Raw genomic sequence first — 57,671 nt, forward strand, 5'->3', positions numbered from 1 at the left:
ATCATTTTTATTGACGGTCTGGATCAACTGAAGACGGATAGTAACGGCGAGCGCGATCTGAGTTTTTTGCCTACGAATCCTCCACCTGGCATTGTATTTGTGCTGGGTACCCGCCCGAATGAGACGCTCAAGCAGCTTGACCTCCTCAAACCCCACCACGAGTACAGGTTGCCAGACATGAGCAGGCAGGATTTTCGTCTCCTTTTGGAAAATAGGGACGTTTATCTGGAGACCGAACTTATCGATCAACTGTACCAGGCCATGCAGGCAAATGCCCTCTATCTCGATCTGGCGGCGAAGGGGTTAAGGGAAAGTGGAACTCTGCAGCCTCAGGAGATCATCAATCATATCGCGGATAATCCGGAGAATCTCTTTTCGCTGGCAATGGCGCACTTGAAGAATCCGGCTAGCGAGTGGCGCGAAGTCATTAAACCAATACTGGGTCTGCTGCTTACTGCACGTGAACCATTAGGGATGCGTTCCATTCGCCAAATACTTGGGGTAGAGGATGAGCGGTTACGAGAGGGAATGACTCGCTTAGGTGGATTGCTGACCGACGATGGCAAGCGTCACTATTCGCTTTTTCACCTCAAATTATATGACTACTTGCGCCAGGATCAACATAATCCGGGCAAAGAATATATTTTCGCCAGCGATGAGGAGGAAGGCTGGCATCAGAAAATCGCTCTATGGTGTGAAAAGATCGATTTTACGCAGGACTGGCATGTTCTGAAGGAGAGTAGCGAGCCAGGATATCGTGAGCAGTGTGTCTATACCTATCAGCATTATGGTGAGCACCTCTACTTTACAAAAGACTGGCATAAACTCTTTGCTGTACTTGATGCGGGACACTATGGGCGTGCGAAGCTGACCTTTGACCCTAGCGCACGTTTGTATGTACAGGACCTTGACCGTGGGCGAGAGGCTACTTGTGGCGCCCACTATCAGCAGGGACTTGCCCTCCTCCCTTATCTCTGGCGCTATACATTGCTGCGTTGCAGCTTGACCAGTCGCGCGGACCAGTACCCTGATGAAGCTTTTCAACTCCTTGTACAGTTACAACATGAGGAAAAGGCTCTCGGTCTGGCCGAATTGCTCACCAATCCTGTGAGAAAAGCTGACGTGTTCTTTCAAATCGCCGAACAGATGAGCAAGCAATCTGTTCATCAGACAAAATACCGTGGTGTCCTGATAAGGATCAGTAACATAGGCAAAGCAATTCTCGAGAGCGACGAGCAGGCAAGAATTCTGTGTCGGGTAAGTGAACTATTCGGCCAGTTAGGTGAATGGGAACAGGCTGCCAGAACCTTGCTCTGGATTAAGGACGAGGACCGACAAAAAGAAGAATTGCAACGGTTGGGAACAACGCTAACCAAACAAGAACACTGGGAACTGGCCAGGATGGTGGTTCGTTTCATTCAGGATGGGATTGCAAGAGCGCAAGCTCTCATGATTGTAGGAAGTGCGTTAGTCGAGAAAGCGCATCTGGAACTGGCTTCTATTGTGTATACGGAAGCCGAAGAAATTATTCGGCAAGTATCGCTCAACGAGCTTAAGGATGTACATGCGCGAGCAGAAGCACTGATAGATCTTGGATTGGCTTATGCAACATTACATCAATGGGATCAGGCTGAGCGCATCATCAGCTCAGTTGAGGGGGATCTTCAGCGTGCCTGGATGCTCACTGCATATGGAGCAATACTCGCTTCAACTGGAGAACTGGAACGGGCCTGCCAGATATGGACGCAATCTGAGGCCCTCATCCTGGCATTGGAGGGGGATACGCAACGAAATTGGGTTCTCGCCTACCTGGGGCAAATGCTCATTGAGGGAGAGCAATGGGAGAGGGTGACGCAGGTTCTTCTCCTCCTCAACGAGGCGCCGCAAACCGGCGGAGAGGAGAGTGCACTGATCAACGAGAGCGTGGCTGAGGGGGCTGAGGAACAAGAGGAGCAGTTGGGTGAGGAACCGTATACTTCCGATGATGCTCGCATTGATCTCACTAAGTACCTGGCTGAGGCGCAGCAATGGAAACTCGCAGAAGACGCGAGCCTCTCGATTGTTAGCAACGAAAAACGAATGGATACATTAGGGGAGCTGGGGAATACACTGATTGAAGCCGAGCAGTGGCAGCTGGCCGAGCGTGTTATCCACTTTATTGAGGATAACGAGAAGAGAGGAGAGTCACTGGAAGAATTTGGAAAAGCTCTTGTCAATGCCGAACAATGGGAACTGGCAAAGATCGTGTACGCAGAAATAGAAGAAGTGGGAAAGCATGAGCTACTAAAAAGCTCAGAGAGTAATGATGAAAGAGAGGATGCTTTAGCCGAATTTGCTGAGGAATTAGCGGAGGTGCGCCAATGGGATCAGGCTGAGCGCTTGCTTCGTTCTCTTGGTAGTAGTGAGAGGCGGGAAAAGGCATTGGGAAAGCTTGCTGAAGAACTGGCGAAGGCTCAGCAGTGGGAAGAGGCCCGGCGTGTAATCAGCTCTATTGAGAGTAGCTCTGAACGGATAGAAGCATTGGGGAGGCTCGCGGAGGAACTGGCGAAGGCCCGACAGTGGGAAGAGGCCGAGCAAATTGTCAGCTCGATCCGGGATACTGGAAAGAGGGTGGAGGTGTTGACTGAACTGGGGAAAGCGCTTTGCCAGGCCAAGGAGTGGGAAAAGGCTGAGCAGGTTATCCGCGCTATTGAGAGCAATGAGGAGCGCTCAGAGGGTCTGGCAGAATTGGCGACGGCATTGGCTGAGGAAAAACAGTGGGAAGAGGCCACACGTGTGGCCTCTTGCATTGAAGAGCGGGAAAAACGAATTGAGATATTCAATGACCTTGTCCACATGTTAGCGCGTATCGAAGAGTGGGAAAAGGCTGAGCAGGTCATCCAACACCTGGAAAGCGGAATAGGGCGTATTGTGGCGCTGTGTCTACTTGGCACAAGCTTGGCGAATGCTGGAGATAAAAAGTATGCCCATACAGCGCAGTTAGAAGCTATCTGGGGGGAAGTTGAAGAGTCATTACAAACGGTCCTTAGGGAGCTGCAGGATGAAAGCGAAAGGATGGATTTGCTTGCCTGGCTAGGTGAGAATTGGACGCAGGCGAGAGAGTGGGAGAAAGCAGAGCAGATCATCTTTGCTATCGAAGACGAGAAGGTGCGGGCAGGCGTACAGACGACATTAGGGAAAGCCCTGGCTGAGCATGGGCAATTGGATCAGGCCCGGCGTGTGATCAGCTCTATAATCCCTGAAAGGGAGAGAGATGCTGGGCTAGCCATGTTGGGGAAGACGTTGGTTGAAGCAAAGCAATGGAGGCAGGCCGAACAGGTAATCAGGGAGATCGATGATAGGGAGATAAGGGCTGAAGCTGCCGGGGCCTTAGGAAGTGCATGGGTCGCTTTGGGAGAATTAGAGAAAGCGCATACGATCTGGATGCAAGTAGAAGATTTTATCAGAGGTGCCCAGGACGATAAAGCGCAACAACGAGTATTAAGTAGCTGGTATCAGGTGTCGAAATTTGAAGAGGATGATGACCCTGATTATTTCTACATGTCAGAGTATGCTGTCAGAAGGCCCAGGAGGGCTGTGGGGAAACGAGCGCCGTTTCTTCGTAGAGTGAAAGGGGTCACCCTTCGTCCTTATCAACGTGCGACCGAAATAGAAGAACTGTATCCATCCTCAAGATCAAGTGTGCCTGCCAGACGAGCGACCACGCAAGTAAAGGGAGTGAGAAGGGTACGCTCTTCTCGCCTTACACAGAGGACATATCCAGGTTCTGTGCGCTCAGTTCCACGTCGTATCTCGCGTAATGGGACGAGAAGGGTAGTCAGGCCACGTACATCCATCGCAATAGATGGAGATCGTCTTTCTGGGAGTCGGATGCGTGAAGATAACTGGTTACGAGCAAAGTCATTTTGTGAACTCGGTACTGCGTTAGTCAAGGGGAAGTTGTCTGAAAAGGCGTTTGTCATCTGGGAAAATGCGGTGAAAGTGTGCGAAACAATAGAGGATCCTGTGTTACAAACCCAGGCATTGAGCAAACTGGCCAACGTTTTCATCGAGACGCGTCACTGGGAAGATGCCCTCAGCAGCATAGATATGATAAAAAGGCCTTCTCAGAAGATCGTACTTTGGTGTGTGTTGGTCAGGGAACTGGTGCAGCTAGGTGCGTGGGAGCACGCGCAAGCAGTTATCAAGCGAATAGAAGAAAATGTATCTGCACCTGCTGATCTCTACTGGCTGATTATGTCTCTCTGTGTACTGGGAAAACACCTTGCACAGGCAGGCCAGGAGGAAACTGCCAAAAGCCTATGGGAGCAGGTAAAACGGCATATAGAGAATGGCCGAATGCTACAGAAGCCGCTGAAACGACGCGGCCCCCTGGTGCGCCGTTCCCCCTATGTATATGAAGATGATATTCTGGTGGACGACTTACCTAGCAGAAGGATGCCACAAGTAACACAACCGCTGCGGCGAAGCGTTCCTCGCGCTCAGCGGCATTATACGTACAGCAGTGGCGCTTATGAATATTCTGATGATATAGACGTTTCAGATTCTGTCGAAGAGAGTGGGAAGGATAACTGGAGCCATATAGGGAGATTCCTGGCGAACTCCGGAGAATGGGAACACGCTGCCGACGTCTGGGAGATCTTGCAAAACTCGGCATCTCCGTCACTGCGACCCACTGTAACAGGTCGTAGAATACCTGATTCACAGAGCGAATGGCAGCAAAAAGAGTCTCTAAGAGTATTTCTCCAGGTGCTGATCGATGTGGAGCAATGGGCAGAGGCGGAAGAATATATCAATTCAATCGTCAATGAGGATGAGCAGGCAGAGGCGTTAAGAAGACTGGCTGAATCATTGGGAAAGCGAGGTGAGTATGAACATCTCCTCTCCTTGGTGCAGCGCTGGTGGGGACGTGCAAAGACGAGAGAGCATGCTCTTCAATTGCTCCCGCTTGCGTATGAGCTCATTCCGCTAAAACCTGAGATCGGCTTTGCCTTCTATGAGGCCTTTGATTGGGTAGACTCGTTTGTGAAGGGGTTATGATGCTACTGCGAAGAGTGGGACTCGTCGGGCCATTTTAGAATGTATCTTAAGATGAACAATGAGTATCGGGAAGGAGCTAAGCGAGTCAACAAGAGACGAATGGAAGTCACTTGGATAAATGCCTCGCTGCTTGAAGGCAACCCCTCGTAATCGCGAGCGAGTCGCCGGATGCGGATAAGCCAGCCAAAGGTTCGTTCCACTATCCAGCGCTTGCATTGAATCTGGAAGCCGCCCTTTGGTTTCCGCATCTCAACCAATTGCCCATCTTCGAGAAACGCAATGCGCAGTTTCTCAGAACTCTCTCAGTGAAGTGGAAGATGAGAGAAGGTGAAAGGGATGAGTGCTGTTCTTCATGCCGCTATCGCTGCCGCTACTGCCGCTGCTAAGTTTGCTGTCGAGGAGGAGCGAAGGAGGCGAGAGCAGGAAAAGCAGCAGAGAAAGAAGAAGGAGAAGTGATGGAGAGGATTTATTTCGGGCATAGCCTGGAATGAGGCCCCATGACCGTATCTGCCAGGAGACGGGAAGCGTCCATGGCTTGATGAGTGGCTCCCTTTCTGTATTTTTGCATACGTTTGGCTGGCAATTGTTTCTATGGGGGCTATAATTAGTTTTACATTCTTTAGACAGGTAGTGACAAATAGGGACGTGTATCCCCCCTTGCCAAAGCTGTGGTTTTATGGTATATTTGTTCTACTTTCGACACAGAGGGGAAGAGCAACAGATGGTACGTGGGTATCGGGGAGAACTTGACCTCAATAATGCACAACAGACGCTGTGCCGCAAACATGCCGGGGCCTCTCGCTGGGCCTACAATTATGGCCTTCGCCGCAAACAGGAGGCCTACAAGGCAGGGCAGAAAACGCCCACCGCGATCGATCTGCATCGCGAAATCAATGCCCTCAAGCCCTCTGAGCCCTGGATGTATGGGGTCAGCAAGTGCGCCTTCCAAGAGGGATTACGTGAGCCTTCATGCCGCCTTCAAGCACTTCTTTCGCAAATGCCGGCTCAAAAAAGAGGGCAAGTGGAAAGGCAAATGCGGCTATCCCCGCTTCAAAAGCCGGAAGAAAGCCATCGGTGGCGCCCGCTTCACTGGGAGCATTCGGGTGTCTCCCGATGCCATCCAGTTGCCTCGTGTAGGGCTCTTACGACTCAAAGAGCACGGCTATTTCCCTCTGAACGTCAAGATCACCAGCGCCACCATCTCTGAGCAAGCAGGCAGGTGGTATGTCTCGATCTGTGTGCACGAGGAAGCCGGGGAAGCGAAAGAACCCCAGGCAGCCACGGGCGGCGTCATTGGCGTTGACCTGGGGATCAAGCGGCTGGCGACCCTTTCGGATGGACGTACCTTCGAGAATCCCAAGGCGCTGCGCAAGAAGATCACGGCGTTAAAGCGCACGTCGCGACGCCATTGCCGCAAGGCTAAAGGATCACGCAATCGCCAGAAAGCGAAGCAGCGTCTCTCGCGGATGCATGCCCGGATCACCAACGTGCGCAAAGATGCCTTGCACAAAGCGACCGCTGAGATCGTGGCGAGAACCAAGCCCGATGCTCAGAGGCCACGCGTGATTGTGCTGGAGGATCTCAACATTACGGGTATGCTTAAGAACCGTCGTTTGTCGCGAGCCATTGCGGATGTGGGCATGTACGAGTTCAAGCGGCAAATCCTGTACAAAGCAGAGCAAGCAGGGGTGCAGGTGTTGCTGGCCTCCCGCTGGGAACCCTCCTCAAAAACCTGTTCGTGTTGTGGTTGGGTCAATGAGGCGCTCACCCTTTCGGATCGGGTCTTTGTCTGCCTGGATTGTGGAAGTGTACAGGATCGAGATTACAACGCCGCCAGGAATTTAGCGGCATTGGCCTGATGAAAACGGAGTACCGCAAGTTCTGCGGGAATTGATGCCTGTGGAGCAGGTGTAAGACGAGCGAAAGGCTTGCTGTCTGCATTGAAGCAGGAACCGAACACTGTGTATGGCATGTCTATATATGGGGAAGTTTCGGAGAACGGAGACGTGAAAAATACGAATAGTTCTCGCTGGAAAAGAAGTTGATGCCCAAAAATACAAAAATTTTGTAAAATGACCATGTGTGCTAAAACGGTATGGGGGGCTGTATTGAGCTGAACTTTATAAATGCTCTCAACGTGCGGGTCGAGTTGGGAGCAGTCTCTGTCTGCCCCTTCCTAGAGGAAAGGACAGGCAGAACAAAACAGACGAGAGAGAAATGTTGAAGCAGTTTCTGGCGGTGCAAGTTACTCCTCGCTCGCCTCCCAGAGGGGTTGAGTGGTGCGATATTCCCGCACAGAACTGATTTTCCCTTCCTTGAAGCGAACAAGGGAGGCTCCTTCAAAGCTCTTATGTGCCTCGAAGATCCATTCAAGAAAACAGAGCTCATTGGCAACAACGAGCGTGGTAATGTCCCATTGGTTGATCTTCCAGGGGCCATACTCGCCTGCAATGCGCTTTTCCACCTCGCGGATGATCTTGTGAGCGCCCCGAATGGCCTGGCCTTGAGACTCGATGAGAACACAGTCTGGATGGAGTGTACTCAGGATTTTGGCAGGGTTATGTTCCTTCCATCCATCTACATAGGCGCGAATAAGCTGTTCTGCAAGCACTTGATCCAATTTTCAACCTCCATGTTGTGCTCAAGGGATGCTGTTGAGAGAAGAAACAGCCTCTCGTGGGAAGGCTGACTCTCTGAAATAGGCTTCGTCTCCATGTTTGATCTTGACTCATCTCTGCTTTGGGAAAGCCCGATATTGGGAGGGAAACCTTCTCATGTTCTGGGCCATGTGAAAACCAGTATGCTCTTGGGAGGTCCGATCCTGAGAGACAGGTCAAGCTGTCTTGCCTCTCGCCAACAAAGCCAGAAGAGAGTGTCCATCACCACTGAGGATATTGCCAAAGCGTCCATTTCCCAGAAGGAGTATACCAGATAAAGGCGCGGATGCAAGAGGGAAGGTAGTGCTGGGTGTGACTCAGATTTTTGCACGAGACGGTGAGAAGCTTTTCGATCTGGTACAACGTGAGCAGGTCGCGCTCACAGTCTTTGGACATGACAAACAACAATGGCCAACGCTTAAAAAAGCACCTGCCTACTACGATTAACGATCCTCTGAGGCAGGAACTGTTATGCGCTTGCTATCGCCCGTGCTGGGGATAACATCTTTTGTGAGCGCCAGATGTTTGTTTTTCGCAGTAGCCAGAAAGAGAAGCAACAGCAGCAAAGAGTAAATCGCAATGGTCCACCTGCTTCCTAGATATTGAAGCAGGTTGCCAGTGAGAAAGAAGCCAAATGAATAGGCTCCGAGTACCACCATGCGCATGAAACTCAGTATTCTCCCTCTTATTCTATCTGGAATAACCTTTGCTGAATAGGAGGATGTAGTCACATCATAGAGTGGATCTATTGCATAAAAGAGCATGGTAATTCCTGCCAGAAGAACATAATTTAGAGCGAATAGGTAGAAGCTGAAGGTCAAGAAACTCAGTAATAACACCATAAGAAGTGATTTTTTGAGTGATACATGACTATGTATTTTCGCTGCGGCTAACGATCCTACAATTCCTCCGCCAGCGCCAATAGCGAAGAGAAGGCCAGTCAATGAGGACGGCGTATGGTGTTCTTTGGCAAGGATAATGATGAGTAAATAGAGCCCAGCAGAAAGAAGAGTTCTTCCTGCTGTAAGAATAGTTAAGAAGCGAAGGAGTGGCTGATGCCAAAGCCAGACGAATGCCTCTTTGATTTCATGATGAATGGCTGTTCGGTCAGGCGGAGTTTCTGGGTCAAGAGATGTGGTGATAAAGAAAAGAGAAAAGACATTGATGCCATAGGAAAGCGCATCAACAAAGAAAGCCAGAGCGCCTCCTGTTGCTTGATATAACCATCCTCCGCAAGGAGGGCCTACAAGTAAAGCGATATTGCTTGCTGTGCCAGATTGTGCAACGGCCACTGGAAATTGTTCTTTGGATACAACCCTTGGGAAAGCGGCAATTCTGCCCAGATTAGCAAAAACAAAGAATGATCCCTCAATGGCACTTGCGACATAGAGCTGGGTGACAGAAAGAGTATGGCATGCGAGTGCAAGGGCAATACTGCCCATTGCTAAGCCGCTACCAAGATTTGCGAGAATCATAACGATTTTTCTGTTCCAGCGATCAATGAGTACTCCAGCAGGAATTGCCCAGAAAATATAGACAAAACCTCGTATAGCAGCAACCCCTCCAGCCTGCACGGAGGAGCCAGTTAAAGCTAGCACAACCAAAGGAAGTGCTATCCCTGAAACCTCTGTTCCCATCCAGGAGATGAGTTGCCCGCTCCACAGGAGCATGAAATTACGTTGTTTCCAAAGCGGTATATTCATCCTAACAGGGCTCACCTTCTTTCCGGGCATCAAGAGTACCTCTCTGTATATTCTAATGTGCCCTTCTTTCTGAATGCAAGGGCTTTGGAAAATATACAAACTGCATTGTTGCTCATTCCGGTAGATCTCCTTGCGAGAATGAGGCACATGCATTCAGGGCATGTTCGCCGATCTGGGGGGGACTCAGGTTTTTGCAAACCGGCTGGGAGCACAAGAGAGGCCACGCTTCCAGGGATGATGCGGAGACGGTCGTGAGGTTCCAGCAAGCATGGCAGGCGGCTCTGGAGGCAAAAGAGGCACAGATGGAGGTGGTGGAGAAGGAGGGGACAGGAGAGCTGATTTGAGAGCGTCTCGCCGGGCTTGTTGCCGTTGGGTTGCTCGCTCCTGTCGGTGTTGGACGCGAACCATTCGACGCTGTTGGCATGCGGTGTGCCAGGTTTCCTGCCATCGCTCATTACACACGCCATTGCGCAAAGCGAGCATGGGATTGACGTTGGTGCGTTCCCATCGCATGCCGCTGCCTTTCAGACGAGCCTCAACCACAAGCTTGTTGGCGCTCTCCACCATTCCAGATCCAATCGGCCAGCCGACTCGTCGAAACAAGGGGTAATTCATGAAGGAGAGTCGTTTGCGCAAATAACTGACATGCTCGTGAATATCTTCCAGAGCGGTCTCCTGCTCCGTCAAGCGATCGGCCATACGGGCAAGGGCAGCAGGACCACGATGTTTGAGCACATGTAAACATCGTTCAAGCATCTCAGCAGGAAATGCATGCCCCCTGCCACGCAATGCTTCCAACAGTTTGCTGAGATGTTCAGCTGCATGGGGAAAATCCAGAATCCGTACTGCATCCCGGCGATGGATTTCTACAAACGTTTGTAACCAATCCGCTCCATCCATCACGGCACACACCTCTTTGGCTTGGACCAGGTGGCGTCGGCGCGTCTCGATTTCTGCCAGATCGATAAAGCGGGCCGCATCCGTCAGGCGCGAGAAATACGAGAGATCCCTGACGTGGACCTTCTCAGAATCAACTGAACCCGTTGGCACCTCCCCAATGGCCAGCGTACGGACTTCTGCCCATTCGCCCCCCGTCAAAGGAACCATGGCCCCATCTGCACTCATGGCCAAACGATGGTCGTTCTCTCGTGCGTGCGCTTCTTCCTTCCACCGCGCTTTCGCGTCGAGCGTTTGCTTTTCCTCGACTCGTTTGCCGACTTCTTCGCAAAGCCGACGAGCCGTCTCCGGGCTGACATACACGCCGAGAAGCTCTTCAAGAACCCGGCTCGCATGGCGAAACGGCATCCAACTCCCTAACTGCACGAGATGGCTTTGTTGCCGAGGGGCCAGCGTGCCGGGAAGTAAAGCTAATTCTTCATCGAGGGGGAAAAAAACTCTCCCCACACTTCGGGCAGGCTCCATAGGTACGAAGCAACGTCACGCTTTCTCCCCCATTGCCTTGTAACGTGCGTGTCTGTTGGCCTCGTGCTTGCAGAGGCACCTGGCAGGTAGGGCATCTTGGAACTTCTCCCCCCATTTTCTTGCCCCAGGCTCGGCTAGAGCTTTCTTGTGCTGCATCCTGGAGGAGTTGGGCTTCCAACTGCATCATCCGTCGATGGACCTCGTCTTCGATTTCCACAAAGGTCGCTTTGGGGTGGGCTTTGCGCCACTCTTTCACATCGCTCAAGATCTCTGCACTCGTGCTCAGCCAGGCATTCTGTTCCATGATCTTCTCTTCCCTGTCTCTTTTTTTGATGGCCTGATCTTACCAGCTTTTCTGGTTCTTGGACACCCCCATTGCAAAAACTTGAGTCACACCCAAGCTAGCCTTGAGTTGTTAAGACACGATTTGTGAGTATGAATCTACTGTGGGGGGTTAGCCTCACATGATCAATCCCCACAAGAAAGTTCTCAGCGCATTAACGTCATTTGCAGCAGTGGCTTGCTTCCCAGGACGCCGCCTCACGCAAAAAAACTTGCCGCACCCCTAAACACAGCAGCCTGCTCCATCAATGGTCACACCTACTAAACACGGCTCCCAGTCGGGAAAACAAGGGAACGAGCGGGAAGGCAAACACCGTGTTCAAAACCCGCTCGTTCCCTCCCAGGGTTGCCAGGCAACAACAGGAAGTATCTCCTCACCAGCAAGAGCAACACACACATGCTCTCTGCTCTTCCAACTCCAATCGATGACACACGCAAGCTTTTTGACCATTGGAATTGCTGACGTACGCACAAACACCCACAAACACCCACAAACACCCACAAATTCATATTGGCAAAGGAAAATGATATGCATCGCAACGAACAGAGAACGATCTGGCTGATCGACCAGGTGCTCCAGATCCACCCAGCAGATCGGAGATCTCCCAGCGCTGGTGATCGTCAGGAGGGCCTCGTTGCGTCTACAACGGGGTGTGCAGAGCACAGAAAGCACCAATGGGAAAGAGCGCAAGAAGAGTGACCCGCTTTCCCCAGGAAAAAGCGCTCCGAGAAAAAAAGAGCAAGTCACAAGGACTCACTCTTTCGCCAAAAACATGGATCACACCCAACATATGTGCTGGGGTTTGGTCTGTAGTATAAAACACTTCAAAACACTTGTATAGCGCACCAGCATCGATCAAGCACCTCCTGCTCCCTCTCTCTCCTCATCCCCACAACAACAGGTCACACTGCAACCGTGCGCCTCGCGCGCCACCCTCCTTCTCTCCATCCGCTCATTGGCAACAGGTTGCCATTTTGCCTGAGAACGCTTTGCCTCCTGTCCCCATCTCCAAAGCAAGGGCTGCGTCGCCCGAACGTCCCCTCTCGCGCCATCCCTCTTCCCTCCATCCTCTCACTGGAAACCACGTTTCCACCCCCATCCAGCCACGTAAAAAGCAAAGCATAATCGCCAGGCACAAGTGGCTCCAACTGACTGTGGCAGGCCGGCCAGCACGCCTTTTGACTGGGCCACTCAGGTCTTGACAGCTTTGTTCAAAAACTTGGAGAATCTGCTTTTTGTCGGGTCTGGGCCAGGCTGACTCTTGTGGAAAAACACTATCGTTCGTCATGGGAACGCTTCCTTTCTTCGCGATTTTCCTTTGAAGAACGTATCTCTTCTTGAAGCTTGGGCCAGTTCCAGATTGCTGATACATGACGCATTTCACCAAGCCACTCAGACATTATCCTTCTTCCTGTTCCTGGAGCAATGGCTGCGCGGAGGTGGATTTAAATAGCCACAGCGAGATATGAGCGGGCTGGACCGTTTTCTGAACCACGGCTATTATCTGTTCTTGCAGGGGCTTTAGCTCGATTTCCTGGTGCAATGTTGCTCCGAATGCCTGGAGCGTGCGCGCGGCGTCATATTTCTGACGATAGAAACGGCGGTCGATGACGTTCTGGATACCCCGGCGCAGAGGTTGAAACAGCACGGCCACGATCAGCGTGGCACTGACAATCACGATGCCATCATTGCCCCCGACAAGCATCCCGCTGAGCAGGAATTGCGCGCCAACAACCAGGGTGAAGTAGGCCAGTGCCAGGGTTATTGTTAAAAGCGTGTAGACCAATGTGCGTTTGATTAGCTGGTCGATATCCCAGAGCCGCGAGCGCAGAATGGCTACACAGACGCTCAGAGGAATGAAGAGAAAGGCCAGCGAGGCTAGTGGATCGCCGGAAAGCTGGTAGAGGCTATCTGCTGGAAAAAGGCCCGAAGAGAAAAACGAAATAAAGAGCAGCGCCAGCGCGCAGACCAGGCCAAAGATCACCCAGCGGGTCTGCTGGCGCTGCGCCGGGCTGGAGATGCGCACATAGCGATACACCTGGAGCGCGATCGGGCTGCCGTACCCCAGAATAAGCGTGAGTGCTATCAGTGGGAAGGGCCAGTTGAGAATACCCCAGGGAGCCGGCAGTTGAAAAGCGAGCGCGAGAAGCCAGAATGAAAGGCCAACGGGCCAGCTCCAGCGAGGCGCAAAGCTTCCGCTAGGGAATGTCGCCAGAAACAACCCCAGACAGAGAATTAAAAAATTGACGAGGATCACATCGGAGAGCAGTTCAAACAAGCTCGTTCCCTGGCCCTTGAGCCCCTGAATGCCAATACAAAGAAAAGCCAGAGAAGCCAGCAGAGCGGACGGCTGGTCGAACCGCTTCCAAAAAATCAGCAGGCTGATGACCAGGAAAACCAGGGCATATACCAGTCTACAGATTGCAACATACGTATCATACGAGTTTCGAGGTATATGTGATATTTGAAGTATTTGAAGTGTATCAGTGCTGGGGGGACAGGTAAAATTTAAAGCACAGATAACCGTTGTACCACCAAAGGCAGGTTTGAGCAGATTGTTGAGAAAGAGGCTCAAACCGAGGAGGGCCAGCGCAACCCAGAAAGTACGTGCGAAGAACAGAATCTGACCCCTGAGATGATTTTCCTTGTGTGTGTTTTGCATAAACTGATTTTCCTCAATGCTCTGTCTGTGGCATAATCTATCAAACATCCTCGCTATACAGGCAGAGTATACCAGAGAAATGTCCCAAAAACGTCACGGAAAGAAGCAAAGGCCAGATCATCCTCAGAATGGACTAGCCTGACATATTTGTAACTCTTCATTTCCGACTACTTGGCACTACTGACTACGCCACCAGCGGCATTGTCATGTAAATCATGATGAGTGCGGGCACCCACGGAATTTCCAAATTTGTTGGAGTAAGTGAGATATACTGTATCTACTCTCCTTAAAGCCCCTGTATGAATCAAAATCTTTCTTCAATGGCCCCTTTCTTCTACCTGAAAATGGCCCTTTTAACAGGTCCTTTATCAGAGTATACTTCTTGGTGTCAGGAAAAGACAAGAGCACGAACGCTGCATTGCAGATCTGAAAGACCTCACATGAAGGTTCAGTGGTAAAAACTCATCAAGAGAAAAATGGACGTTGACACGACCTGCGGTTGTCGCCTGGGGAGAATGACTCAGGAAGAGGTCATCAGCCAAGAAGCATTACGCCATCCTCTCTCCTCCTCCTCCTTTCTCTCTACCGAACAGGAAATCAGCGCAGCCCTTGAGCAGGCCCAACGTGCGGGAGCGCTCAGCGAGACCATCGACACGACCGATGTGGCGACAACGCTCGTCGCCATCGTGCAAGGAGGATAGGTCTTGGCACGAGCGTTACAAGATCCACAGCAGATGGACAAGGCTCTACGCGGTGTCCTGGCTCTGCTCGAGAGCATCGAAGGGAGATACCATCATGCCGACAGAACCATCCTTCACCATGTGTTTTCTTGGAGAGACGGTTTTCCGTTGTACATACGCGCTGCAACGGATAGCCCTAAAAGCCGCCCCTGAAAGGGCCCGGGGCAGATGCTCATTGCTCCTGGCCTCTCCGGGAAACGCACGTATTGCATACACACACTTTTTCATCGCTTGTTCCAACCGATGTGACAGAAGAGGGATCAGCTCCATGGCATGATATTTCTTGAGGTTCAAAGCGGGAAAACATCTTTATCACCAGGGATGGGGAGACGTGAAAGGGAGACAGACAGTATGACATTCAATCCACAAAGCAGCGAGTATAGCCCTCTTACATCGCGTGACACGCTCCTCAGCATGCTCGAGACGCTTCCTGATGCGTTATTTTGCATTGATGACGCCGAGACGGAAGAAGGACTCCGTGTCCTGATCGATACCATTCCCCAATTCGTCTGGATGATGCGCCCCGATGGCTCGTGTGAATACTGTAACCAACGCTGGTGTGACTCTACCAATATGACTTCTGAACAAGCTCAAGGGGACGGCTGGCTCCAGGCTATCCACCCCGATGACCAACAGCGTGTCCTGGAGAGGTGGCAGAGTGCCGTCCAGATCGGCAGGCCCTATGAAGCAGAACTGCGCCTGCGCCATGGTACGACCGGAGAGTATCACTGGTTCCTTGCCAGAGGAGTGCCACACAGGGATGATCAGGGGACGATCCTGAAATGGTTTGGGACTGCCACCGACATCGAGGACCAGAAACGAGTCGAGCAACAACTCAAGGAAAGCAAGGAAAGCGAGGAGCACTGGCGGGTACTGGCTGAAACAGTGCCCCAACTCGTGTGGACGACACGACCGGATGGCCGTGTTGACTACTGTAATCAGCGCTATTGTGACCTGATGCAGGCCGATTTTGAGCAGATACGGGACTATGGATGGCGTCAATTCCTGCATCCTGAAGATGCGGAGCGTGCGCTCACGCTTCAGCAACATTCGCTGGCAACGGGCGAGATCTTTGAGAACGAACATCGCCTCAAGGATGGGTGGACTGGAGGATATCGCTGGTTTTTAGCTCGCGCCCTGCCAGTGCGCGATGAAGCAGGGCAGATCGTGAAATGGTTTGGCACCTGTACCGACATTGAGGAGCAGAAACGGACGGAACAAAAGCTCAAAGAGAGTGAAGAACGATTTCGTTTGCTGGCTGAAACGGTGCCCCACCTGGTGTGGGTGGCACGACCCGACGGCCAACACGAGTACACAAACCAGCATTGGTGTGACTACACCGGGTTGACGCTTGAGCAGATCCAAGGCTGCCGCTGGGCTCAGCTCCCGTTCTTCCATCCTGATGATCGTGAAGAAGGCAAGCTCGCTGGCAGCATGCCCTGGACATGGGAGCCATATATGAGCACGAAGGGCGGATCAGACATGGCCAGACCGGGGAGTATCGCTGGTTTTTCACTCGCGGGGTGCCAATGCGCGATGAAGCAGGCCAGATCGTCAAGTGGTTTGGCACCAGCACCGACATCACCGAGCGCAAGCGAGCCGAAGCAGAAATCCATGCCCTGGTTGATACGATCCCCCAGTTCGTTTGGATTGCAGCACCCGATGGGTTAATCACCTACAGCAATCACCGCTTGATCAACTATCTGGCGATGACCCTCGAACAGGTCCAAGGGGATGGCTGGCTGGCGGGTCTGCATCCTGATGACCGGCCTCGGACACGGGAGGCGTGGCAGACCTCCATCCAGACCGGCATGCCCTATGAAGTAGAACATCGCGTGCAAGACGGCACCAGCGGAGGGTATCGCTGGTTTCTGGTCCGAGGCGTGCCGCAGCGAAATACCCTGGGCACGATCCTGCACTGGGTAGGCACCTGCACCGACATTGAGGACCAGAAACAGGCTGAACAGAAAATCAAAGCCAGCGAGGAAAACCTGCGGGTGCTGGCCGAAATGGTGCCACAACTGGTGTGGACGAAACGCCCCGATGGCCAGTTCGCGTACACGAACCAACGGTGGCGTGACTACACCGGATCGACGCTTGAGCAACTACAAAGCGACCAATGGGCTCACCTCCAGTTTCTCCATCCAGATGATCATGAAGGCAACCGAGCGCACTGGCTGCATGCCCTGGACACAGGAGACATGTTTGAGTACGAACAGCGTCTAAGAAATGCTCACACTGGGGAGTATCGCTGGTTTTTAGTCCGCGCCATGCCCGTGCGTGATGAAGTGGGTCAGATCGTCAAATGGTTTGGCACCAGCACCGATATCGACGAGCAGAAACGAGCGGAGCAGCAGCTCAAAGAAAGCGAGCAGAACTTGCGCGTGCTGGCCGAAACGGTACCGCAACTGGTTTGGACGGCACGACCCGATGGCTTGTCAGACTACTGGAATCAACGGTTTTGTGCGTATACCCATGCCACGCGGGAGCAATTGTATGGCTATGGATGGAGCCAGTTCGTGCACCCGGAGGATTACACGCGCACCCTGGCGGTGCGAGAGCGAGCGTTTCGCACAGGCGTCCCCTATGAGGTCGAACATCGTTTCCGAGAGGGCCAGACAGGCCGCTATCGCTGGTTCTTAGCCCGCGCCATGCCGGTGCGCGATGAAACCGGCCAGATCGTCAAGTGGTTTGGCACCAGCACGGACATCGAGGACCAGAAACGGACTGAGCAGCGGCTCAAAGAAAGCCGGGAGCACTTCCGTGTGCTGGCTGAAATGGTGCCACAGTTGGTGTGGACAGCACGGCCAGATGGCCGTGTTGACTACTGTAATCAGCGCTACTGTGACCTGACGCAGGCCGATTTCGAGCAGATACGGGACTATAGATGGCGTCAATTCCTGCATCCCGAAGATGCCGAGCACACGCTTGCGCTTCGGCAGCAATCCCTTGCCACAGGTGAACTCTTTGAGAACGAACAGCGTCTCAGAGATGGGCGAACTGGAGAGTATCGCTGGTATTTAACCCGTGCGCTCCCAGTCCGCGATGAAGCGGGTCAGATCATCAAGTGGTTCGGCACCAGCACTGATATTGATGACCAGAAACGCATCGAGGAGGCCCTGCGTCAAAGCCAGGAGCGCGCGAATGCCCTGATGAACTCCAACATTATCGGGATCAATATCATCGAAGGTGAGCAGATCGTGGATGCCAACGACACCTTTCTGCGCATGACCGGTTATACCCGCGAAGACCTGCGCGCCGGGAACATGAACTGGATGCAGATGACGCCGTCAGAGTATCGGGCGCTTACGCAACAGGCCCATCAGCAACTTACCATCCAGCACTATATAACGCCCTACGAGAAAGAATATGTGTGTAAAGATGGCAGCCGCCTTCCGGTGCTCGTGGGTGCTGTCCTCTTACAGCATCCCCCAAATCAGGCAATCGCCTTTGTGTTGGATAACTCGGCCCGCAAGGAACTCGAACAGCGCAAGGATGCCTTTATCAGTATGGCGAGCCATGAGCTCAAGACACCGCTCACCGCGTTAAAGATGCAGGCTCAACTGGCGAGAAAACGCCTGGAACGGCAGTCTCCTCACGAGGCTGCCACAGCACTTTCCAGGGTCGAAGGGCCAATCCAGCAACTAGAACGCCTCATCGGCGAGTTATTGGATGTATCTAAGATCCAGGCAGGTAGATTGGAGTACCTACAAGAGGCGGTCGATCTTGATATGTTGCTTCACGAGGTGGCAGATACCATGCAGCAAATCTCTACTACTCATACCATTGTCGTGCGTGGCGCGACTCTTTGCTCTCTGGAAGCGGATAAAGGTCGGCTCGAACAGGTCTTCATCAACCTGATCAGCAATGCCATCAAGTATTCTCCCGATGCAAAGACGGTTGAGATTGACCTGAGCACCTCCCCTGAGGCAGCTACTATCAGGATACGCGATCATGGCCAAGGCATTCCCCAGGAGCTGCGCGACAAAATCTTTGAACGCTTCTATCGCGTCTCTGGGGCGAACCAGAAGGCCATTCCCGGTCTGGGAATGGGCCTATACATTGTCGCGGAGATCGTCAGGCATCACGGGGGGGACATAACGGTAGAGAGCGAAGTCGGAAAAGGCTCCACCTTTTCTGTGACGCTTCCTCTGGAAAGATCGCTCAAACCAGGGAGTACTTCAGTACCAGAAACGTTAGGCTAAAGGGATCCTCAGAGTGCCGTTCTTGCGCGCACTGGTATCCAGTGGAATGCGTTGCCCAGAGAACTGGGAGCGAGTTCGACGGTGCACGACCGCTTTCAAGAATGGGAGCAGGCTGGCCTGTTCCAGGCGTTGTGGCAAGCAGGACTGAGTGTGTATGATGAGCTGGAAGGAATCCAATGGGACTGGCAAGTCGTGGATGGAGCAATGACGAAGGCTCCTTTGGGAAAAACCGCAACTGGAGCCAATCCCACAGATCGCGGCAAATCAGGAGTCAAGCGCAGCCTCTTGACTGATGGCGCTGGAATTCCCTTGGCCATCGTCATTGATGGGGCCAATCGTCATGATGTAAAACTGCTGTGTGCCACCTTGGATGGCATGGTCATCGCCCGCCCCGAGCCAACCGAGGAGGAGCCACAGCACCTCTGTCTGGATGCGGCCTACGAGGGGGCACCAGCGCGCCAGGAGGTCGAGACTCGCCACTATCTGCCGCATATTCGAGGTCGCGGTCAGGAGAAACAGGACAAAACCCTCATCCCTGGTTATCGAGCTAGACGATGGGTAGTAGAACGCACGCATTCCTGGCTCAATCGCTCCCGTCGACTCCTGGTGCTTTGGGAGAAAAAAGCGGAGAACTACCTCGCATTTCTTCATCTGGCCTGTGCTCAATTGATTTTTGGTAAGATAGAGGTTTTCGGATAAGCACTTACTACCACCAATTTGGCAGGAATCCTTGCACTATCCCAACTATAGCCCTTGCTTTTGAATTTCCTGAGTACTTTCTTGTATCCTCTTCTTTTTCAAGAGAAGCGGTTGAGAAGCGGTTGATGCTCTATACTCTGATCAAGAGAAACAACACATACAAAAACGTTCTTGCATGATCTGCCTTTAAGGGTAAGAAGGGAATACTTCTATAAGGAGCGCTTATGAAGATACATGAACAGCGTCCTCGCTCCCATCTGTTTACTGTTCGTCTGTGGTAGTAAATTGGATGAAACTCCGACCGATTTTTGGGTGAAACCGAGGAAATCAGCGCGAAACCCAGGAATCATCCACAATGCAAGTTGAACTATGGCTCTGGAGGCGGCTCATGGCACTCATTGTCTGTAAATTCACAGGTCTGGTGATCGGGGAATTCCCGTCTTTTCTAGCCGAAAGAGAAAGCATGTGTGCCAAATGTCGAACCTTCAGACTCCTTTCATGCATGGGCTGATACAGGTAAAGCACGAGATACTTGTGGTGCTGACTATCCGAATTGACAAAAATGGAGTCCAACAATCTGCTTCTGGAGCAGTTTTACCAAGTTCTAATGGTCAATTCCTTAGTTTCATGCCGATTTCCTTGGTTTCACCCAAAAAGCCGCATGAGTTTGACCCAATTTACTACAAGGGAAGAGGATGTCGCCTCTGGTCAGCGGGAATGGAGAGGTCGCGTACAACTGATCACAAATCAGACAGTGCGCTACTTCCGTCAATGGGATGCACTGGTTCCTCTCCTACTGACCATGGTATCGGAAGACGATGTCCTACAAGAGCCGAACGCTTAAAAGCAGTAAACGCGTACCTGTTTTTTTACTAAATTCGATTGCATAGAAAAGGAGATAGACAATGAATACGGCATCATCATCTCATCCAGCAGAAGTAGCCTCTCCCATCGCCTTTGTCGCTGCCGGTCTCTTCACACTCCGCTTTGTTTTCTTCTTCCTTCCGTATCTTCACTTCCTTCCCTCCGGCCTCTCCGGTCTGGTGCAGGATGGTACACTGGGAGGTGCCATTCTTGGGAATGCGGAACACCTCGTCCTCTTCCCCATTATCGCGGCATTACCAGCCCCTCGATGGGCAAAACAGGCAGGATATGGATGGCTCGTTGTCGACATGGCAACCGATATTATGGCTCTGCAAGGGGTTTCTCCCGCGCTGTATCTTGCCCTCCGCTATGGTGGACACATATCCTCAGCGCTCTGGGTGGCATGTGCCTCCTGGCAAGCGACCAAAGCAACGCGCATTGTTGGATTGCTGTACGCATTTAATATTGCACTCTTTTCCTATATTCCTCATGGATCATTTTTTCTCCTCATTCCTTCGGCGTTCCTCTTGCCCCTCTGGCTGGTCCTGGTCGGGTGGCTCCTGACACAGCATCGGATGGCCCCAGAGGCCCACATGCCTCTGGACAGGGAGCACGTTCCAGCGTAAGGCTCTACACGAGACGAGGGAAAAGCGATGATGCTCAAGAGCACCACGCTTTTCCCTCATCTCGTCACGTGATTTCATTGACTTGATATGAAACATGCGCTGTTTGATAAATGAGATGCCTTACAGATAGTTCATGTCCAGTGCAGACGAGAGTGCTCGTTGCAAGTATGCAGCAACAGCGGTTTGTTGTTTCTTATCTCGGAGCTGTATGACCTCCTCAAGTAGTACTGAGAGCGCATCCGGAAGCCGTTGCTGGGTAGGTGCAAGAAGCGCCTGCGCGAGGCCAATAGCCTCCTCAAGCTGCTGTTGTTTGAACACGATAGCCATGAGGGGCCATAAACCTGTCCACTGAAAGGCATATGCCTGGGGTTGGCGTTGCCAGGCCTCTCGGGCTGTCTGCCCATGGCGTTTGGCCTCTTGAAATTCACCATCATGCCATGCGATCCATGCACGATGGGCAGCAAGCACGCCTGCAAACCGCCTTTCTCCTTGAAGCTGTGTCTGGTTCAGCAGTTCTCGTACAGACTCGATCTTTCCCTGCCTCCTCCACACCAGTGGCAGGAAGTGCAGATGGCATCGGGCAACCAATTCTCGCTCTCCTACCTGTTCGCCTAGAGTGCGTGCGCTGAGCAGATGCGTTTCTGCCTGAGCAAACTCACCACATAAGAACAGGCTATATCCCAGGTTAAAGTGGGCTGTGCCTATGAAACGAGGATTTTCTGTATCGAGACTCATCGTAAGAGCTTGCTGGCAGAGCGCGACTGTTTCGTTCGAGACCATATAGCGGTCGCGGATCGCATCGCGCATCGCGATGTAGCCAGAGAACTCGATGCGTTGCTCAACCTGTCCATCGGCTTGGAGAAGCGGCTGGACGCGTTCAATGGTGCGTGTCATATCCTGGACCCGGCTCTGCATGAAGAAAATGAAGAGCTGTCCAAGCTGCGTTTGCAGCCACTCCTGGTGCCAGGCTTCCCCCGATTGGTCTTCTTCCTGCTCCAGCAGACGCTCTGCGTGTTGATAGGCCTGTAGTGCCTCTGCGAGATGGGGTGGATAATCGCGTGTGGCCGCGATTTTGCGAGAAAGACGAGCGTGCCAGATGGTCTCCTGTTCAGAGACGAAATGCAAGGACTGGTGATAGGCCTCGGCAGCCTCCTGATGTTTCCCTGTTACTTCCAGGGCATCGCCCAACAGTTCGGAGAGAGAGGCGATGAGGTGTCCTGGAAGCGTGAGTTGCACCTGTTCTGATGAGGAGAAGAGGGCAAGCGCACGTTGGCAGCGCGCGACCGTTTCCTTGTGGTCGTAGATTCGATATGCGGCCTCTGCGGCTTGCTGGTAGAAGCGAATTGCCTGTTCCAACAGATTCGCCTGTTCATAATGAAACGCGAGTTGCGAACTCATCGCATCCAGATTTCCGGCGGCAAGATCGTTGAGCACGTCTGCAACACGGCGATGCAGAAAACGCCGACGTCGGGCGCTGAGTTCAGAGAGCGCTGCTTCACGGAGCTTTTCGTGGCTAAAATCATAGGTATCGTCTGTGTGTTCCTGGACAATGCGGCGTCGCCATAATTCATCTAATCCATGTATGAGTGTCTCCTCTGGCTCCCCACTCACTCCTGCCAACAGGGAAAATGAAAAGGTGCGACCAATGACTGCGGCCACATTGACCAGTTCGCGTGCGAGAGGCGTCAGTTGCCCAAGCCGCATGGCGAGAATGGTCCGCAGTGTCGGAGGGAGCGAGGAGGTGGGTCCTTTTTGCGCAGTTCCAGATAGGGATGCCTCTTGCTCGTGTTCCGGTTGTTGCGTTTCCAGTGTTCCCGTACGAACCATTTCGACAACAAACAGCGGATTGCCTTCGGATTCGCGATATAACTTGCTCGTCACCTCGGGGGTAAGATGATGACTCAGAAACTGCTCAGCCAGGGTCGTTGTCTCGGCAAGCCCCAAAGGAGCCAGTGATAGTTCTGTGACCTGGCCATCGCGCTGGAAAGGATGCAGCCATGTCATGAGCGGATGTCCAGGATGCATCTCCTCGGATCGAACCGTTGCGACAAGGAGCAGGCGCGCATGTTCCTGCGAGGCTATCCGCCAGAAATACTGCAGCCACTCGAAGGTCTCATGATCACACCAGTGCAGATCGTCAAGCTGCAGCAACACGGGTTGACGGGCAGAGAGAATGAAACGTGTGATTGCCTCAAAGAAGCGTTGGCGTTGCCACCCTTCCGTCAGCGCTGCCGGAGGAGGCACATCTGGTCGTGTGTCAAGGATCTCTGGGAGGAGCCGGGCAATTTCCGTGAGCCATACTGATCCAAAAGAGGCCAGATCTCGTTGGAAGGCGAGAGCGCGTAACCACGTCGTCACAGGCATATAGGCCAGGTGAGTAAGCGTCGCATAGCAGTGGGCGCTCGCAGTAAGAAGTCCCTGGCGACTCACCCACGTTTCCATTTCCTCCGCCAACCGTGTTTTGCCCATCCCTGCATCACCAGAAAGCATGAGCAGGTGCGGATGTTCCTCTATGGCAGTACGCCAGGCGGCCTGAAAGGTCTTCCACTCTGCTTGCCGACCAATGAGCCGGGTCGTCGTCCTGCCTGCTGAATGAACGCTCGTGCTCGTCTGTGAAAGCGATTCTGTATGCATGAGTGACTCGTAAAGGGTTCGTGTCGCCTCACCTGGCTCGGTGCCTAACTCACGATCGAGAAGTTTAGCGCAGGCATGGTAGGCACGTAACGCCGCTGACCGGTCTCCGCGCAACGCGTGTAAGCGCATGCTTTGACGATAGGTCCCCTCATGCAGTGGTTCGTGACGAAGCAACTGATGGGCTACCTGAAGCGCGGCATCATACTCGCGGGCCTGCTCAAGCAAGACGATGAGACGCTCTGCCGCCTGGAGAAACCCCTGATGCAAGCGATCACGCTCGGGGAAGATCCACTCTTCATAGCAGCCAGGGAAAAGATCACCACGATAGAGTAGAACGGCGCGTTCCAGGGCCTGGCGGGCGTCAGCCATCGTGTGTGTCTGTTCGGCTTGCTCTGCCGAAGCAAGCGCCTGCTCAAACTCCAAGATATCAAGCGTCCAGGAAATAGAAGGCATGGGTTTCCATGACAGCGTCTGCCGATCAATAGCAAGTACCTGATCGGCATGGGGAAGAGCTTGCCGCAGTTGATGCAAGACCTTGCGCAGATTGGAATGTGCCTGTGCCTCAGTTGAGTCGGGCCAGAACACATAGGCCAGATGCGTCCGAACCTGCGGGATACCGCGATGGAGGAGTAAATAGACAAGCAACGCTTGTGCTCGGGGGACGTGGCTCATGGAGAGAGAGGACGTCTCACCTGAAACAAGGTGAAAATCACCCAGGAGATGGATATGCAGGGTTGGCGAGGCTAGCACGGCCTACCTCCTCGCCGAAAGGGTGTCGTTCGCTTGACAAGGTGGGAGCGGGTCTCGTCTTGGACGCACTCGGCCTTCCTTCTTCCTGAGCCAGTCCCATTGAATGGTAGGTGCATGGTGATTCCTTTCGCAAAACAAGAAGATCCTTCTTTCGTATCTTCACAAAAGTGAAATGTGAGCCTTCGAGATCGGCCACGGCCTTAGCACTAGACTCGTAGAACCGCAATGAGAGAGTTGGCTAGCTATTCAGGTCCATCTCTACTCAAGGGCCTGTACGAGCCACAATGGGGAGATTGAAGAAGTCGGCACTCGCCTGGGCGCACTCACTCGAGTCGAAAAGAGTAAGCCCAGATATACGGCCTTCGGCGATGACAAAGTCAGTCACCACTTGAAAGCCCGCTTTGCGGATACCGCTCGCTGACGCTTCATTACCAGGCTCATACCCGATCCAGAAGCGATCGACCAGAGGTTCCTGGCGGATGATCGTTTGGAGCAAATGAGGATAGATGCCACGACCACGCCATTCAGGAAGGGTCAGAAAATCCCACAGATAGCAATTTCTCGAAGGAATCGTAAAAGAAAACTGAAAATGAGGGAAGTTGACTTCTCGTGTCGCCACCCATCCATAGGCAACCGGCACCTCACTTATGAATGCAATATAGAGATGCTTCCCAGTCTGAAAGCGATCGTCGATTTCAGGCTTCGAGAGATTCGCAAGACGTGTGATCAATTGAGTATCCGTCGAGATGCGGGCAGAGAATGTTCGCAGAGGCGAAAGGTCGGGTAAGGGAGTTCCTCGCCACCAAGTTCCAAAAGGCATAGTAAAAGAGTGCCTCCGATTCATGAAGATGCTAAGGGAGTTCCTCGCCACCAAGTTCCAAAAGGCATAGTAAAAGAGTGCCTCCGATTCATGAAGATGCTAAGAGCATACTTGATTCCCCTCACAAAAACAATCCATTGACAAAATCATGGCTACAAGTGGCTGTGTCAGCGCCGGTGTAATTACGGATCTTCCTGGTTTTTCCCACGGGATGCGCAACGAGCTGCGAGGTGAATGACCGAAGGGACAACAGGAGGGATCGGAGCAACCACCTTGCCCTGGCAGGGAAAAGAGGATAGAATACCTCAAAGAAAACCAGAGCAGGAATCTCCGGGAGAATGAGAATGAACAAGCGGGAGACAGACGAACAGGATTCGCGCAACGTCCCAGTTGAGCCTCTGAGCGAGCTGACATCCATTTGGTCCTGGGTGCAAACGGCGCGGCTCACCTTGCGCCGCCTCCAGCCAACCGATGGCCCGGCGATGTTTGCTGTGCATGGTGACCCGGCGACCTACCGCTACAGCCCTGCTGCCCCGCATCCCGACCTGGCGACCAGCGAAGAGATGTTGCGATCCTGCCTGCACGACTGGGAACTCCATGGCTTCGGGTACTGGGTCGTGATCCTTGCGCAGGAGAAGAAGATCATCGGCTTTGGCGGTGTAGAACATCGGATCTGGCGCGAGCGAGAGGTGCTGAACTTGTACTACCGGTTCACCCCCAGTGCATGGGGGCAGGGGTACGCAACCGAACTTGCTCGAACAGCAGTGAGTCTGGCCCGAACCTATCTCCCCCAGTGGCCCGTCGTTGCTCGCACGAGAGCAGAGAATATCCCCTCTATCCGCACTGCGGAACGAGTTGGGTTGACCCGACACCCTGATCTGGATACGGAACACGTCGTCTTCGCTCTTGGCTGGTAGCTTTCAACCGCACGAGAGGGCAAGAGGCCTGCCCCCCCTTTGTGTGGAGCGCGCCAGGGACGAGGAGTGGGTAGTCAGAGACAGGGAAGGCCCAGGAAATCGGCAAAAGCCTGCGGAACCCCGAACAGTCTGATGGTGAGTTTCCCAGCCGCCGTGCTCCGCGTATTGCGAGCCAGGCGCGTCTCCCATGAGAGACGATAGTGGGCCCGTTGTGCGCGAGAGAGGACCACGTCTGTGGGAGGTGGTGAAGTGGCAGTAGGAGGTGGCAGACTCATCTCAATGCGCTGGTGTCGCACGAGATGGATGCAAGCCCGCCGATGTTCTCTTCGGCTCTAATCTCGCCAGAGGAGCGGGGCAGAACTAACCTGGAGCGGGTGCAGCAGCACACTCACTTGACGCGGCTTTGCCGTGGCACGGCCATTCCACTGGCATTGCTCACGCAAGGAACAGGGACGACAACTCCGAGTGCTCGCTCCATACACCACGCGCAGGCTCCCGTCGGCTTCTCGGCGTTGCTCATGCGAGAGCAACGTCTGCGAAGCCGGACACCGCAGCGTTCCATCGCGCTGGAGACGAAAGTCCGAGCCTGAGAAGCGGCCCGCTTTTCATGCAGAACCCACTTGCGGAGGAGCATAACTGGAGGAAGGAGCCGTGTATGGTGGTGGCGGCGAGAGAGCAGGTGCAAACTCCGTGATGCGGACTGGATCAGGATGAAGGTGATGACCCAGCTCCAGGCGAAGGTTCCAGACCCATTGAGCCACGCACTGCCAGGCTTCCTGCCCCCAGGCCGAGTGGCTGCACCACCGGTCGGGATCTTGCTCGATGTCTTCGTCTGCCAATATCGGCTCAAAGGCCCCACGATGCAGGTACAGCTCGACCACATTGCAGGCAGTGAAGGCGTGTTGCGGCAGGTTGGTGAAGAAGAGTTCGTAGACCACCCCTATGCGTGTGACCCCAACGGGGCTCTTCTTTTTCCCTGCTGGATGGGTGGCTACGACCACGCGGTAGGGCACGCCCTCGGGTCCTACAGAGATCTCGGGGCAATTGTAGAGGCTGCGCACGGTCTGGCTTTCGGGGCGCTGTTGCACCTGATCGGGTGGCAGGTGCAGACGCGCCTGGACCTGTAGGTGATCGAGCACGCTGTACTCTTTGCCACGAGTGACAAACGCGAAGCCTGTCACGTCCACCAGCACGGCTCCCGTCCCATATTGGCCATCGAGCCTGAGCAGCGTGCGCGCAGGGTCGAGCTGATGCGCGGTGAGGTAGCGACCAATGGCAGGCAATGAAACGTCCGATAGCCGAGCGTGGTCTTCTTGGCTCGTCTTTCGTGGTGGCTGAGGCACAGTGCGGACAGTTCATGAATCACTCCTCGTTAGATAATTGTTGTTCTTAGCATACCTCGCGAACGATTGCCAAGCCAAGCTCTTTTCTGAATTCTGACAGCCCCCCGCTCATCTGCAGAAGCGTTGGCGTGGAGTGGGGAACACCCCGCGCCCTGCAGGGAAGGACCCCTGCACCTCCTTTCACGAAGGGGTTTCGTCTTTCTGCATTAGTGAGACATTCTGCGTGTTTCCAAATCATGAATCACTTCGGCCCATCGTGCTTTGGCGTGTCCGAGCATAGGAAACAGGTGTCCTTTCCCACCTGGTGATTGCAACGCCTCAGCCTGATTGAGCACGTGCCAGAGCTCGGCTTCACGCTCCTCTTGAGAGGTAACGTGCTCCGGTTCACAGAGGAGGCTCGTTGCTAAGCGAAGATGGAGAGTGAGTGGCTCTTCATTGAAGGCTGAACCAGGGAGGGTAGCGATGTCCCACTCCTCCAGCAGATAGTGCGCAAGCTCCTGGCTGGTCTTGATTCCTCGTTGCAGAAGAGCGGTTTTCCATGGGGAGAAATCCGGATAGAGATAGAAGCCTCCTGCTGGACGTGGGCAAGGAATGCCAAGTTGCGTGAGCGCGTCATAAAGCTGACGGGCGACATACCCGTGAACAAGTGCCGAGCATTGGACATAGTGCTCAACTGATGAATTGGGTAGGAAGGCGGCAAGAGCCGCTTCTTGGATTGGTGTAGCGGCCGCAGACCAGATTTCACTCGCCAGGGAGCGTAGAGCTGACATAGCTTTGTTGCCCGCGGTCGTCGAAGGCAGTGCTGCATATCCAAGCCGCCATCCTCCAGCCGAAAAGGCTTTAGAGAGTCCTCCGGTCACAATACAGCCTTCAGGGTAGAAACGAGCAGGTGAGATATGTTCGCGCCATCCGTGAGCCAACTCGGCATAAATCTCGTCACTAATAAGAGTAACCCCTGCTTCGCGTGCCCAGCGTGCTAGGGCTTCCACGTCAGGAAGGTCAAACATGCTTCCGGTTGGATTACTTGGCGTGTTCACAAGCAAAATGCGTGGGTCGGCTCCGTCCTGTCGCGCCTGGGTCATCGCCTGCGAAAGGACTTGTGGCGTCAGACGATGATGATCATCTGGCTCGGTCTGTACTCCGATCACGCGCCGATTCCCGAGATGGGCTATTGGAGCATAGCTGACCCATGAAGGAATCGGCAACAGAATGTCGCCTTCGAGGATCTGCACAAGTGCAAAGAGCAATGCTTTGCTTCCTGGACCGACCACGATCTGATCAGCACAATATGACACCTCACGTGTGCGTGTGAGGTACGCAGCGATGGCCTGACGCAGTGCAGGTATCCCAAAAACAGGGGCATAGCTTGTGCTCGTTGCAGCTTCAGCCAGGGCCGCTTTCAGTAGGGGATGCAGCGGGAATGCGGCTTCGCCAAAGCCGAGATGGATCGTCTCACGGCCCGCCGCACGCCGTTTCGCCACCTCCTCGTTCATAGCAAGGGTGGCGGAGGTGGAAAGGGTTTGCGCTGGAGAGGTGAGGCTGAGCAGCGTATGTACTGAATTTCCATCTGCATGTGCCTCTCTTTCGTGGGTGGTACTCATTATCGTCTCCTTTGTTTGCTCTCATTGTTCTCAAAAATGGGAGAAACTTCTCTCTGCTTGACAAAAGAGTCATTTCCTCGGTGATTTACTTGTCTATACTCAGTATAGAAGGAAAATATGCAATAATACAGGAGAAATGACAAATATTTCTTCGTGATAAGCAAGAAATGTAAAGGAAAAGAGTTTTATGACCTTACAACATGACGATTCCCTCCTCGATGACATTGGATGGAAGCTCCTCCAAGCGTTGCAAGAAAACGCCCGACAATCCTTCAGAGAACTAGGACAGCGCGTTGGACTCTCCGCACCAGCCGTGATTGAGCGCGTCCGCAAAATGGAGGGAGCGGGAATTCTTGTTGGTTACAGGGCTGAGATTGACCTGGCAAGGGTCGGTCTGTCAATCATAGCTTTCATACGAATGAGCACCCCAAGAGAGCGAAGCGGGCATGTTGGGAGACAATTACAGGACATTCCCGAAGTCCTCGAATGCCATCGTGTAGCAGGTGAAGATTCCTTCCTGATGAAAGTGGCTGTTTCCTCAATGAACCATCTGGAGAGGCTCATCGACCATCTCGCCCAGTATGGTCAGTCTACGACTTCTATTGTCCTATCTTCCCCGGTAACCAGCCGCATCGTGGAAGCAGAGAAAGACTGAATATGCCTTTGTGAGGTTTCATCATATTGATGGGAGATGTGTTCTGCTCTCGGTACATGCCTAAAGGGCCTAAGGGGTCCAGTCAACAGCGTCATCAGTTTTCGCCAGGTGAGAGTTGTGAACAGTGGTCGCGCACGGAGCCACAACGGCTATCATGGCTTCGGGTAGGGGCATGAGTCACCTCCTCGCAACGATAGGCTTTGATCAGTTTCTCTCAAAAAAAGAAAACATGGAACCAAACAAAGAACTCGTGAAAACTGGGGCAGGGGTCTCTTCAAACAGAAGCGAGAGTGCAGTGCATTCAGCAAGGTGGTAGCAATTGGAGATTTTTACTGAAGAGTACCAGGGATTTTCATCACAGCTCCACAGGCCTGGGAAGCCTGTTCGCAACATGTAGCCGTCACGATTTCAGACACCCTGATTCCAGACATCCTGGTACTGAAAAATTGGCTGAAATGTACTGCCAGGTCTCCCTCTCACCTGGCGCCAGCGAGCAAGGCCTCAACCATACTCTTTCTTACACGACCAATACATCGCGGCCCATCGAGCATCCAACGATGAACTCGACCATGCATTCATCGTCATCGATGCCAAACACGAGACACGCACGAGACGCACACGGCGAGAGACACTCTTCCAGATGGCAGCCCTCCTGGCCAGCATCCGTGCCCTTCCTCACACGCCCGTACGACACCGCAGCACACAGCACCAATGCATTTCATCGGTCCCCGTCGCGGTTCGCATCGTGGTCAACGATCAACCTCTTCCCCGCCTTCCGTCGCCGGTCGTTCATCAATGGGCCGGTTCTCATGCAGACCGTCTCCACCTTTCTTCATGAAAAGCGTGTTCCACAATCCCTGGCAGATCCCTGGTCAGCGCCCCTGCCTCAAACACATCAACAGGCCCAGGGGTCCGGAAATACTGAATCATCAGCTGTCGCGTCGGATCACCCTGGAATAATTCATACATATCCGCCTGCCACACGGCAGGTACACGCGCAAGAAAAATCGCTAGCGTCCGGCGCCCCTCCTCCGTCATGGCAACCGTCACATGATGCTCAAACATCCAGCTCCCTCCTGTCTGCAATACCACATCACGAAAAAAAGTTCATCGCCGTCGGGACCTCGTGTGGTTCCACCCAAGGACAGTTCACTCCCCTCTCTCTCAGCGATCCCCTCAACCCCAGACGCAGGAAAAGAGTTCACCACAAGCGCAAGCGCTCTCTTCAACACCTTCATTCTCTCAGGAGGAGAACCATGTCCCATACAGAGACCATAGCATATTGGCAAAGAGAAATCAGCATGCATTTGCCCCATCTGAGTCGTCCACAGGCAGCCGTCTTGGCCTTATGGAGTTATGGCATGGTCTTGAGCAAATCCAGTGGGATCACCACCATTGTGAGCTTCCTCGCCAAAGTGCTTGCCTGTCCCAAAAACAACCTGCGGCAACGGCTGCGAGAATGGTGTTATGACGCCAAGGATAAAGCGGGCAGGAAGCGAGCGGAACTGGATCTGGAAGCCTGTTTTGCGCCATTACTGGGCTGGATTCTGAGTTGCTGGGCCTCCCAAGAGCATCAGCTCGCCCTGGCACTGGATGCGACCACGTTATCAAGTCGCTTCACGGTCCTGGCAATCAGCGTGCAATATGGTATTGTCAACTTGGTAACGTAGCTGAGCAATATGCTAAAATAGCTTCATGCCAACAAACACTCCAACGCCCAATTATAAAGGGTTTCGTTTCCCTTCTGAGATTATCAGTCACGCTGTGTGGCTGTATTTCCGCTTCTCGCTCAGTTTTCGCGATGTCGAAGAGCTTCTGGCCCAGCGGGGGATTGTCGTGACCTATGAAACGGTTCGGCAGTGGTGCCTGAAGTTTGGGCAGACCTACGCCAATGAATTGCGGCGGCGGCATCCGCGTTGTGGTGACAAGTGGCACTTGGATGAAGTCTTCCTCACGATCCGTAGCGAGAGATACTATCTGTGGCGAGCGGTCGATCAGGACGGCAACGTGCTTGATATCCTGGTCCAGAGCCGGCGCAACAAGCATGCTGCCAAGCGATTTTTCCGCAAGCTCCTCAAGGGATTGCAATATGTGCCACGAGTGATCATCACGGATAAACTGAAGAGCTATGCTGCGGCCAAACGCGAGATCCTGCCTGGTGTGGAGCATCGACAACACAAAGGCTTGAATAATCGGGCCGAAAATTCGCACCAACCCACACGTTTGCGTGAAAAGAAGATGCGACGGTTCAAATCAGCCAAACAGGCGCAACGCTTTCTCTCTGCTTTTGGCCTTATCTCTGGTCATTTCCAACCACGAAGACACCGCTTGCATGCTGGGGAATACCGTGCCATTTTACAGGATCGCTTTCTGGTATGGAACGAGGTAACCAGGGGAAAGCAAGCGGCATAATTCCTATTCGCCCCAGTCGCGTCTTGCTCTCCAGCTTTTTTTCCTCCTTCTAACTCAACAATTATACTTCGCTCCGACGAATAAGTTGACAATATCCTAGATACTGTAAAGAAGCCACATAGTAATGCCTTTCATACAAAAAAAGAGCCTTCAGCAGTAGCAGTCTACTACTTCTTTCTGACCCCGATAGCGTATTATGAGAGATTGCCAATGAACTATTGCATTTATGTACAAACAAGTAATCATATGGTAATAGTTTATCGATTATCTCTCACCATTATTTTCTAGGAAAGAAAGAAGAAGCAAATTCTGCCTACAAACTTCTCCCGTCAGTGTGAGGTTGGCATCGCCAACTTTCTGCCTTCGGGAAGTCTCACGCTCCTATCTCCCATGTTTGATTTGATTGCTTATCTTTCAGTTTCTCTCTGGAAACGATAGGAATCGAACATAAAATGATCCTGGAAGCCCATCTGACGATACATAGAGGCACCCAATTTTGATGCTTGTAATACCGCGACATGATAGCCCAGATCACGCGCTTCATGTAGAGCGGTAAGCGTCATGGCAGCACCAAAGCCTTGCCGCCGCATCTGAGGAATCGTTGCCACATTATAAATTCCTGCAATCCCTTCATGCAGCAATGATAATGAGATGGTAACAGGTTGCTCGTCGATGTATCCTACATAGTAGCGCACAACAGGATCGTTCAGAAATTGATTTCCATAAGTGATGTTTGACAGGTGATGCGCTATTGGCTCGGGAAATTCGAAACCAATAATCATTGTGTCAACATGTTGTTTGAAGGTTTTCTCATCGTCAACAGTTTTAATGGTCAATCCATCTGGACGTTCCATGTGCGCCTCTAAGGTCCGTAGGTCCAGCACCATTGAGCGTACTTCTCCAACCTTGGACCACCCATTTGTATGTAAGCATTCTTCTAACCTGGCGCTTCGTATGGATGGACCAACGTCCCAGCTCATACTTCCGTCAGAGGTCGCAGCAATCTGTGTGAGTGTGGCGTCGATTATATCCTTTGGGGTATCGGTCGTAAATGGAGTACGGACAACCTTATTGAATTTTATTAACGGATCAGTTACAAACCATGTTGCCTCTAATTCGTCATAAAACCTGGCCGCAAAGAAACGACCAAGATAGGCAGTGGCGATTTGATACATGTTCTCCGTTGCTTTTCCCAAAACGGGATGTGAAAGGCTCTCTAAGGTAACAGGCATTTTCTCTGCCTCCTTTTACCGACTATGACAACCAGACATTGGCCAAGCCTTCACATAGACCTATTCGGGCAAGGCTTTGACCGTTTAAACAATGGGCGGATTTTGGAATGCCCACAAGCATCCTTTTCAATGGGGCCAACGCAAACGCCATCAAGCGTCTCGTCAGGCGCACTTCCACTCTTTTGTTGTGAAGGTTCTACGCATTTAGCGACTGAACCATTTAGTTCTTATCAAGGAATGTTTGTGCCGCATCAAAAACGCTCCGGGACGCTCCAGCCAACCAAAGTGACCGCAATGGGAGAAGACCTGAAAATGAATCGTTGCTTCTGTAAAAGCGTCCCTTGTCTCATCGGCCCACGCTCTCCCAAATGGATCGTCTTCTCCAAAGAGAATCTGCAAGGGAAGCTGCAACTTTCCTACTTGTTCTCTCAAATCAAAAGCGCCCAATGCTTCCCAAGTCTTCTCTCCTACTTCAGGTGTACGATCAAAGGTAGCAGCAAGAGCAGGAAGATCAAGAGGAGGATCTGCTGGGGCGACATAGACGGGGAGGATCTGTTGTAACTTTTCTAAGCCATCTGTTGAGAGTTTTGTTGGTATGATTCCTTTGTGCTGTAACGCTTGCACGCGGGCATTAAAATGCTGAAACCCCGCCTGGAGACCAGCCACTGTTGGTGGCACGCTATTGATTAATTGTAAGGAACGGATATGCTCTGGATACTGGAGAGCATACTGCATGGCGACCATTCCTCCCCAGGAATGACCAAGAATATGCACCTTTTTTTCACTGGCAACCGCCTGGCGTACCGCTTCTAAATCCTGTGCATAGATCTCTGGCGTAAATTTGTCGATATCGAGTTTCTGTGGAGATACTGATTGACCAGTTCCTCTCTGATCATAATTCACCACAGTGAGTTGAGGACCGGCCAGTTGCTCCAAGCCCAGCATATAACGGTGGGATAAACCAGGACCACCATGGGCCATGATAAGGACATTGTCCGCATCGGATTCGCCAATGGTTCGAATAAAGAGGTTTATATCCTGTACCTTGTGCTGAAATTCCCGAATAGTGAGGGCATTATGGTTTGTTTCATGAATAGATTGAGCCATAGTCAGTTCCTTACTGCTCAAGAGCCCTTCTCTTCGCAGGGCTCTACGCTAAAAAACATGCTTCCTTTTGATTTAACGAATCCAAAAATCGATACGACATTGTTGTTCAAATCCGAGACCACGATACACTTTTGCTCCTGCATCTGTCGCTTGCAGAACTGCCACACGATACCCCATAGCACGTGCATCAAGCAATGGAAGCTGTGAGATAGCACGACCGATACCTTGTCGACGAGCATGGGGAAGGGTGGCAACGCAGTAAAGGCCAGCAACCCCACCTCCGAGAAAGAGTAGCGAGGTCGCTACTGGTTCACCGTTCAGCCTGGCAAGATAGTAGCGCACCGCAGGGTGGGCCACGAATCCGTGTTTTTGTACGAAATGAAGGATATAATCGCGGCCCACGTCTGGCCATGGCATACCACCAGCAATGGTCTCGACCATTTGCTGCAACGATTCTGTTGTCTCCACGCGCTCAAGCGTTGCGCCAGCAGGTAGCTGAATATGCTCATCCACTTGTTTCAGATCAGCAGCCATTCCCGCAACAGAGACTGTTGACCAACCATGCGCTTGTACTATATGTGCTATTTTCGGATGTTGCAGTGATGGGCCGACAACCCAGGACATGGGAGTGTTCGCAGCTTCAATCTTCGTAAGAATTTCATGGATCTTCTCTTCAGGCGTCTCAGGGGTCAGGTTCGCCCGTACCACCATATTCAATCGGATGAATGGAACTCCGCTGACAAACCAGGAGGCCTCCGGCTCATGATAAAACGGCACTCCAAGCGCTCGACCCCAGAGGGCCAGGAGCTCTTCAGTATTAGTATCCATTGCCTTGATCAAGTCTGGATGAGATATGCTATCTAGCATCATTCGCTCTCTTTCTTCGTAGTATCGCTCTTTTCCATCGCTCCCTGGTTAGGCCATATTTTGTAGGAAGCGGGCAACGGTGCGGATGCCACGATAGAACTGCTTAAGCGAGTATTTCTCGTTGGGGGCATGCAGATTATCGTCGGGCAGGCCGAAGCCCATGAGTACGACGGGCGTGTGCAGGATTTCATTGAAGAGGGCCGCGACCGGAATCGAGCCACCTTCGCGCAGGTAGACAGGCTTCTTGCCATAGGTCTCTTCAAGGGCCTGGATCGCGGCGATCATGGCGGGATTATCCAGCTCGACAACCAGGCCTTCGCCACCTTGCAGGTTGTGCACTGTGACCTTTACGCCCTCGGGGGCCGCGTTGTGTACGGCTTTCTCGAAGAGGGTGAAGACCTCTTTTGAGTTGAAGTTGGGCGGGAGGCGCAGGCTGATCTTAGCTTTGGCTACGGCTGGGATGACCGTCTTGGCCCCCTCGCCAGTGAAACCACCCGCGATACCGTGGACCTCTAGCGTGGGGCGCGCGCTGATGCGCTCCAGGGGCGGGTGCTCCGCCTCGCCGACAAGCTGCGAGACACCCATCTCCTCACGCAGAGCCTCGGCAAAGTTCAAGGGATCTGTCTCCCAGAAATCGCGCTCGACCTGGGAGGCTGGGCGCAGTTTATCATAGAGGCCAGGAACGTGGATGTGTCCCTGCTCATCTTTCAGCTTGCTAATGAGGATCGCCAGGGCGTGCAGCGGGTTGGGGGCAATGCCGCCATAGGTGCCCGAGTGCAGGTCGCGCTTCGCGCCCTGAACCTCAACCTCGGTATAGATGATGCCACGCAGGCCCGTGATCAAGGCTGGGGTCTCGGGTCCAGGCATATGGGTGTCGCAGATAAAAGCCGCATCACAACCCAGGCGCTCGGGGGTCGTACGCACATAATGCTCAATCGACTCACCACCGGCCTCTTCCTCGCCCTCAATCAAGACCCTCACGTTTACTGGCAGCTTGCCATCGACCGCCATGAGGGACTCCAGGGCTTTAAAAACGAGCATCGTCTGCCCCTTGTCATCACATGCGCCACGGCAGTAGATGTTGCCATTGCGAACGGTTGGCTCAAAGGGGGGTGAATCCCACAACTCCACGGGATCGACTGGTTGTACATCATAGTGCCCATAAATAAGCACAGTAGGCTTGCCCGGGGCCTTCAACCACTCTCCATAGACAAGCGGATGGCCCTGTGTTGCGATGGCCTCCACATGCTCAAAGCCGATGCGCTTCAACTGTTGTACCGCGTACTCTGCGGCTACGCGTACATCGCCCGCATGCTCTGGCAGGGTACTAATGCTGGGGATACGCAACCAACCCTTTAAGTCCTCCATAAAGCGCTCTTCATGCTCTGCAATATATGCCTCTAGCGGTGTCATAAAGTGGATAAAACCTTTCTATCTCCCAAACCATACCAAAGAAGATTCTTTTATCCAGGCCTATTAGGCCTGCCGGAGAAATTTACAACGCTAAGCGACTCACGCAACATATATTCACCCTAATCGGTACTGTGAGCCGCACACATAGCTCCGACTCTGCCGATAATGTGCTCAAAGAGCACCACCGATCAAGAAAGGCGCTGCCGATAACTTGCATAGTTCATCTGAAAGTAGCCCGATCTTAGCTTAACGTTGTATTTTGCGCTGACGGGCCTAATAGGCCATGTTGATGTTTTCATGAAATGGAGTATGTCAACTTTTCAGAAAGTTGACATACCTATGCAGAAAGAGGACCGTCCAGGTGATCGCCTATACGATCCTCTTTCTGCATACTCCCAATGCTGAGCCGTGTTACTCCTTTACCGCTTCTGATAACCGATAAAAGTTGAGGGTTTCGTACTCTTTGAAGCCAAGGGCGCGATAGACTGGCGCTCCCATCGCAGTGGCCTGCAACGTGGCGATATGGTAGCCCATGGCACGAGTATCAAGCAGGCACTGCATAACTACGGAGGTGCCTACTTTCCGCCGTCGCGCGTGCGGAAGAGTAGCGGTACAATAAATGCCCGAAACACCTCCACCAAGAAACAGTAAGGTTGTGCTCACTGGCTCGCCATTGAGTCGGCCAAGGTAGTAGTACACACCTGGAGTTGCCACAAAGCCGTGTTGCTGTATTAACTCAGCACTACGATGATACACGGACATTGGTATATCTCCATAGCCAGTAACAAAGGTATTGGCCCATTCCTGAAGACCGTTGGTCGTGCTCACGCGTTCCACGGTGACTCCCTCTGGAAAGGTATAGTGATCGGCCAGTGTATGTACATCCAGAGCCCAGACTGTCGGTTTTCCTCCTTGCCATCCATGCCGCTTGATGCGTTCAAGAAAGCTATCCGGACTGGAGGCATCCACGACCCAGAATGTCTCGTGCTGCTGAGTCGTCCGCACGCGTTCGAGCACAGCATCCATTCTCTCTGGTGAGGTCTCAGCCGTAAAATGCGTTCTGGTTACCCAGTTGCCCGTCCAATGGGGAATATTGGAAGTGAACCAGCTGGCCTCGGCTTCGTGATAAAATCTGGCTCCCAGGGCGCGACCCCAGAGAGTAGAGAGTTCCTGTATGTTCAATTCCACCGCGTCGGTCAACGCGGGTTCTGAAATGGTTCTCAAGTTTTTTGGCATGTATTACGTATCCTGCTACTAATGGAATGGTTTCTTTAAGAATCTAGTTAAAATGCATGTGTCGCTGCTTCTGCACTGTGAAAACCACAATATTTCCTTTTCTCGGACATTATCCCACCCTTGGTAGCTGGCCTAGCTGTTGCATGATACGAAGGTTGTCGATCTGATACCAGTCTTCGACAATTTTGCCTTCCGCTACACGAAAGATCACCACGCCTGCAACAGTAATTGGTTTCCCTGTTGCAGGTATTGGTGTGAGCAAGCCGAAAGATCCTGCATGCGTTCCTTGCAAAATGACCCTGCACATGACTCGATCGTGTTCTGCAATCAGGTCCTCATGCGTTATATGGAAATCAGGAAACGCGTTGCGACTCGCGGCGACCCAACGCTTGAAGTTCTCACGAGTACGCACTGCAGGCAGATTCGGGTCATGATGAAGGTAATCAGAACGGTAGGTTTCATCAACATATGCGAGATTGCCTCGATTCCAAATGGCTTCCGCGACACGACAAACGAGCACCTTGTTCTCTTCGACTGACATCTCATGGACTCCTTCGAGCATACTTGCCGAGTACGCTCTCAACTCCTCAGGATGAGACGATTGCACTCTTCTGATGTACAGGTAGAAAAGAGCGTTTGCCGGGAGAGCGTCTGGTAACCCTTGCACCTGCGCCGGAGGTAGGAGCAGATCTTGAAAGAAGTCTATAACATTCCAGTCGTGCTGCCATCGCAAAAAACTACTACGCTCTTTCGAAAGAGGAAACAGGAGGAGACAGAACAGGGAGTAGTAAGAAACTACCAGCAAGGCTGGTACGCTCTCGTTACTCAACCAGCTTGTGACGAATGGCGAAAGCTGTGGCGCCAGCGCGGTTATTGACCCCCGTTTTGTTGAAGATGCTGGCAATATGATTGATGACGGTTCTCTCGCTAATGACCAGCATTTCGCTAATCTGGCGGTTACTCTTCCCGGTGGCGACCAGACGCAGTACTTCCACTTCGCGCTCGCTGAGACCTAAGGGCAAACATGACCAGGCGGGCTTTCGCGCACGACGGCGCAACTGGTGACGCAGGCGTTGCGCCTGGATCTGATCTCCCAGTTGCGTGAATAGCTCCAGAGCTTCTTCCAACTGGCTACGCCCGGCTTCACTATTCTTGAAGCCATCAACAGCTAAAGCAAGATTGCCGCTCGCTTCTAAAGTCCAGGCCAGTTCAACATTGAAAGCGAAGCGGCGGGCTACCACTTCGGCGGCTCTCAGATAATCCTGCGCGGCCGTGAAATCCTTGAGAAGAGTCGCCAGGCTTCCCAGCAAACGATCGATTAATATGGCGTGAAACTGGCCGTGATATGGCAGGAGAAGCGTATAGAGGCGTTCCGCCCGTTCGCTCTCACCAAGAGAGACAACAATCGTAGCCATATGGGAGAGCACATGGACCATCGCCATCGACCCGGCTGGCAGAGGAAGAATCAGCGTTTCTAGCTCCTCAAGCACAGCCAGGGCCTCCTTTCGTTTGCCTTGTAGGGCTTGGACTATTCCCAACCAGCCAAGCCACCAGACCAGCGATTGAGGCTCCAGCACACGAAAGCGAGCAATGGACGCTTGTATCAGTTCGAAAGCTGTGTCAAGCTTCCCCTGAAGAGCTTCCACAATGCCACGTGTCCACTGAAACATCGCCAATGGCTCTGGAAGACCCTGCTGCTCTGTCAGCGTCTGCCCCTGCAAGAGATATTCTTCAGTCTGGGCCCAATCGCCGCGCAGGGCGTGAAACGTCGCCAGATGCGAGTAGATATGCCTCAACTGATAGGGATCGTGACAGAGCTGCGCATATTGGAGGCAGCGGTAGAGTAAGTCCTCCCACCCATCGAGCTGACCAGCCCAGCATTTTGCCAGAAAGAGACATTCGCAGCACTCCGCTGCCTCCATCACATCAATCGCCTCGTCAGCGAGGGCAAGAGCCTCTTCCAGCAAACGAATGCCCTCCTCCAGCTTGCCTGCCCGCATAAGTGCGTTCCCAAATGCCCGGCTGGCAGACGCCTTCAAACGCATCTCACCGAACTGGCGCGCCAGATCAAGCGCACGTTCCAGGTAGCGTTGTGCCTCTGGGTAATTATGTAAACTTACAAGCAACAGCGAACCCAGTTCCACCAAAGCCCACACAGTATCCACTGTAGGAGTGCTGGAGAGGAGCGATACAGCCTGTTCAAAGGTAGCCCGCGCTGGATTGATCTCTTCCAGGCGCCAATAGGCTCGTCCCAGGGCAAGACCTGCCTTTCCCATCGCGATCCTGTCGCCCGAGTTTTTCCACCAGGTCAGAGCAGCCTGAAATGCTTCAACAGCTTCCTGAACGGCTCCAATCTGCAATGATGCTTCGCCCAGAAGTAGAAGACTTTCTGCCTTTCGAGGATCGTGGTTGGAAAGATGCTGAAGTGCCGTCCGATAATGGCCTATCGCAACCTCAGATGCACAGGTACGCTTTGCCTCTTCCGCAGCCAGCAAGGAATAGACAACGCTCTGCTCTTGATCACCACTGCGGGAAAAATGGAAAGCCAGTTCCGCGAGCTGGTGAGTTGCGGGTTGATCAGAGCGAAGCCGGAGAGCAAGCCTGCGCGCGATCAATGTATGCAGGCGAGTTCGTTGACATAAAGGCAATCCATCATACAGGCCCGCGCGAATGAGATCGTGGCTAAAAGTAAAGACGCCTGGACTATTACTCCGAATCAGGTGCGCTTCAAGTGCTTTCTGCAGACGCTCTTCCACGGCTTCCATATCCTGACCAACTACACCAGCAAGGAGATCTACCGCGAAGGCACGACCAATAGCTGAGGCAACCTGGAGCAAAGAACCAATCTGGGTATCTAATCTGCCAACCCGGCTTCGTATTGCTCCCACGATGCTAGAAGGAAGACGCCTCTCGCGAACGTCCTCTGGCTGGCTTCCCTGGGCACCCTTTGCAAGAAAGCCCATCTCTACCCCATCTCTTAAAAGCTCCTCAGCAAAGAAAGGATTTCCCTCGCTCTGGAGCACAAGCCGATGAAGCAAGAGCGGGTCCACAGAAAAGCGTAAGAGATTGAGCGCAAGCAGACCCATGTCCGCTTCGGAGAGGGGCCCAAGGGTGATAGGAGTAAGCAGTCGGAGACGATGAAGCTCGGTCAGTGTGCGTTCAAAGGCTGGATGATGCGTGATCTCGCTACTGCGGTAAGCTCCCAAGATCAGCAGACGCGCTCTCGGCTGAGTGCGGGCGACATAACAGAGCAAGTCCAGCGTAGAGGTATCAGTCCATTGCAGATCATCGAGCACCAATAGCAGACCAGATGTCCTGGCAATCGCCGCGAGAAACAGACCTACTGCCTCGTAGAGACGCAAGCGGGCTTGTTCAGGGGGCAAGCTATAGCTGTCTGGAAGCTCTCGCAGGCGGAATGAGAGCTCAGGAAGAATCGTTGTCAGCACAGGAGCCATGGCTCCTGTCTGCTCTTGTAGTTCCTCAACCGGAGCGGAGCGAATATACTGACCAAGCGCCTCCAGCAAAGGGAGATAGGGTGGCATGCCTTCAGCTTCTGAGGCGGAACCAGATAATACCACAGCGCCCGCCTGTTCAGCATACTGAGTAGCTTCCCGTAGAAAGCGTGTCTTGCCAATGCCAGGCTCACCGGCCACAAGAGTTACCAGTAATTGACCTGCAATACTTGCCTCAAACTGCTGCTGAAATAGCCGTAATTCACGCTGTCTTCCTGCCAGTACTGACTCAAATAGAGGCCGTTCCCCCGCCATGGTTTTGTTCCTTCCCATCTGCTCGCTGATCATTCTTGAAATAAGCTTCTTCTTGCGTACGAGTACTCACACCGCTTCATAAGGGGCACCAGCACTTCTCCTTGCTGTTTCTTTCTCTTCTTTGAGAGAACATAATAACACAAAAACTCTTCAGATTGATCTACATATCCACCCGTTTTGTACGAGAAGCCAGTCCTTCTAATGTATCAGGTCATTAATATCCTATTGTATTTTTTACCTTAAGCCTGTCAGATCAAGCAACCAGCAAAGCGTATTCGTCGAGATGTAGACCCTGTTTTTTGTCCTGATGGATGTAGGCAAGAGGTCCGGCGATCAAATGCACCACAAAATTCACCGGACTGCGATGAAGAGAGTGTTCGATCTGCAAAATATTCTTGAGCTGGTCAATAATGGACTCGATAATCACCCGTGTGGCAGCAGAGACGCTCCGGGCTGTTTCGCATCGACCGATCTGCGACGGCTTGAGCAGCGGCGGCAAACATACCATCGCTGACCCTCCTGGCGCGTGAAACGATGGCGCCCAGACCCAGCCCAGGATAGAGCAACGCATTGTTGGCCTGTCCAATTGCATAGGTCGTCCCGTTGTAGGTCACTGGGCGTGACTGTGTTGGATGTACCTGATGATAGCCTGAACTGTAATAATAGACATAAGGACGGCAACAAGAATAGACCAAAAGGAGGGGGCTGAAAGCGACGTAAATCTCTCCAGGGACACATGCAACAAGCAGAACGATAAGGGCAAGCTCTTTGTGAAGATTGGTCATGAGAATGCTCCTTTAAAGTGTTCTTAACGTTACTCTGATACAGAGTAGACCAGCTTTTACAGTGGAGAGCGTGCACATCCTTGCACAGTCAGGGCATTCAACTGTTTTGAGTGTAGCATCGATGGTACTCTTTGGGGTATCTGCTGTAAATGAGGTGTTGATAACCCTACTGAACCCTACCGGATTTTTGACGAACCATGTAGCCTCGGGCGTCTGAAAACGGCTATTCGGAATTTTACGTTGAATCCTGTGAACAAGCGGCTGACTGCTTCGTCGGCTCAGTCCGGCTGACAGGCGACTTCACCAGGCAATGACAGAGCGACGTGTTCACAGGATTCAACGTAAAATTCCGAATAGCCGATAAAACGATAAAACCTGGCTACAAAGAGACTACCAAGATAGTTCATAGCCGTTTAATACATCATCGCAGTCGCTCTTCCTAAAAGAAGGATGGGAAGGGCTCTCTAAAATGTGAGACACGCCAGAGCCTCCTTGGAACTGGGGGAAAGTGCATAATGCGAAACGTCGAAGTCAAATGCATCAGGAACCGTCTTGACCCGTGCCTGATCGTAGCCATCATCGCCTGGCACAAAAGCACTCCCCTGAAGCTGCGCACGAAAAGTCTGAAGAACTTGTGGTGAAATGTTTACTTGAGTAAATCGCTCTTTTAGCTCATTGTTTAAAGTCAACGTAAGTATCTTTCAACAAAAGATGGCTTGTTAATCTTCTTGACGACAAGGTGATAGTACAAGCGCTTCACATTTCGCATGGGATAAGATACGATCCATGCGGAAGCAAATCAAACATGCAAATTTCGCTTTCTTTCTCGTAGCATGTCGAAAAGACTTTTTTCAGCAAACCATTGCCTCTAGCAGGCTCGCGTGCCTCACGAAAAGTGTGCCAGACGCAATAGCATCTGAATGGTTAACCATTCAGATAGAAAGACCTCCAAGACGGAATATCTCTGTGGTCTCTCTAGAAGAGTTCCTGTGAAGATCATACGAGGAGGTGAGCCTCTTTCCTAGATCACCTTGCAGTCGTTTTATGGTCGTCTTGCCAGGACAAGAAAACTTGCTCGTCACACACCTTTTTCTGCGTGGTGCGACCCTGGAAAGGTTAGGAAACGACCAGTAACGATCTACCAAAGACCATGCTAGCTCACTAAACTCTAGATATACCGAGAAGAATTTCCTGGTACACAGGCTTTGTTCTCGGTACAGGAAGAAAAGTAGATCCAGGTACTCTTCAAGGCACTTTTGTGTTTAGAAATATTCAGCTAATTCTAAGATGATGCCTTCTATGCCCCAGAAATAGCACAGCTTTTTGCCTCCATTGTAGATTTTTATGTCGCTAAAAAATGTGATGCCTTTCTTTTTCAATGCGGCAATCGTGCTTTCTATATTGTTGACTTCCAAAGCAATATGTCGGATGCCCATCAGGTTTGACTTATTGGGAGAACTCTCTCTGCTTCCTTCAGGGGCATAAAATGTGAGTAATTCTATGTTGGTCTGTGTCTCGGGAAGGCTAAGTGCGACATACTCCGCCTTGACTCCAGATAATTGAAGCACATCGTCAATCCATTCCCCTTGGAGAGGACCTCCACGTACCGCCGTGAAACCGAGCGCCAGAAAAAAATCCCTGGCGCTTGCTAAATCAGCTACAACAATCCCGATATGATCGATTTTCTTTAACACTAGTATAATTCACCTATGCACAAACTTAGCCGAGAACAGCGATGTCAACCGAAGGGCGCAATGTGGCACACCTGGCGAGCACGTCATGGATGTCGTTGTTCAAGAAACGCCCAAAGAGTTCAAGATCAACCGGTGCTTTGTCGTCGAGCGCCGGAAAGGTGAGCTGAGTGAGGATATAGTCGAAGCGCGGCGCCCATTTACGCGCTCCCAGTCGTGCAGTGGTTGAACAGTTATCCACCATATGGGAAATCCCTTTGTAGTGCATGTAGGGATTTAATGAGTCAACGGCTTCAATGATGGATTCATTGGCAATTTCTGAATACGGATGTCCTCGTTCTTTGAGCAGATCCACTTGGGCCATCATTCCTGCTAGATAGATCCCAGCAGTGATGGGATCGACAGGAACACGGATCTCAGCACGTTTGGCTCTGACTACCGTTCCGACTTTCCACATGTCTGTTCTATCGATCTTTCCCATCGGATAGCGTTTGAAACGAGCTACGGCTTCAATGACGCTGCGAATTTCATTGCCTGACACAATTTCGTCATAAATCTCCAGCATGATCTCCATCATGGGGTGATAGGCTGCCACGTACGCTCTTTTGAAGGCCGGGCCGCCGCATTCCCCTCGCCTTCAGGCAGGGGTTAGGCGGCCCCTCTCGCTCTATTCTAGCATGGTATGGCATACCATGCTAGAATAGAGCGTATGAGAGAACAACATACGAAGCATGCCACATATAAAATAGCATACCATTTTGTATGGTGTCCCAAGTATCGCAAGACTATTCTGGTGGGGAATATCGCCACGTTTATTGAGGAAGAAATCAGGCGATTATGTGAGGCGAATACTTGGGAGATCGGCGCACTCAATGTACAGGAAGACCACGTTCACCTCTTTTTGAGTGCGCCACCCGCTATTGCGCCCTCTCTCATTGTTAATACCCTCAAAGGGACTACTGCGAGACAAGTCTTTAAGCAGCATCCCGAAGTCAAAAAACAACTGTGGGGTGGGAATTTCTGGTCTCGCAGTTACTACGTTGGCACCGTCGGAGACATGACCGAGGAAACCGTCAAAAAATATATCGAGTTGGGACAAGGGACATGAGAAAAACGTACAAGTACCGTTTAGCTCCCAATAAGACGGTGGAGAACAAACTCCATTGGGTTCTGGCACGTTGTCGAGAACTCTACAATGCGGGTCTTTCCGAGAGGAAGGATGCTTACCGTATGGTGGGCAAATCGATCACCTACTATGATCAACAAAATGTCCTTCCAGAGATCAAGGCAAAGATCAGAGAAGAGTATCAGGATATCGCTGCTCATGTCCTGCAAGATGTGTTAAAACGACTGGACAAGGCATTTCAACGGTTTTTTGATCGCTGTGCCAAAGGCCAGAAACCAGGATACCCGCGTTTTCAGGGTCGTAACCGCTATAACTCGTTTACCTACCCGGACGGCGCTGGCTGGAAATTGGATCAACAAACACGCCCGCCTGATAAGAAGGGCATGGTCAGAGTCAATCTGAAATTGACGAAGATTGGAACAGTGAAACTGCACCTGCATCGAGACATGATAGGCAAAGTCAAAACCTTGACCATCAAGCGCGAGGGAGAGCATTGGTATGCCTGTTTTAGCTGCGAAGTGGACAAGCCGGAAGCCTTGCCTAGCAGCTATGAGGATGTAGGGATAGACCTGGGTGTGACTCACTTTGCCGCCTTGTCCAATGGTGAATTCCTTGAGAACCCGCGCCATTATCGGAGAGCAGAGAACAAGCTCAAGAAGCTACAAGAGTCCTTGTCTCGCAAGAAGCGCGGCAGTCATCGCAGAGCGAAGGCAGTGAAGCGCGTGGCAAAGGCCCATCGTAAGGTCCGCAATCAGCGTGCCGACTTCGCTCACAAAGCCTCAAGAAAGCTCGTCAATCGCTATCAAGTGATCGTGCTTGAGGATCTCACCATGGCCAATCTGGTGAAACAGCCCAAGCCGAAGCAGGACGAAGAGACAGGACAGTATTTGCCTAATGGGGCGGCAGCCAAAGCGGAATTAAACAAATCAATAGCCGACGCTGGTTGGAGTCAATTTGTGGGAATGTGTACGTACAAGGCAGCATGGGCCGGGCGTACTCTCGTACAAGTTGATCCTAAGTACACCAGCCAGATTTGCCCGAATTGCGGGAATGTACGCAAGAAGACGTTAGAAGAGCGGTGGCATTCTTGTACGTGTGGGTGTGAACTGGATCGGGATACGGCCTCAGCGAAGGTCATCCTCGGTATCGGACGAAAACAGCTTTCGGTCGGGACGCGGCCAACGCGGGCAACTGCGTAGAAGCCTCTCCATTCTATGGGGAGGTACGTTCACAAAACACAGTCTCAACAGAGCCATTATGAGGCACGTGTTTGTGGGCAAGAGATGAGCATTCACCGATACGAGCTCTGAAGTCTTCTCCAGTCTCAGTTGAGAGATCCGGGTGGGCAACCAAACAATGGTACGAGTTCCTACGTCTCATGCCGAAACCTCGGTTGGCCCAAACACCACATTCCCCAGAGGCGTTCCCACCTTCTCTACAGAAGGAGGATACCACCCACGTGCCTTCACCACAACATTCTAACAATGGTGCATGAAGTTTGGGCAAACCTACACCAATGAATTGCGCCGTCGTCGCCCCCGCTGTGGAGACAGGTGGCATATGGACGAGGTATGCTGAAAATCAACGGGAAGACGCACTATTTGTGGCGAGCCGTCGATCAGGATGGCAACATCCTTGATATCTTGGTCCAAAGTCGTCGCAATAAGAGGGCCGCCAAGAAGTTTTTCCGGAAATTGCTCAAAGGCTTGCAATACGTGCCACGAGTGATTATTACGGACAAACTGGCCAGCTACGCTGCCGCAAAGAGAGAGATCATGGCAAGTGTAGAGCATCGACAACACAAGGGCTTAAACAACCGAGCGGAACGCTCGCATCAGCCGACCAGACAACGAGAACGAACGATGCGGCGGTTCACATCAAGCAGTCCAGGCCCAACAGTTTCTCTCCGCATTCGGGCCGATTCTGGATCACTTTCGGCCCAAACGGCATCGTCTCACTGCAGAGGATTACCGTGCTCTCATGCAGGATCGTTTCCTGGTTTGGAACGAGGTGGCCAGAGGAAAGACGGCTGCCTAACAGCGATTCATTCCTTTCAATCCTCCGCTTCTCTCCTCTCCCTTTTCTCTTCTCTTCAAAAAAGCTCTTCTGTTTTCTCGCCAAGTTGACAATACCCAATTCACCTGGGAAAGGTAAACGAGATGAGTAGCGTTTTCACTACCGACAGAATGGCCCAGTGCTCGCCGACGATCATCAAGACGAGGGAGGAACAACTGAACTATGGATAAACAACAACTTCTGAAAAAACTTGAAAAGGAATGGACCGCGTTCAATGCGTCCTACGCAGGCCTCTCAGTTTATGGTCTTATCTCGACGCTGGCTTATGGACGCCAGCTAGCGGCAATGGCCCTCTCGGAGACGTGATGCAGTTGTGATACGACATGATTTCTTTACGTATCATGACACGCTCCTTTCAAACTTCTTATTTCACGCGTTCGAGCAGGAAGACGGGGATCTCGCGGTTCGTCTTCTGCTGGTATTCGGCATAAGGAGCAAATACCCTGGCTGCCTCTTCGAAGGCCTTGGCGCGCTCTTCGCCACTCAACTGCCTGGCACGGGCGGGGAACTTCTCGTTGTTAACCTCAACTGTGATATCGGGATGAGCCATGAGATTGTGATACCACTGAGGATGCTTTGGCGCGCCTCCCTTGGAAGCCACTGCCAGATAGCTATCGCCATAAGGAACCGCCATCAGCGGATAGACCCGCTCCTGACCCGTCTTTGCCCCCCTGGTTGTGATAAGGATCAAAGGGGCCCAGCCTGCGACCTTTCCCTTATTAGAACGAAACTCATCGACCACCTTCACGTTATTCTCAATAAAGTCACTATCCTTCATATTCTCTCTCCTTGTCTCTTTAGCGGAAGTTAGATCTTCCTTATTTATCGTACCACTTCACAATAATTTCCTGTGCACAACCCCTATCCCGGAGCGCCGCAGGCGCGAAGGGCCTTCAAAGGAGTGATACTGACCTCCCTTCCTGAGAAAGGAATAGCCCTGCGCGCTAGTATTACAACGAGACTTTACCAACGCAGCCCCTGCAATTGGGCAAGAAGCCGCTTGCGATGAGAGCAATAGGCGGCGTAGTTGTGGCGTTGCTGATACGCGATCAACGCCAGGGCTGCAGGCAGATCCAGTACGGGTTGGGGCAAGGCAACCTGCAAGAGCAAGCGTACCTGGGCGATGCTCAGTGGCAGAGAGGCATGCGCGTCCAAGCTGGGCACCTCACCTGGCGTGGGCAAGGGGCGTGTCGTTGTTGGGCGCAAGATCCCCCTCTCTCTGGTTGAGGCGTTGTTGCCAACGAACCAGGAAATGATGAGCGAGAATGACCATAGTCATGTGATGGTGCCACCCGCGCCAGAACCGCAGCTCGTAGTGGTCCATGCCCAATTCCCCCTTGCATTCGGTAAAACAGGTCTCGATGGGCCAGCGCATCCCGCTCACCCGCACAAACGTGGCAAGCGGTGTCTCCAGCGGAGCGTTGCTCAAGTAAAATTTCCATTCCGGCTCTTCTGCAAAACCGCTGACTTTGCGTCGGATCACCACCCAGACCTGAGGGCCTGGCAGCCGATCAAGTGGCAGGATAGCGCGCAGCACGAGAAAATCAGCGACCAGCGGGCCTTTGTGCCCCTCCAACAGACGGTAGCGCTGCCAACGAGAAGCAGGCCACTGCTTGGCCAGGTCCTCTAAGGGCACTTTGGCTGGACTGCTGGGATGCAGCCGCTCACGCCGAGGAACTGGCCCCTTGCGCGAGGGGATCTGGGACCGAAACCAGCTGTGCGGGCGCGCGCGCTCCGTCTGCCCGTCGGTTTCCAGCAGTGGCCAGACCTTGGTATCTCGCGGCACCTCGGCTAGATACCACAATCCCGCCGCATCCAGCCGTTGCAGGAAAGCAGGGGAGTCGCCATATCCTTCGTCGCAGACGACCCACTGGGCTTGGAGACGACCCGAAGCCATGATGCCCTCGACCAGCTGCGCCGCTAACTCATGCTTTGTCTGAAAGACGATCTCATCGGGAATCTGGCAATCCTGCCACCGCGTTTGATGATCCTCAGCGAACCAGGATTCTGGCAGATAGAGCCGCCGGTCAAGTAATGTGGCTCCCTTGCGACTGGCATAGCCCACGAAGATGCCGGCCTGGCAGTTGTCCTTTTTGCCGGTGTGGCCGCACCATTGAGGCGCCACACCGGCTGAGTGATTCCCATGTTTGGGAAAGTCCGAGCCATCCACGATCAGGACTCCATCCTCTTCGCCAAGCGTCTCGTTCACCAGGCGCTGATGTTCGGCCAGCAGCGCGTCATCATCCCACTTGCCTTCCCCAATGAACTGCTGGAGGGCACGCACTTGCCGATCCGCATGTGGTCCCACTCCCAACAGACGCAAGGCCATCGCTTCGACATTTTTGCGGGGCACATCCGCCGTGAGCAGTCCGCGCACATAGATCTCCGCCCATTCCCGCTGTTCGCGCCGATACAACAACGGGGCGAAGTGCTGATGATAAGCTAGTAGTTCTTCGGCCAGGGAAGCTACCTCTTCTGAGGTCAAGTCCTGCACTGCCAGTCGACCTGGAAGAGGCGGCTGCTCGGCGGTTATATCGACCATGAGAGACATTCGGTTTCACCTCCAGGTACAGACCTCTCTCCTTTCAGTATATCCCACAAAGTCTCGTTGTAATACTAGAGCAATGTACAGAAAGGTTGATTTCTTGCTCCGTCCGACGCTGCTAAAGCACGCGTCTACATATGGAGGTACGGGGCCTCTCGCGCCTTGATATATAGACGCGTGCTTTAGCAGCGTCGGTCTCCACACGGCTCAATGCTACTGCACGGTTCTGTCAGAACTGAGTGCATAAAAGCCCACAGAAAGAGGTAGCAGTCTTTCAACACATCATCCATTGAGCTAAGAAGTCATCAGTAGCAGGAGTCGCAGGACTGCAAGTTTTTCGCAAAACAACCGTCGTTGCTCCGGAAGAGACAAGGTTTCTCTCATGAGAGAACGTGGGCGAAAAGAGTTGCGTAATTCATCAAAAGCACGACAAAAACGTGCCGCTGAGGCGAAATTCCCAAATCCACGCATTGGAGAGTAGCGTTGTTTTATGCCTCGATGGTCTTGCTCCAAACGATTGTTGAGGTATTTATTGGTTCGATGCTGTACACTACTCCCAAGTACCTCACGTACGGCTCGTGGATAAGAAGCATGACCGTCAGTTGTCACCTGTTCTGGGGTGTGGCCAACCACAGCGAGAGCCTGTTTGAAAAACTGCTGAGCGGCTTCCATATCGCGTTTCTCGCTCAAGCGAGAATCAACCAGGTTGCCCTCAGCATCAATGGCGCGATAGAAGTAGCACCACTTTCCATGAACTTGGATAGACGTCTCATCCACATACCAGGAGCTTCCTGCCTGTCCCCATCGTTTTCTCCGCAGTTGGTCTGCCACCAAAGGCGCAAACCGTGCTTCCCAGTCCCGAACGGTTTCATGGGTGAGCACGATGCCCCGCTCCAGAAACATTTCAGCGAGATCCCGTAGGCTCAACTTGTAGCGAAGCCGCCACAGGACAACCAGCAGAACCACATCAGTGGGATATTCCAGGAAGTTGAAAGGTGTTCCGGTGCGCTCATTGAAGAGGTGCTTGCAAGCTGAGCAACGGAACAGGCGATAGCCGAGCGTGGTCTTCTGGGTTTGTTCTTTGGTGGTAGCTGAGGCGCAATGTGGGCAGGTCATGGATCGCTCCTTCGCAGATGAGTTGGTGTTCTCAGCATACCTTGCAAACGATCGTCACGGCAAGCCTTTCTCTGAATTCTGACAGAACCCCTTCACTTGCTCCTTGAGCGTAATCTTTGCCGCGATCCCGACTCACATAGGTAATTTCTGGGTGATTGCGCATCCAGTCAGCTGAGGACTGAGACGAATGTTCAGCCAGTACGTCAATCACTTGATGCAAATCCAGGTCAACGAAAATCGTCCCGAACTTGCGTCCACGTTTGAACGAGAAATCATCGATCTCCAGGGCTGTAACGGCTCCGGGAGCGGGGGTAGGCAGTGCCATGACCCGTCGGAGAATGGTCGTCCATAAGGTCACAATTCCCAGGCGAGCTGCAAGCCGGACTCCCAAGCTTCCCGACGTGGCCAAGCCAATGGCTTGGATGGCTGCGACCAGGCGAAGCGTCATCTGCGCCCAAGGTTCCACAAAGTCGTGGAGGCGCTCTGTGAAGACCTTGCGCTGGCAATCAGAATTCCGACAAAAGAATTTGCGTACAGCCAGATGGGGACGAACGTTGTGGCCTCCGCAGAGCACATCTCGAACGGTCCTGCTGTAATGACTATGAACTGAGGATGAGGCCTGAGCACAGAGAGGATAATATGAACAAGGGCGAGTGCTTGTCACCGAAATGGTGAGTGCCGTTGCTTCCTCGTGGATCTACATGATGCACAATCCTTCAGGAAGAGACAAGAGAGGCGACCCTTCCATCATCAGCTCCTCGTGAAAACGAGAAAGCAGTATTTTTACAAAGAGCATATCATTACTTCACAATGCACATCATGCAGCAGAAGTAAGCAAACGGATTCACCAAAGCTGTGTATGACCCCTTCTTTACACCCATTACGGGTTAGTGTCTGGCCTGCGAGCGAGAAAGCAGTGTATATATAGTTATCCCGTTGGCTTTATAATGCTTTGACCACGGTAATATCTAAGGCTCGATATGGCTCCAGCACTTCATCCAGAACGGATTGTTCGGTAATGATTGCTGTAAGCTCACTCAACTGGCCTACAATGTAGGGCGAGGCCGTATTCAACTTCTCTGGCACTGTTAAGGCGATTACCTCTGATGCGCAGGCAATCATGGCACGCTTGAGATACGCTTCTTCTAGATGATTTGTGCTGATACCCACGGAGGGATGCAAGCCGCATACTCCAAGGAAATAGATATCCGCGCGCATCATACGTATTGTTTCTAGCGTGGCGGTCCCAAGTGTGACCATGGCTTCTTTGAGGATGTTGCCTCCCAAGAGTACGATTTCAATATGTGGATGATGCGCTTCTAACGCTATCGCAACATGAGGATTGTTGGTCACTACTGTCGCGTGCAGGTCTTGGGGGAGGTACTGGGCTACTTGGATATTAGTCGTGCCTCCATCCAGAAGGATAACTTGCCCGTTACGCACAAATTGGATCGCGGCCCGCGCGATAGTCGCTTTTCTCGCGGGAGCTTGCGTTTGACGCGAAGTGAAGTTCCCATAAACCGGTGGACGTGGTAAAGCTCCACCATGAACACGCTGAAGTGCCCCCTCAGCTGCCAATTCACGCAAATCACGCCGAATTGTATCTTCCGAAGTGCCAAGTTCTTCGCTAACACGTTTGGCGACTACTTTCCCATCTTGCGAGAGCACTCGCAAAATATATTGTCTTCGTTCCGCTGTAAGCATCCTCTCACCTTTGCTGGTTTTTACATGTTTTTATCTATAATTGCCTGATTGGAGTTAGAGAGTTACATGAAATCACTTGACATTGCACGAAATTGCGCATATCATCTTGAATATGTATAGTATAGCATACATAGAAAGAAGGTCTGGCAACAATGCAACGCTTTCACTGCGACGCCATTTTGTTCGATCTCGATGGCGTGCTTGTGGACTCAACAGCTTGTGTAGAACGGTTGTGGTATCAGTGGGCCATTCGGCATGGATTAGATGCGCAGGAAGTTATTGCGTGCGCTCATGGTAGGCGTACTGTTGATACTATGCGCGCTGTCGCTCCAACTCTTGCCATTGAAGAAGAGGCTCGAAGTATGGAACAAGCGGAAATAGAAGATACGCAAGGACTTATGAGCATCACTGGAGCCGCTGACCTCTTGACCAGCCTGGCTCCTTCCCAATGGGCGGTAGTCACCTCTGGCTCACGCGCCCTTGCTACCACTCGTTTACGTGCGGTTGGCTTGCCTTTGCCATCGGTCTTTATTACCGCCGGGGACGTAGCTCAAGGCAAACCTCATCCCGAGGGATATTTGAAGGCCGCAAGCCTTTTAGGAGTAACACCTCAGCGTTGTGTTGTGATTGAGGATGCGCCAGCGGGGATTCAAGCCGCGCTCAAGGCTCATATGACTGCTATCGCGGTCGCGTCCACACACCAACCCTCGGAATTGCAAGCCGCGCGAGTCTGCGTACCGTCACTGGCTGCTCTCCACGTGATCCATCTGAAGGGATCGGATCGGGCCAGGCCATCTTTGACAATTACGATAACTAGAACGATATATGGCCAGCTTCACGCTATCTAATGCTCAGCCATCGAGGACTGGATGGCTGGGGGATCGGCAAACGCCTGGGGAAACGGCTACGCCAGGTGGGGATTGTGAGTGCGCGCGGGCTCAAGGAAGCGGACCTTCTCTGGCTGCGTCATCTGATCAATGTGGGGGCGCAGCGGGTGGTGTTGGAACTGCGAGGGGTGTCGTGCTTGCCCCTGGAGGTGAAGCCGCGGCCCAGGGAAGGGATTATGGTGGCGCTCTCCTTTGGGCGAGAGATTGAGGAGCGGAGGAAGTTGGAGGAGGCGGTGGCGACATCGCTGCCCTGCCAGTGCTCATCGCAAAAGCAAAGGACGTTCTGCTTGCTCTGGAGGCCAGACGACACGGCGTCGCCCATTCTGCCATTGCACGATAAGCATCTGATGACCGGACTGAAGACCATTCAGTGCGTTGATGCGAAAAGCACCATAGAGCGTCGTGCAGACAAGTTGGTAGGCAGCAGCGAGTTGGGCTGTATCCTCACAACGACCACTGTCTCGCAGACAGCGCGCACACAAAAGCCCAGCTGCGAAGGCTTGTGCTGCAGGATACGGGGGCTCCCCTCCTGTAACAGCACCATACTTTGTTACAAACCAATCAGCATCAGGCCCTTCATCAGGTTGGAGAGCCGCCGACGCAATCCATTGCGCAGGTCCAAGCAGTCCTTCACGCCGGTTTCCCAGCGGAACAAGCACCTCCTCAACACCTGCTCCAACGAATGCCGCCGCACGCCATGTGTGCTTCAACAAGCTGGGAGCCGCCGCACACTCATCAGCAAAGCTTCCTGCAACGAGCAATATATCTGTATGTGGGACGAGCGATGCGGCTTCGGCTGCATGGCCTGGCTCAAAAGCCACGACCTCTACCTCAAATTTGAGGCTGACTGCGGCGCTTGCGACGCCCATTGCCACATCTTGACCAAAACCACTGGCTGTATGAAAGAGAGAGACAGTAGCTGTACCTGGATCGAATGCACGCACTGCTTCAAGGACTCCTGTAAAATAGGTTGAAGCCGGGGAGAGCACATTAATGACCTGGGGGAACTCCGGGCGAGATAGCTGAGAGGTTGCACCACTGTGATTCCAGATCACACGTTTGCAGCTCCGTGCCGCTGCAAGCATCATATGACTTCCGTATGGCCCGAAAAGGAGATCAGGCTGCTCATTGAGAGCAGCACGCATACTTGCCCGCACGTCGCTTCCCGTGTCTCGTACGTTGAGCTCCACACCCATCCAAGGCGGAGGTAGGCGCGCGGCATGCTTGGCCCATAAGGAAAGACCGATAGCGCAGGCCTGCCCAAATGGGGCCAGCGGACCAGTCAAAGGGGTGACGAGCGCTGCACGTAGACCGGTCATACTATATACTTCCTGGTTCCTCGGAAAAGCCATTGGTTGCTACAGGTTGCATCCATGCTTGACCTTCAAGACATCCCTAGAGATTTTGACCAGCAATATGCTGAATCTTCATAAAGAGGACCACACGTGGATCACCACTATAGCGAAAAGGCATCTCATAATGTTTCGCCAGGGTACCATAGAAGGTACCTGTTGGGTCTTCTTCAATCCGCTCCACGATACCGCGGAACTCGGCACAGGTATAGGGATCATCCACATCAGTGATAGACACAGCAACACGTGGATCCCGCTGAATATTCTGAAATTTTTTGCGGTTCGTCGTATGGGTGAACTTGATATATTCTCCATCCCACAAAAACCACATGGGAGATGACTGTGGAGCTCCATCGGGTCCAATGGTCGCGAGATGTGCAAGCTTCTTTGATTGAAGGATTTTCTGAACCTTTGGATTCTTCAGATCTGCCATAAGATAATCCTCTCTAAACCCTCTTTTCTGGAAAGGCTAGATGGTGCATGCTTTTCAAGCATTGCTCATAGCATTTCGAATGCTTCCATTCCTCACTCAAAATGAGTGGCCTGAAAATTATTATATAGCACAAAGCCATTGAGACCAAACAGATCGTTTTCTAACTTTACCCCCTCGCGGGTCAAAGCCTGCGGCGAGCGATTCGGTTCTGTCAGAACTAGATAACAGAAGCCTACAGGAAGGTGTAAGTTCAGTTGGAAAAGCCCACGCGATGCGCAACGAGGTGTGACTGGTAGCCAACCGACGTAGAAATGTGCCTCCTTGATGAGAAGACAGACAATCGTTCTCAACAAGGAGGTTCAGGTATGATCAGTATCGCCGATGGTTCGGTGAAAATCCAGACGACTTCGGAAGCCAACTTCTCGACCCCTGCCTGGTTTGGCGAAGTGGTGTTGATCAGCAGGTATCTTCAGAAGCACGGGGTTCTCAGCAAAATCAACGAGCAGGTGCGTTTTGCGCGGAAACGGTTTGGGCGCTATGAACTCATCGATTTTCTCGCGATGCTTTTCGGCTACGCTATCAGTGGCGAGCGCACCCTGGAGGAGTTCTACCAGCGACTCCAGCCATTTGCCATCCCCTTCATGGCGCTATTTGAGCGGGATCGTTTGCCCTCCCGTTCAGCACTCTCGCGTTTTTTAGCAGCGTTGACGGAGGAACCGGTCGAAGCCTTGCGCACGCTCTTTCTCGATGATCTCCTGGCTCGGTCACTCGCCTCCGATAAGCAAACCGGAGAGCTGGTGGATCGAGCGGGAAACACCTGGACGGTTTTTGACATTGATGGGACACGGGAGGCAGCCCGGCAACGCGCCTTACCCCAGACGGATGAACTTCCTCCTGCGTATCGCCGGTTGGATGACGTCTGCGCCCCTGGCTACCGAGGCCGCAAACGCGGAGAGGTTGTCAGGACACGCACAACGGTGTCACAAGCGCACAGCTACCAGTGGCTCGGCAGTTTCGGGAACCGAGGCAATGGGCGCTATCAGGAAGAATTGCGCAAGGGGCTTGTGGCCATTGGCCGGTATCTGACGACCCATCAGCTTTCACCAGAACGCACGCTGCTCCGGCTCGACGGACAATATGGGAACGGGGCGGTCCTCTCCGATGTGGCCTCCTTCGCGTTTGTGACTCGCGGCAAAGACTATCACCTGCTCGACCATCCGCTGATTCAGACGCGTCTGCACCTGCCTCTCGACCAATCTCAGCAGCGGCCCGAAAGTCAGATGGAGCGCAGCCTCTACGACTGCCCCGAGATCCCGGTGGGACCCGAGGGAACGCTCTGCCGGGTGGTGGTGGCCACGCATCCTGCAGGCAAGAGGAAGAGTCCTGTGGGCGTCACACCCGCAGGGGTCGTCTACGAACTCTTTTTCACAAACCTCCCGCAACAGGCGTTCACCGCTCGCGATGTCGTCGAATTGTACCTGCATCGCGGTGCTTTTGAACCGGCACTCGCCGATGAAGACCAGGAGATGGACCCTGATCGATGGTGCAGTCACTCGGCCTGGGGGCAAGAGTGCTGGCAACTGATCGCCCAATGGGGGTGGAACCTGAGACTCGAACTGGGGCACCAGCTTCATCCTGACCCAGTCCGCACGACCGAGTTTGCTCCTGCGCTCCCATCCCCTCCGCCTCCACCACACACCGTGCCTTTCTCTGGCTATGCCCCTCCAGAAGTGGGTTCCGCATGGAAGGCCGGTCGCTTCGCGGGCCAGGACTTTGCGCTCCAACCCGATGGAACGCTTCGGTGCCCGGCAGACCAACAACTGGCCCCGCATGAGCAACGCAGAGAAGCTGACGGGAGCCTGCGCATCGTGTATGGAGCCAGTATCCACAGTTGTCGTCCCTGTCCGAAACGGGAGCAGTGCCAGTGGCAGGGCAGTGCCACCAAGAAGCCGCGCCAGGTCAGCGTACTCTTGCATCCGCTCGCTGTTGGCCCTGCACCTCTCCTCTGGCGGGATTGGAGTCGCCGAGAGCATCGACGTGCCTGTATCCACCTCATTCGCTCCCAACGCATCGAGATTGAGGTGCAGAGAGGGGTGGGCCCACCCACTGTCGCTCCACATGGCACGTCTGCCTCGCTCTCCCGCGCCGAGCGCGCCCATACCCGCCTTTCTTGGGTCCAGCGACTGGTTCGCAATGCCCATCCCCAGACGAGACAGATCACGATCCGCCTGTTTGGCGTCC

Annotated in this window: 47 protein-coding genes and 7 pseudogenes (2 of these 54 running past the window's edge); 23 read left to right on the top strand and 31 right to left on the bottom strand. The window is 52.8% G+C overall.

Translation table 11 applies throughout. The annotated features are described in order from the left end of the window. Positions 1–5,040, top strand: the 3' portion of a protein-coding gene (locus KTE_RS35570) for a caspase family protein (RefSeq protein WP_201390175.1). Its footprint begins 1,209 nt before the window's first position; only the last 5,040 of its 6,249 coding nucleotides appear in the window; its start codon lies beyond the left edge, outside the window; its stop codon occupies positions 5,038–5,040. Positions 5,041–5,042: 2 nt separating this feature from the next. Here the strand turns inward: KTE_RS35570 and KTE_RS50055 are convergent, their stop codons facing one another. Further along, the gene (locus KTE_RS50055; protein ID WP_374226839.1) at positions 5,043–5,288 is read right to left on the bottom strand and encodes a transposase; all 246 of its coding nucleotides are present in this window, start codon (positions 5,286–5,288) and stop codon (positions 5,043–5,045) included. Positions 5,289–5,761: 473 nt separating this feature from the next. Between KTE_RS50055 and KTE_RS50060 the strand changes: the two are divergent. Together KTE_RS50060 and KTE_RS35585 are read left to right on the top strand one after the other, a co-directional pair. After that, a pseudogene (locus KTE_RS50060) lies at positions 5,762–5,839 on the top strand (hypothetical protein); the annotation flags it as partial. A gap of 160 nt (positions 5,840–5,999) precedes the next feature. Then, positions 6,000–6,899: a transposase gene (locus KTE_RS35585; protein WP_236600829.1), complete on the top strand. Its 900-nt coding sequence runs from the start codon at positions 6,000–6,002 to the stop codon at positions 6,897–6,899. A 386-nt stretch (positions 6,900–7,285) separates the two neighbouring features. On the opposite strand, the gene KTE_RS35590 is transcribed toward KTE_RS35585, so the two are convergent. Next, positions 7,286–7,651, bottom strand: a complete 366-nt coding sequence (locus KTE_RS35590; RefSeq protein WP_236600890.1) for a nuclear transport factor 2 family protein — start codon at positions 7,649–7,651, stop codon at positions 7,286–7,288. 358 nt (positions 7,652–8,009) lie between these two features. Between KTE_RS35590 and KTE_RS49095 the strand changes: the two genes are divergently transcribed. After that, the gene (locus tag KTE_RS49095) at positions 8,010–8,144 is read left to right on the top strand and encodes a hypothetical protein (protein WP_255553029.1); all 135 of its coding nucleotides are present in this window, start codon (positions 8,010–8,012) and stop codon (positions 8,142–8,144) included. Here the strand turns inward: KTE_RS49095 and KTE_RS35595 are convergent. From KTE_RS35595 to KTE_RS35605, 3 genes are all read right to left on the bottom strand, one after another. After that, positions 8,141–9,400: an MFS transporter gene (locus KTE_RS35595; RefSeq protein WP_201390184.1), complete on the bottom strand. Its 1,260-nt coding sequence runs from the start codon at positions 9,398–9,400 to the stop codon at positions 8,141–8,143. The two genes, KTE_RS49095 and KTE_RS35595, sit on opposite strands and share 4 nt — an antisense overlap. A 183-nt stretch (positions 9,401–9,583) precedes the next feature. Continuing rightward, positions 9,584–10,804, bottom strand: coding sequence for a UPF0236 family transposase-like protein (locus KTE_RS35600; protein WP_201390186.1), 1,221 nt, complete (start codon positions 10,802–10,804; stop codon positions 9,584–9,586). Further along, positions 10,776–11,126, bottom strand: a complete 351-nt coding sequence (locus KTE_RS35605) for a hypothetical protein (RefSeq protein WP_201390188.1) — start codon at positions 11,124–11,126, stop codon at positions 10,776–10,778. Before KTE_RS35605 ends, KTE_RS35600 begins: the two co-directional genes overlap by 29 nt. A 567-nt stretch (positions 11,127–11,693) precedes the next feature. Between KTE_RS35605 and KTE_RS35610 the strand changes: the two genes are divergently transcribed. Next, on the top strand, positions 11,694–11,864 hold the full coding sequence (locus KTE_RS35610; protein WP_201390190.1) for a hypothetical protein: 171 nt from the start codon (positions 11,694–11,696) through the stop codon (positions 11,862–11,864). A 700-nt stretch (positions 11,865–12,564) separates the two neighbouring features. Here KTE_RS35610 and KTE_RS35615 read toward each other — a convergent pair. Then, the gene (locus tag KTE_RS35615; RefSeq protein ID WP_201390192.1) at positions 12,565–13,827 is read right to left on the bottom strand and encodes a hypothetical protein; all 1,263 of its coding nucleotides are present in this window, start codon (positions 13,825–13,827) and stop codon (positions 12,565–12,567) included. A gap of 476 nt (positions 13,828–14,303) precedes the next feature. Between KTE_RS35615 and KTE_RS35620 the strand changes: the two genes are divergently transcribed. The 7 genes and pseudogenes from KTE_RS35620 to KTE_RS35645 all read left to right on the top strand — a co-directional run bounded on the left by KTE_RS35620 (position 14,304) and on the right by KTE_RS35645 (position 20,961). Further along, the gene (locus KTE_RS35620; protein ID WP_201390194.1) at positions 14,304–14,528 is read left to right on the top strand and encodes a TetR family transcriptional regulator C-terminal domain-containing protein; all 225 of its coding nucleotides are present in this window, start codon (positions 14,304–14,306) and stop codon (positions 14,526–14,528) included. A gap of 555 nt (positions 14,529–15,083) precedes the next feature. Then, positions 15,084–15,734 (top strand): annotated as a pseudogene (locus KTE_RS35625) (PAS domain-containing protein); the annotation flags it as partial. A 117-nt stretch (positions 15,735–15,851) separates the two neighbouring features. After that, positions 15,852–15,923: pseudogene (locus KTE_RS50065) on the top strand (hypothetical protein); the annotation flags it as partial. An 89-nt stretch (positions 15,924–16,012) separates the two neighbouring features. After that, positions 16,013–18,772 carry a PAS domain S-box protein gene (locus tag KTE_RS35630; RefSeq protein WP_201390196.1) on the top strand — a complete coding sequence of 920 codons (2,760 nt, stop codon included), beginning with the start codon at positions 16,013–16,015 and terminating at the stop codon, positions 18,770–18,772. 27 nt (positions 18,773–18,799) lie between these two features. After that, positions 18,800–19,471: pseudogene (locus KTE_RS35635) on the top strand (IS5 family transposase); the annotation flags it as partial. Between the two features lie 661 nt (positions 19,472–20,132). Next, on the top strand, positions 20,133–20,315 hold the full coding sequence (locus tag KTE_RS35640; RefSeq protein ID WP_201390199.1) for a hypothetical protein: 183 nt from the start codon (positions 20,133–20,135) through the stop codon (positions 20,313–20,315). A gap of 61 nt (positions 20,316–20,376) precedes the next feature. Beyond that, entirely contained in the window at positions 20,377–20,961 is a 585-nt protein-coding gene (locus tag KTE_RS35645; protein WP_201390201.1) for a hypothetical protein, read from the top strand. A gap of 120 nt (positions 20,962–21,081) precedes the next feature. Here KTE_RS35645 and KTE_RS35650 read toward each other — a convergent pair whose 3' ends face one another. Together KTE_RS35650 and KTE_RS35655 are read right to left on the bottom strand one after the other, a co-directional pair. After that, on the bottom strand, positions 21,082–24,345 hold the full coding sequence (locus tag KTE_RS35650) for a BTAD domain-containing putative transcriptional regulator (RefSeq protein WP_201390203.1): 3,264 nt from the start codon (positions 24,343–24,345) through the stop codon (positions 21,082–21,084). A 262-nt stretch (positions 24,346–24,607) separates the two neighbouring features. After that, positions 24,608–25,165 carry a GNAT family N-acetyltransferase gene (locus KTE_RS35655; protein WP_201390205.1) on the bottom strand — a complete coding sequence of 186 codons (558 nt, stop codon included), beginning with the start codon at positions 25,163–25,165 and terminating at the stop codon, positions 24,608–24,610. A gap of 344 nt (positions 25,166–25,509) precedes the next feature. Here KTE_RS35655 and KTE_RS35660 point away from each other — a divergent pair, with 344 nt between their 5' ends. Continuing rightward, positions 25,510–26,082, top strand: a complete 573-nt coding sequence (locus KTE_RS35660) for a GNAT family N-acetyltransferase (protein ID WP_201390207.1) — start codon at positions 25,510–25,512, stop codon at positions 26,080–26,082. Between the two features lie 299 nt (positions 26,083–26,381). Further along, positions 26,382–26,672 (top strand): hypothetical protein, encoded by a 291-nt coding sequence (locus tag KTE_RS48180; protein ID WP_236600830.1) that lies wholly within the window; start codon positions 26,382–26,384, stop codon positions 26,670–26,672. A gap of 15 nt (positions 26,673–26,687) precedes the next feature. On the opposite strand, the gene KTE_RS48185 is transcribed toward KTE_RS48180, so the two are convergent. Continuing rightward, positions 26,688–27,425, bottom strand: a complete 738-nt coding sequence (locus tag KTE_RS48185) for a hypothetical protein (RefSeq protein ID WP_236600831.1) — start codon at positions 27,423–27,425, stop codon at positions 26,688–26,690. A gap of 206 nt (positions 27,426–27,631) precedes the next feature. Then, positions 27,632–29,026, bottom strand: coding sequence for a pyridoxal phosphate-dependent aminotransferase (locus tag KTE_RS35670; protein WP_201390209.1), 1,395 nt, complete (start codon positions 29,024–29,026; stop codon positions 27,632–27,634). A gap of 187 nt (positions 29,027–29,213) precedes the next feature. On the opposite strand from KTE_RS35670, the gene KTE_RS35675 reads away from it, so the two are divergent. After that, complete coding sequence (locus KTE_RS35675; protein WP_201390211.1) at positions 29,214–29,681, top strand: Lrp/AsnC family transcriptional regulator; 468 nt, start codon at positions 29,214–29,216, stop codon at positions 29,679–29,681. A gap of 807 nt (positions 29,682–30,488) precedes the next feature. Here the strand turns inward: KTE_RS35675 and KTE_RS35680 are convergent. Continuing rightward, a complete protein-coding gene (locus KTE_RS35680) occupies positions 30,489–30,746 on the bottom strand; it encodes a hypothetical protein (protein WP_201390213.1) in 258 nt (85 codons plus the stop codon). A gap of 236 nt (positions 30,747–30,982) precedes the next feature. On the opposite strand from KTE_RS35680, the gene KTE_RS35685 reads away from it, so the two are divergent. After that, positions 30,983–31,351 (top strand): hypothetical protein, encoded by a 369-nt coding sequence (locus KTE_RS35685; RefSeq protein WP_201390215.1) that lies wholly within the window; start codon positions 30,983–30,985, stop codon positions 31,349–31,351. Between the two features lie 25 nt (positions 31,352–31,376). Then, positions 31,377–32,093 carry an IS6 family transposase gene (locus KTE_RS35690; protein ID WP_201390217.1) on the top strand — a complete coding sequence of 239 codons (717 nt, stop codon included), beginning with the start codon at positions 31,377–31,379 and terminating at the stop codon, positions 32,091–32,093. A 407-nt stretch (positions 32,094–32,500) separates the two neighbouring features. Here KTE_RS35690 and KTE_RS35695 read toward each other — a convergent pair whose 3' ends face one another. The 12 genes and pseudogenes from KTE_RS35695 to KTE_RS35750 form a co-directional block, all read right to left on the bottom strand. Continuing rightward, positions 32,501–33,325: a GNAT family N-acetyltransferase gene (locus KTE_RS35695; RefSeq protein WP_201390219.1), complete on the bottom strand. Its 825-nt coding sequence runs from the start codon at positions 33,323–33,325 to the stop codon at positions 32,501–32,503. Between the two features lie 204 nt (positions 33,326–33,529). Next, on the bottom strand, positions 33,530–34,432 hold the full coding sequence (locus tag KTE_RS35700; RefSeq protein WP_201390221.1) for an alpha/beta fold hydrolase: 903 nt from the start codon (positions 34,430–34,432) through the stop codon (positions 33,530–33,532). Between the two features lie 72 nt (positions 34,433–34,504). Further along, complete coding sequence (locus KTE_RS35705) at positions 34,505–35,302, bottom strand: GNAT family N-acetyltransferase (RefSeq protein WP_201390223.1); 798 nt, start codon at positions 35,300–35,302, stop codon at positions 34,505–34,507. Between the two features lie 45 nt (positions 35,303–35,347). Then, on the bottom strand, positions 35,348–36,712 hold the full coding sequence (locus tag KTE_RS35710) for a dipeptidase (RefSeq protein ID WP_201390226.1): 1,365 nt from the start codon (positions 36,710–36,712) through the stop codon (positions 35,348–35,350). 411 nt (positions 36,713–37,123) lie between these two features. Next, entirely contained in the window at positions 37,124–37,948 is an 825-nt protein-coding gene (locus KTE_RS35715) for a GNAT family N-acetyltransferase (protein ID WP_201390227.1), read from the bottom strand. A gap of 109 nt (positions 37,949–38,057) precedes the next feature. Then, the gene (locus KTE_RS35720) at positions 38,058–38,489 is read right to left on the bottom strand and encodes an ester cyclase (RefSeq protein WP_201390230.1); all 432 of its coding nucleotides are present in this window, start codon (positions 38,487–38,489) and stop codon (positions 38,058–38,060) included. Positions 38,490–38,769: 280 nt separating this feature from the next. Then, on the bottom strand, positions 38,770–41,715 hold the full coding sequence (locus tag KTE_RS35725) for a helix-turn-helix transcriptional regulator (RefSeq protein WP_201390231.1): 2,946 nt from the start codon (positions 41,713–41,715) through the stop codon (positions 38,770–38,772). A 253-nt stretch (positions 41,716–41,968) separates the two neighbouring features. Further along, a pseudogene (locus tag KTE_RS35730) lies at positions 41,969–42,145 on the bottom strand (IS982 family transposase); the annotation flags it as partial. 2 nt (positions 42,146–42,147) lie between these two features. After that, positions 42,148–42,332 (bottom strand): annotated as a pseudogene (locus tag KTE_RS50070) (malic enzyme-like NAD(P)-binding protein); the annotation flags it as partial. A 632-nt stretch (positions 42,333–42,964) separates the two neighbouring features. Beyond that, positions 42,965–43,189 carry a hypothetical protein gene (locus KTE_RS35740; protein ID WP_201390237.1) on the bottom strand — a complete coding sequence of 75 codons (225 nt, stop codon included), beginning with the start codon at positions 43,187–43,189 and terminating at the stop codon, positions 42,965–42,967. 573 nt (positions 43,190–43,762) lie between these two features. Next, positions 43,763–44,194, bottom strand: coding sequence for a VOC family protein (locus tag KTE_RS35745; protein WP_201390239.1), 432 nt, complete (start codon positions 44,192–44,194; stop codon positions 43,763–43,765). 25 nt (positions 44,195–44,219) lie between these two features. After that, the gene (locus KTE_RS35750) at positions 44,220–44,786 is read right to left on the bottom strand and encodes a hypothetical protein (protein ID WP_201390241.1); all 567 of its coding nucleotides are present in this window, start codon (positions 44,784–44,786) and stop codon (positions 44,220–44,222) included. 114 nt (positions 44,787–44,900) lie between these two features. Between KTE_RS35750 and tnpA the strand changes: the two genes are divergently transcribed. The 4 genes and pseudogenes from tnpA (at position 44,901) to KTE_RS35770 (ending at position 47,699) form a co-directional block, all read left to right on the top strand. After that, positions 44,901–45,299: an IS200/IS605 family transposase gene (gene tnpA, locus KTE_RS35755; RefSeq protein WP_201390243.1), complete on the top strand. Its 399-nt coding sequence runs from the start codon at positions 44,901–44,903 to the stop codon at positions 45,297–45,299. Then, positions 45,296–46,516 (top strand): transposase, encoded by a 1,221-nt coding sequence (locus KTE_RS35760; protein WP_236600832.1) that lies wholly within the window; start codon positions 45,296–45,298, stop codon positions 46,514–46,516. The genes tnpA and KTE_RS35760 overlap by 4 nt, the downstream gene beginning before the upstream one ends. Before the next feature lie 283 nt (positions 46,517–46,799). Next, positions 46,800–47,354, top strand: a pseudogene (locus KTE_RS35765) (IS6 family transposase); the annotation flags it as partial. A gap of 201 nt (positions 47,355–47,555) precedes the next feature. Beyond that, a complete protein-coding gene (locus KTE_RS35770; protein ID WP_201390245.1) occupies positions 47,556–47,699 on the top strand; it encodes a hypothetical protein in 144 nt (47 codons plus the stop codon). Positions 47,700–47,757: 58 nt separating this feature from the next. Here KTE_RS35770 and KTE_RS35775 read toward each other — a convergent pair whose 3' ends face one another. The 6 genes from KTE_RS35775 to KTE_RS35800 all read right to left on the bottom strand — a co-directional run bounded on the left by KTE_RS35775 (position 47,758) and on the right by KTE_RS35800 (position 52,758). Next, positions 47,758–48,171, bottom strand: coding sequence for a nitroreductase family deazaflavin-dependent oxidoreductase (locus tag KTE_RS35775; RefSeq protein ID WP_201390247.1), 414 nt, complete (start codon positions 48,169–48,171; stop codon positions 47,758–47,760). A gap of 185 nt (positions 48,172–48,356) precedes the next feature. Then, a complete protein-coding gene (locus KTE_RS35780; protein WP_201368949.1) occupies positions 48,357–48,599 on the bottom strand; it encodes a hypothetical protein in 243 nt (80 codons plus the stop codon). Next, positions 48,559–49,944, bottom strand: coding sequence for an IS701 family transposase (locus KTE_RS35785; protein WP_201381820.1), 1,386 nt, complete (start codon positions 49,942–49,944; stop codon positions 48,559–48,561). Before KTE_RS35785 ends, KTE_RS35780 begins: the two co-directional genes overlap by 41 nt. Positions 49,945–50,232: 288 nt before the next feature. Continuing rightward, positions 50,233–51,054 carry an IS6 family transposase gene (locus KTE_RS35790; RefSeq protein ID WP_201390249.1) on the bottom strand — a complete coding sequence of 274 codons (822 nt, stop codon included), beginning with the start codon at positions 51,052–51,054 and terminating at the stop codon, positions 50,233–50,235. Positions 51,055–51,085: 31 nt separating this feature from the next. Next, positions 51,086–51,628 (bottom strand): transposase, encoded by a 543-nt coding sequence (locus KTE_RS35795; protein WP_201390251.1) that lies wholly within the window; start codon positions 51,626–51,628, stop codon positions 51,086–51,088. A gap of 368 nt (positions 51,629–51,996) precedes the next feature. Continuing rightward, positions 51,997–52,758 carry a DeoR/GlpR family DNA-binding transcription regulator gene (locus tag KTE_RS35800; RefSeq protein WP_201390253.1) on the bottom strand — a complete coding sequence of 254 codons (762 nt, stop codon included), beginning with the start codon at positions 52,756–52,758 and terminating at the stop codon, positions 51,997–51,999. A 152-nt stretch (positions 52,759–52,910) separates the two neighbouring features. On the opposite strand from KTE_RS35800, the gene KTE_RS35805 reads away from it, so the two are divergent. Further along, on the top strand, positions 52,911–53,606 hold the full coding sequence (locus tag KTE_RS35805) for an HAD family hydrolase (RefSeq protein WP_201390255.1): 696 nt from the start codon (positions 52,911–52,913) through the stop codon (positions 53,604–53,606). Between the two features lie 299 nt (positions 53,607–53,905). Here KTE_RS35805 and KTE_RS35810 read toward each other — a convergent pair whose 3' ends face one another. Together KTE_RS35810 and KTE_RS35815 are read right to left on the bottom strand one after the other, a co-directional pair. Then, positions 53,906–54,964, bottom strand: a complete 1,059-nt coding sequence (locus KTE_RS35810) for an ABC transporter substrate-binding protein (protein ID WP_201390257.1) — start codon at positions 54,962–54,964, stop codon at positions 53,906–53,908. Positions 54,965–55,040: 76 nt separating this feature from the next. Beyond that, positions 55,041–55,430: a PPOX class F420-dependent oxidoreductase gene (locus KTE_RS35815; RefSeq protein WP_201390259.1), complete on the bottom strand. Its 390-nt coding sequence runs from the start codon at positions 55,428–55,430 to the stop codon at positions 55,041–55,043. A 365-nt stretch (positions 55,431–55,795) separates the two neighbouring features. On the opposite strand from KTE_RS35815, the gene KTE_RS35820 reads away from it, so the two are divergent. Beyond that, positions 55,796–57,671 carry the 5' portion of a hypothetical protein gene (locus KTE_RS35820; RefSeq protein ID WP_201390261.1) on the top strand. It continues 41 nt past the right edge of the window, so the window shows 1,876 of its 1,917 coding nt (coding positions 1–1,876); its start codon is at positions 55,796–55,798; its stop codon lies beyond the right edge, outside the window.

It is taken from the genome of Ktedonobacter sp. SOSP1-85 (assembly GCF_016587415.1).
In the GTDB taxonomy this organism is placed as follows: Bacteria; Chloroflexota; Ktedonobacteria; order Ktedonobacterales; family Ktedonobacteraceae; genus Ktedonobacter.

Coding starts and splice junctions, on each gene's coding strand:
- KTE_RS48180 (WP_236600830.1), top strand. CDS start 26,382: ATGGATGCAAGCCCGCCGATGTTCTCTTCGGCTCTAATCTCGCCAGAG.
- KTE_RS35775 (WP_201390247.1), bottom strand. CDS start 48,171: ATGAAGGATAGTGACTTTATTGAGAATAACGTGAAGGTGGTCGATGAG.
- KTE_RS35595 (WP_201390184.1), bottom strand. CDS start 9,400: ATGAATATACCGCTTTGGAAACAACGTAATTTCATGCTCCTGTGGAGC.
- KTE_RS35695 (WP_201390219.1), bottom strand. CDS start 33,325: ATGCCTGTTACCTTAGAGAGCCTTTCACATCCCGTTTTGGGAAAAGCA.
- tnpA (WP_201390243.1), top strand. CDS start 44,901: ATGAGAGAACAACATACGAAGCATGCCACATATAAAATAGCATACCAT.
- KTE_RS35690 (WP_201390217.1), top strand. CDS start 31,377: ATGCCAACAAACACTCCAACGCCCAATTATAAAGGGTTTCGTTTCCCT.
- KTE_RS35815 (WP_201390259.1), bottom strand. CDS start 55,430: ATGGCAGATCTGAAGAATCCAAAGGTTCAGAAAATCCTTCAATCAAAG.
- KTE_RS35605 (WP_201390188.1), bottom strand. CDS start 11,126: ATGGAACAGAATGCCTGGCTGAGCACGAGTGCAGAGATCTTGAGCGAT.
- KTE_RS35675 (WP_201390211.1), top strand. CDS start 29,214: ATGACCTTACAACATGACGATTCCCTCCTCGATGACATTGGATGGAAG.
- KTE_RS35770 (WP_201390245.1), top strand. CDS start 47,556: ATGGATAAACAACAACTTCTGAAAAAACTTGAAAAGGAATGGACCGCG.
- KTE_RS35660 (WP_201390207.1), top strand. CDS start 25,510: ATGAACAAGCGGGAGACAGACGAACAGGATTCGCGCAACGTCCCAGTT.
- KTE_RS35810 (WP_201390257.1), bottom strand. CDS start 54,964: ATGACCGGTCTACGTGCAGCGCTCGTCACCCCTTTGACTGGTCCGCTG.
- KTE_RS35800 (WP_201390253.1), bottom strand. CDS start 52,758: ATGCTTACAGCGGAACGAAGACAATATATTTTGCGAGTGCTCTCGCAA.
- KTE_RS50055 (WP_374226839.1), bottom strand. CDS start 5,288: ATGCGGAAACCAAAGGGCGGCTTCCAGATTCAATGCAAGCGCTGGATA.
- KTE_RS35640 (WP_201390199.1), top strand. CDS start 20,133: ATGAGTTTGACCCAATTTACTACAAGGGAAGAGGATGTCGCCTCTGGT.
- KTE_RS35700 (WP_201390221.1), bottom strand. CDS start 34,432: ATGGCTCAATCTATTCATGAAACAAACCATAATGCCCTCACTATTCGG.
- KTE_RS35670 (WP_201390209.1), bottom strand. CDS start 29,026: ATGAGTACCACCCACGAAAGAGAGGCACATGCAGATGGAAATTCAGTA.
- KTE_RS35620 (WP_201390194.1), top strand. CDS start 14,304: ATGGACGTTGACACGACCTGCGGTTGTCGCCTGGGGAGAATGACTCAG.
- KTE_RS35610 (WP_201390190.1), top strand. CDS start 11,694: ATGCATCGCAACGAACAGAGAACGATCTGGCTGATCGACCAGGTGCTC.
- KTE_RS35805 (WP_201390255.1), top strand. CDS start 52,911: ATGCAACGCTTTCACTGCGACGCCATTTTGTTCGATCTCGATGGCGTG.
- KTE_RS35720 (WP_201390230.1), bottom strand. CDS start 38,489: ATGTCAGTCGAAGAGAACAAGGTGCTCGTTTGTCGTGTCGCGGAAGCC.
- KTE_RS35630 (WP_201390196.1), top strand. CDS start 16,013: ATGGGAGCCATATATGAGCACGAAGGGCGGATCAGACATGGCCAGACC.
- KTE_RS35680 (WP_201390213.1), bottom strand. CDS start 30,746: ATGTTTGAGCATCATGTGACGGTTGCCATGACGGAGGAGGGGCGCCGG.
- KTE_RS35685 (WP_201390215.1), top strand. CDS start 30,983: ATGCATTTGCCCCATCTGAGTCGTCCACAGGCAGCCGTCTTGGCCTTA.
- KTE_RS35725 (WP_201390231.1), bottom strand. CDS start 41,715: ATGGCGGGGGAACGGCCTCTATTTGAGTCAGTACTGGCAGGAAGACAG.
- KTE_RS35655 (WP_201390205.1), bottom strand. CDS start 25,165: ATGCCTTTTGGAACTTGGTGGCGAGGAACTCCCTTACCCGACCTTTCG.
- KTE_RS35710 (WP_201390226.1), bottom strand. CDS start 36,712: ATGACACCGCTAGAGGCATATATTGCAGAGCATGAAGAGCGCTTTATG.
- KTE_RS35615 (WP_201390192.1), bottom strand. CDS start 13,827: ATGCAAAACACACACAAGGAAAATCATCTCAGGGGTCAGATTCTGTTC.
- KTE_RS35790 (WP_201390249.1), bottom strand. CDS start 51,054: ATGACCTGCCCACATTGCGCCTCAGCTACCACCAAAGAACAAACCCAG.
- KTE_RS35645 (WP_201390201.1), top strand. CDS start 20,377: ATGAATACGGCATCATCATCTCATCCAGCAGAAGTAGCCTCTCCCATC.
- KTE_RS35705 (WP_201390223.1), bottom strand. CDS start 35,302: ATGATGCTAGATAGCATATCTCATCCAGACTTGATCAAGGCAATGGAT.
- KTE_RS35760 (WP_236600832.1), top strand. CDS start 45,296: ATGAGAAAAACGTACAAGTACCGTTTAGCTCCCAATAAGACGGTGGAG.
- KTE_RS35715 (WP_201390227.1), bottom strand. CDS start 37,948: ATGCCAAAAAACTTGAGAACCATTTCAGAACCCGCGTTGACCGACGCG.
- KTE_RS35785 (WP_201381820.1), bottom strand. CDS start 49,944: ATGTCTCTCATGGTCGATATAACCGCCGAGCAGCCGCCTCTTCCAGGT.